We start from the raw sequence: 57,671 nt of genomic DNA, 5'->3' as shown, positions 1-57,671 counted from the left end.
TGCTACGGGAATCACCATTACAGCCAAGAAAATGCGGGCCGAATTTCCGGAATCGATGTTGAATCAATTCCCTGAGGACGCGATCAATTCGAAGACAGTTCATGAATGTGCGCTCAAAGGGGATGCGATAGCCATTGAGGTATTTAGGTATACTGGGCAGAAACTAGGTGAAGCATTAGCAAATTTTGTGATGTTTTCTTCTCCTGAAGCAATTCTACTTTTTGGAGGAGTAATTAAGGCCGGTGATTTTATCTTAAAACCCGCGAAACTCCATATGGAAAGAAACCTTTTTCCTTTGTTTAGAAACAAAGTTAAACTGGTCTTTAGTGAATTGGAAGAGGCTGACGCTGCTATTCTTGGTGCAAGCGCATTGGTCTGGGAAAAATAATATATTGGTTTGTTCTCAAGGCAGAATTACCGCTTATCGGGACTGTTGTGTTTTGAGAACAACTTGGTTAAATCGCTAAAATACAACGGCACTTTCACAGAATACATATGATCTTGTTGTCGGGGATTTATGGAGAAATAACTGACCATTTAATTTATTATAGCGACTGTTATCTTTTTTTGAGAAGCTAAAGGCATAGTCTTTGCTAATAAGTTCTTTTAAACTTAACACTATTCCAAATGAAAAAGACCATTTTTCTCCTTCTGTTGCTGTGTACAGCTTTATTCTCAAAAGCAGATCAACTTCAGGCCTTGACACAAAAGCAAGCCGAAACGGCCGTTGCATACCTTAAAAAAGAACCCATCGTTATTTTATGGTGTAGCTGTTGTGATAATCAAATACCCAAAAAGATTACTGTTCAAGAAGTATATTTCAAGGCATATCCGGATGGAAAATATTATTCTGTGGTTGTAAAAGGACGGGATGAAAGTGGGGCCGAAGTAGAGGAATATGTAGACTTGGCTTATGTGTTCGTAAAAAAAGGTAAAAAAGCGAAAAGCTTAGGAAAAGTGTTGAAATATGAGTGTGACCCTTGTACAAAACCATTTGACTGGGCGGCTTAAATTCTTGACGCGACATATTATCGCTAATCTATTCTGTTTGCTTCAAGAAATTATACCCTCAATGGTGATAACTTAGCATCAAAAAGTACTGGTCAAAAAAAAATCCCAAGCTGAAAGCTTGGGATATTGATAAGTGCGGAAGAAGGGACTCGAACCCCCACGCCTTGCGGCGCCAGATCCTAAGTCTGGTGCGGCTACCAATTACGCCACTTCCGCATTAGGATTTCTTATGATGTCGCAAATATAAAAACCAAAGTGCTATCTTGCAAATCGATAAGCGAGATTCCTCCTCCTAAATACGGATCATCCTGTTTATGAATGGAATATTTTTCAATAGGATCCTTGTTTCTTTAATCATGTGATCAGCAGACGGCTTGTTTATCCAATTTTTTGATGAAATGCTTGCTGTGCTAATCAAGTTTTGTTAAGGCCTTTGAATTTCGTAACAAAAATACATATTGAAAGAAGTCTGTTGTATGATTCGTTTCAGCAGGTATGATATTTTCGCCAAAAAGCCGTGATTTTACAGTTATTAAATCTTGAGAAGTAGCATAGGGTGAATGTGCTGCATTGAGTTTAAATAACGATATACTATTTGGTCGACTTAATTCTTTTAGATCCTGAATGCCTTTCACGAGCATAAGTGGGCCATCTGCATTTACCCAATCTACTTTTTCATCTTCAGGGGTTGGAAATTGAGGATTCTTTGGAAGATACATTTCACTAGCAATGGTATAACTAACAAAGCTAGATACTTTATAGCCGCTACTTTTCAAGCGTGTAGCAAAAGGATCATTGGTTGCATCCTTTCCTTTTTGTAAAACATGAAAAAAACCAAATAGTCCATATAGTTTTTGACCATCAATATGGTGATTTTTAATATAATTTTCCAAATTTAACAGCATAGCTGAATCCCTGGATACGTCAGATTTATCCGCTGTAAAGCTTTTGTCTATGCCAATAACAGTGATTTTTGCCGAATCGGCAAGGTGGCGGTTATAATCATAAATTTCGACCCATTTTTGATATAGCTCTAAACTAGACTGTTGCGGGATACGTTTGCGAATGGAGCGAACCACATCTTTCAGTAGGGCGTTATCTTTTAGCGGCTTGGATAAAAAGCTGTTTAGTTTGTTGGCATTTGTACTATCCATCTCAGCAATGTAATATTTAACACCGAGCTTTTTGTTCAAATAAAATAACAGCTCTTTGTCCAACTTTTGATTGTCTGCGTAGCCATGAATTTCCCCGAGTAAAAAAATATCCGAATTATAGAAACTATTGTCGAATAGAGAATCTACAATACGATCCTTAATCTCCGTTTTATGAAGCTTGAGGTACGCTATATTTTCCGCGTTGGTATTTCCTATAAATATCCGATTGGAAATGAAAAAATAGAGGAATAATAGCCCGATAATAGCCAGTATAGAAAAAAATGTAATCTTAATAAATTTAAAAAACTTTTTCATAAATGAGGTTTTGGCAAAGGTATTATTTTTCAAGGAATGAACCAATAAGTATCCATGCATATAATTAAAATATATGTATTGGTGTTTTTAAAAATTGGGTCATTCTTTAATAGAATCGGGTCATTTTTCAATGACTATTTCCATAGGACGATTGTTGGCGCATAGTGAACCGCTGCGGGCTTATTTTACAGTTTTTTGTACAATAACAGCGATTTTGTAGTTACCCCGTAGCGTTTGTGTCCCTTGTTCCTTGTTCGGGTAAGGGGCGATATCCTGTAATGAAATGGTATATCCGTTGGTGTTGGCAGTTCTTTGGTAACCTCTATCCTGTAGGTCTATTGTTGCGAGCTTTATTGTCGTGGGTTTAGTTGCTTTTTCTGCGATCTCAATTTCTGCTACTGCAACTCCAGACCAGATACAGTTGACGCCTTCAGGGCAACGGCTATCTTCTGAAATACCATTAAATTTGATCTTGATCGGATATTCTCGCAATGATTTTCTTTGCCCCTCAGCTAAGGATACACTTTCTCTCTCTGTTCTATTTCCAATATTTTCCTTTTGCGTTGCACAACCCGCTAGCGAACAGAATCCTAGTCCAATAATAAGCGTTTTATAATTCATCATCTTTACCGAAATAAAACTAGTATAAATGTTATCCAGTTATCTAGTCATTACTACCAAAATTAAGCCATATTTAAGAAAACGTGCTAATCTTTCGACTCTTAATAGCGCTAAGCTCCCACTTGAATCATTGCTGTGGCTTTTGAGCGATTATTGCTGTGATCCATTTTCATAATGATATGATTTTTCAGGTTCGTCACAGCTCGTAAAGAATAAGCTGGTCTTAGCTAGTTTTGATTTATCGAATCTTTCATCTTGCAGAAAGGACATACCTTGCCGGATGTACTTATTTAAATACCGATCGTCTTGCTCAGGATTTCCCGCAAAAAAAGCTTCATTGTCTGATGCAAACTTGCTGATATATCTTTTGGTGACAGGATCTAAAATGTACTGTTCGAGGTCAGGGTAAAATATTGTGTAATGTGCATTGCTAAATATTTCTATGGGGTCGATATAGTTTGCCTGATCATAATCTTTCTTCATGGTCAATATTTCGTTCCAATGCTCTTGATTTGAACCGTCTTGATTTTCTCTTAAAAAACCTCTTTCTCCGCCATAATTGGAGAGCCTGATGGCTAATTTATTACCTTCAGCCAAATATAGGTAAGCGCTGAAATTTTGACGTGCACGTTGGGGCTTGTTATAAGCAGCTATAAAATCATTGAATTTTCCTTCATTGCTATACTGAAAGACTTGATAAGTGCTATCATCTTCCATATACTGATTTTGTACAATAAACTTAAGCGATTGAACCGGTTTGGATTCCTGATGAACAAAAGGGGGGCTGAAACAGTTTGCCTTGTCATTGAAAACCCGATGTGTACTGTCATTATCAAATTGTACATAGGTTTTACCTTCTTCAAAACCTGCCAAATTGATACAAGTACTGTCTGTGAAATTAGGCTTGTGACGCCCATACAGTTGAAATAAAGGGGCTTCATCTGGATAGAAAAGCAGGTAGTCTTTTTCAAAAACATAGAAGCCGAAAACAGATGTAGCATAACCATATAACAGAAATCTGCCATCTTCAAAAAGACAAATCCCGCTATTACCACCATACTGTCCACTGATGGTCTTTGCCTTGTCTTTTCCGTTTGGAAAATAGTGCGTGACTTGCTGTGCTTTACTATTTGTTACCATAAGGATAAGACTAATTAAGCCTAGAATTTTTTTAATGAATGACGTGCTTTTACTTTCTTTCCGCATATCTTTTGTTGTTTATCAAATTTAAACCATTGTAACACTGGTTCAATGGTGGTATTTACAATCCGTGCAGGCATTTTACGATTCGCCGAAACCTGTAATGGGGCAAACTAACACATATTCTTTCGCTTGGTAAATTAGCGGTTTTATCCGTCGTATTTTCAACTTACATTAACATTTTTTTTCCACCTATTAGAACAAAATATACCCCACTTAGACCGCTGGTTCTAATATCTTTGATTCTCGTCTGATGAACACTTCGCCTGCTTTGAATGTTCATGGAAATTTATGATGATTTTATTATAGCCAATAAGATAAATAGATGTCAACACTAACCCGTATAAATGCATATATGCATCTCAAAAAACATATTCGAATGAATGTAATTGCAGATCTTGATATGAGTATTTTCTATTTTAAGAAAAGACCTTTCATCGTGATGGATTTGTCAAATGAAAAGATATATTTCAATGATAGTGGATTAGAATGGTTGCGTTCAGAAAAACAAATAGTGCAGCCTGTTCAATGGACTCGGAGTAAGTATCTTCCCTCCAAAAATTGGGCAGGTATAGCTGTACATAACGTAAAGAATGACTTGATTATTCAGCTAATTGACGAATTTTACTTGGCTACATGTGAAATGGTCGATAAATCCAATTTCCAAGGAAAATTCGTCCGACAAAATAAAGCTTTAGACAGATTTTAATAGATTTAAATGTGATTCGTCCTCCCAGGCGGAATCAAATCATGAAAAACTAGCATTGAAAATAGAAATACAAAAAAGAGTAAATTAGTACGATATGGTGGAAGCAAATCATGCATTGCGTATTAAAATATAAATAATAATGAGGATTAACAGAAAATAGGCTAACTTATATTAGGTATTTTAACCCGTTTTATAGGTACTTTAACTTGTTTTGTCTTTGCTGCTTTTTTTTTAAATTTTTAATTTTCATCTTTAGCGTATTATAAACGTAAAATTTGAGTCCATTACACAACCTTTCTGAAGAAACATTGATTCTTTTATTGAAAAAAAAGAATCAACAGGCTTTTAGTTATCTTTATGATCACTATGCCGATGCACTCTTTGGTGTGGTTTGTCGTATCGTGGTCTCAACGGAGCATGCGGAAGAAGTCATCCAAGATGTATTCGTCAAAATTTGGCGATATATCGATGTTTTCGATGCAGAAAAAGGCCGCCTTTATACCTGGATGATTAACATTGCCCGCAATACAGCCCTCGATCATCGAAAATCAAAAGCTATCGTAAACGAGCAGAAAAACCAACCGCTCTCAAATATCGTAAATAGGGAGGAAGAACAAGATCTAAGTCAGGGCGAACAACACACGAAAGCAGATTTTATTGGATTTAAAAATATTTTAGATAAATTGAAGCCGGAATGGCGAATCTTGATTGAGATGGCCTACTATGAAGGATATACACAACAAGAAATCGCTGAACAGCTTGATGTGCCGCTAGGAACAGTAAAAACACGTACCAGGGCAGCTTTTATACAATTACAACAATTACTAAAAGAGTACCGCTAGTTTTGGATATTAGAGCATACATATCGTCGGGGATTATTGAATCGTACGTTTTGGGACTTGCTTCTGAAGAGGAAGTGAGCATCTTGAATTGTATTCGAAAAAATAATAGCGAAGTGGAACAAGCCATCATCGAAGCAGAGATTGCACTCGAAGATTTGGCCGATAGCCAAGCGATAGAGATGCCTATGCAATTAAAACAGGATATATGGAATAAACTCATTGCAGAAAATCTAGTACCAAACGAAGATCATAAAATTGATGAAACATTAGTACCTTCTTCTACGGACCATAACGACGTAATTGTTATGGATACCGAAAAGAAAACGCTTGTTGCTCGATCATACAAGTGGACTATTGCTGCAAGCCTATTGTTAGCCGTTAGTATTGGTGCTAATATCTTCCTATATCAACGTAAACAAGATACAGCGAATAAGCTAAATCAGACGACGTCCTTACTTGATGCTGAGCAGGCAAAACTTGCTACCCTACAGGATAAATGGGCTCTCGTTCAAAATCCAGCAATAAAAACAATCCCTCTGAAGGGGGTAGAAACTAAACCCGATTACCTTGCTTTGGTATTCTGGGATCAAGTATCAAAGACGGTTTATCTGAGTATTGAGCACATGCCTGTTGCACCCAAAGGTAAGCAATATCAACTGTGGGCAATGGTCGATGGTAAACCTGTTAATGCCGGTGTTTTTCCACTTGACTTAAAAGGAGATACAGCAAGTAAGATGCTGGATATTCCAAAGGCCCAGGCTTTTGCTATTACCCTCGAAGATGAAGGCGGCAAAGATGTACCGACACTCACAGCATTATGTGTAATGGGGAGTATATAAAAAACAATGCCCTGATGGGATAAACCGATCAGGACATGCTAAAAACAGGTAAACTACGTCTTTTGTTAGGATTTTATAAAAAGACCTGCAATATTAAGTACAGCTTCTGCAGTTAGAGGTTCATCGAAAGACTGGGTTGCTGCATTGGTCGAAATTTTCCCCATGGCACCTGCCAATGTTGTAATATCCACTCCCGCTTGTGTTATATTATTTTCGCCTGCATATACCGGATCGACAACTGCGCCAATACCACTGTCATTACTTCCTGTAATCCAAGGTTTTTGATTGGCAGCTCCACCTCCGCGAGCACGACGCATTTGGCGGATATGAGAGGCATGTCGTGCCTCAACAGAATGGATCTGAAGCGCCGCAGTCAGTACAACACGATTGCCGAGTAAAATTCCCGCTTGCCCTTTATAAGCTCTTACCCCGGTGTCTTCAAATGCTTGTGCGATAGCTAAAAATGTGTCGTAGTCACTGAAAACATTGCCGAAAGTCCCCCCAGCGGTGAAATCAAAGGTTGGCTTTGAAACAGCTTTATTGCCTAATACCTGTTTAAGAAAATTCACATGTGCAATTTCATGGTCACGAATGGTGGTTATCGCACCGAGTGGTTTACCTGTGGGGATAAGACCTGCTTTGGCAACAGCCATAGTGTAGTATTCTGCTTCGAGATATTCCAAAGTCAACGCATAGTTGAGTACTCCATTGACATCTGTGGGAGCCGTAGCACCATAAGCTTTTTTAAAGAGCTCACCTATCATAAAGGGCAGGGCAGCCAAAGTTATTTTTTTGCTCATTGAAGCCAAACTTTTAATTGCTTCGCGACGAGGGCTGATGCGATCGCTGAATTCAGGATCTACAGCATTTATTTGTTCAAAAACGTTTAAGAGATTCATGATAATCAGTTTTTAGGTGAATTAATAAGTTGGTAGATCGCTCACATCAATCTTGGATTTAATAAATGGCGCTGCGGCACTAAGGACAACGCTTGGACTCTTTGCGACATCAAGACCATTTGAATCCACTACTTCCTGATTGGCAAAGCTACCATTGTCGATCATATCCCTGACCCAGGCGGCATGTCTAGCTTCAACAGACACGATCTTGCCAGCCAACAGTAAATAATTGACATCTTTTATTAACCATCCAGCACCATTGTAGGCCGAAACGCCAAGATCTTCAAATGTTTTTGCTGTTGCCAGTACCGTTTCGCGGCTGCTGAAATTGATACCGCCTAAATTAAATTCAAGACTTGAAATGGCTTTGGCCCCTAGGGCTACCTTGAAAAACTCACGATGAGCAATTTCATGATCACGGATATCCGTAAAAAAAGTTTTTTCCATGTCCGTCATGCCACTATAGGGGTTGTTGACTAGCTGGATATAAAATGCAGCTTCAAGTTGTTCAAGTGCATAGGCATAATTTAGGATGGCAATGTCGCCGCTACCAAAGTACATGCCCTTACCACCGTTATCCATGCCATCATCGTGGTCTTTTTTGCAGCTCGACATACCCAGGATGGCTAATGTAGCAGCACTGGCTCCTGCATATTTTAAAAAATCTCTTCGTCTGAGATCTCTTTTGTCCATGTCACTATTGGAGTTCAATAGTGTTTCGTTGTGGGAGGTTATCTTTTCCATAACAAAAGTCTTTTAGTTTATAATTTTTTTCTGTACTTATACCCATTTACGACTTTTTGGAAAGCTTGGATTTCATAAATTCTTTTTTTTTAAAATATATTTTTGGCATTGAAAAACCGATATAATCTTCTCCCTTTTGGGAACCGAAGGCAGAACGGCGCTTATTATCGGTGATCTTTTAATCTAATAGTTTGTTTTTTATTTAAAACTATTTTAACACAGCGGTGTTCATGATTATATTTTATCATGCTATTACCGCTGGTTTTCTACTTTTTACGATAGACTAAGAAAAGTTAAAACCAAATCGATATTAATTGGGCATTGGAATGATTCAAATCAATCGTTAAAGATTAGTGAAATATTATTTGTACGTTAGCGCATGCTATACATTTGGACCTATAAAGACTTCGAAGATAAAATTATTAACAATACAGGCTTTTGAATGAACGCTAAATTATCGCCAAAGAATGAATCAGATCGGATACGCGTGTTGCATGAATACGAAATTTTAAACACAGCAGCCGAGGAAGAGTTTGACCGCATTACGAAAATTGCATCACTAGTGTGCGGTACACCCATCTCATTGATTTCACTAGTGGATAAGGATATGCAGTGGTTTAAATCGCGGGTTGGCTTGGAGATAGACGAAACAACGCGCGATGTTTCTTTTTGCCAATATACGCTGGAAGAAGATCAGCTGATGGAAGTTGAGGACGCCAAAAAAGACGATCGCTTCAAATCGAATGAACTCGTTACCTTAGAACCAAACATTCGTTATTATGCTGGATTACCATTAATCGATCCCAACGGATATGCCTTAGGGGCCTTATGTGTTATTGATCGTGTTCCAAGGCAGCTCGATCAGCATCAAAAAGAGATCCTAACCCTTCTTCGGGATGAGGTTGTCGCGCTTATTGTCAACAGAAAAGAAAAAGAAAAGTATAAAGAAAGTGAACAAAAACTGAAAGCATTTTTCGATAACTCTCAGGGACTTATGTGTACGCATGATCTGAAGGGCAATTTTATAGCCGTCAATGAAGCTGGAGCCAAGACTTTGGGCTATACACGGGAGGAGATTCAGTTACGATCACTTTTTGATATTGTCCCATCGGAGGGGCACAAGAATTTACAGGACTATCTGGGCGCAATTGTTCAACGCGGAACAATCAAAGGAGAAATGCGAACCTTGACACGCTCGGGTGAGACGCGTATCTGGATGTTTAATAACATTTTGCAGACCAATGGGAACAAAATACCCTATGTGATTGGCAATGCCGTGGATATTACGGAACAGCATTTTCTAGAAAAGGAACTGAAGCATGCCCAAGCAACATTGATGCGGACTGGAAGGGTAGCTAGAATTGGAGGCTGGGAATATACGCCTGCTGATGGGAAGATTGTTTGGTCCGAAATTACGCGAGAAATTCATGAAGTACCCGAAGACTATGAACCAGAGCTAACAACTGCGTTACAGTTCTATAAAGCGGGATCAAGTAGGAATAAAATACGGACTGCCATTGAACATGCACTCGCTACGGGAGAAGCTTGGGATTTGGAGCTTGAGATTGTCACCTTCGCTGGTCATGAACTGTGGATACGTGCATTGGGAAATGCTGATTTTGAAAATGGCCATTGCGTTCGTTTATACGGTACCTTTCAGGATATTGATAAGCGTAAACGCATCGAAGCAGAGTCTTCGAATTCAAAAAAACTGCTTTCAGAAGTATTGGATGCAACCTCCGCTGTAGCTATTATCGCGACCGATACGACTGGTGTAGTCACATTGTTTAATACAGGAGCGGAAAACCTTTTGGGATACCGCAGTGAAGAGGTCATTGGGAAATTGGGGCTTGAACATTTTCATTTGAAAGAGGAGCTCGTGTTGAGAGCTAAGGAACTGGAAGTTGAATTAGGACGTTCGGTAGATAAACTTCGTTTCTTTGTAGATATGGCAGAGCTGCATGGTGCTGAACAGCGAGAGTGGACCTATTGTCGAAAAGATGGATCTAGATTGTATGTTTCCTTAGCCGTTACATTTATTCGGGATATTAACGAAAATGTTATCGGTTATCTTGCGATTGCAACTGATATTAGCAGGATTATTCATCAACGGGAAGAGCTAGAAAAGGCGAAATTAGTAGCTGAACAGGCAAGTGCAGCAAAATCACAATTTTTGGCAAATATGAGCCATGAGCTTCGTACACCTTTGAATGGGATTGTTGGCTTTACCGATTTGTTGCTTGGGACAGCACTTGAAGATACTCAACGGGAATATCTGAGTATCGTTGATCAATCAGCCAATTTATTGCTTGGAATTGTAAACGACATTCTAGATTTCTCTAAAATTGAGGCTGGCAAACTAGAACTGGATGTTGAACAGACGGATCTTCAGGACTTGGTTATTCAACTGACAAACTTTCTCAATATGCAGATCAAAGCCAAAAATTTAGAGTTTTATCTGAATATCGCGGCCGATGTGCCACATTATATTTGGGTTGATGCCCTCCGTATCAAGCAAGTATTGATGAATTTATTGAGCAACGCCACAAAATTTACCGAGAAGGGAACCATTGAACTCAGCATTACATTAGAATCACATGATGCCACCCAGGCTGTTCTGTGCTTTAGCGTCAAAGATACAGGCATAGGTATCAAAGAGGACAATGTGGAACGGATATTTGATGCATTCACACAGGAAGATAACTCGATGACTAAACGTTATGGGGGAACTGGCCTTGGACTAACAATATCGAATAAACTGCTTAAAATGATGGGCAGTGAATTGAAATTGGAGAGTACCTTTGGTGCCGGTAGTCGTTTCTTTTTCACTATTAATGTTCCCGCCGTTTGGGAAATTAATGCGTGGGATGGATTAAAAAAAATAAAGGATGTACTAATTGTTGCAGAGGAAGAGTCGGAGCGAAATGATTTGGATCGGATGTTATCGTTAAAGAAGATTAATACCGTGCATGCAAAAACTGGATTTGAGGTATTACAGATATTAAAAAAGGGACATCATTTTGATGCAATTTTGATCGATCATCAATTGCCTATCATCAGCGGTATTGAAACGATACAGAATATTCGTGAAAAAAATTTCGATAACAATACTGAGCCGACCATTATTCCTATTTTTAGTTCGAATCAGCAGGATATAGAACAGCTATGTCATTCCGTGGCCATAAGTAGATGGTTAGTCAAACCCTTTACGCCGGAGGAGCTGTATACAGCTTTAGTAAAGGTGAACGTTTCTTAGTTTGAAGTAAGCTCTCAAAGTTGCATGAGCCGTATTTACGACCTAAGTTATCCATTTATGCACAGTTAATAGGTTCTCTTGATAGGGCGATGATGAAGTGTCTGATTTCCTTTGAATATGATTTTTGATTTCTAGCGTATCAAGAGCATGTTTATTATCGCAAGTTTCGGATTTTACAGCATTATCTTTCTGGATAGCTTTGTGTTGGATAATAAATAAAACACCATGCAAATTTTTAAAGATAAAGTCATCCTGATTACAGGGGCTAATAGAGGGATAGGAAAGTCACTGGTAAGTGCATTGCTCAATAACGGTGCAGGGAAGATATATGCAACCTGCCGGGATTTAAAAAATATGCCAGCATTCAACGATCATCGAATCGTACCGCTGCAACTAGATATTACCGATGTTAAACAAGTAGAAATGAGTGCGCTAGCAGCCCCAGATACTGAGATTCTGATTAACAATGCAGGAACCTTAAATCCAGGGAATATGCTACAAGGAGAAGTATTGGCGATGGAAAATGATCTGAAGGTAAATTATTTTGGAACAATAAACATGATGCGTGCATTTGCTCCAATTCTGATAAAGAATAGGCCATCTATCATGATCAACATTGTTTCGATTGCCGCCTATTCGCCTTTACCTTCTATTGCTGGGTACGCTGCTTCCAAAGCAGCACTTTATTCTGCTACACAATCTGTTCGAATTGAACTGGCTAAAAAGGATGTGACAGTATATGCTGTTAATCCGGGAGCAATTGATACCGATATGAACAAGGGAAGTGATTGGGATATGCCAGATCCAGATCGTATCGCAATAAAGATAGTAGAAAGTGTCGCAGCCGGAAACCTCGATATAGTCCCGGATGAAATGGGACAAGGTATGTATGCCGCATGGCGAGAAGAGCCTGCGAAATTATCAAAAATATTTTCTGATCTCTATCATCAAGAAAATTAGATGTTCACTATTGTTCGGCGCTATCGATGTTTATGAGTAGCGCCGAACAGTATGCTGACGATAAAAGAAGACGCTGTCTCCAAAGTCGATTTTACAATTCGGATTCAAATAAAATTTGAAACTTTATTACATTAAATGGAAAAGGACCAAGATCGCTTCGAAATGCAACGATTGACTATTCTTTTGATTTTAGGTATGGGATACGATATTGTTCATCAAATCTTTTCTTGTCATCGCGATAACTACTGACTGCGCCGAGTTTATGCATCATTTTGATATAACACCAAGCGAGGTCAATCTGATAAGGCTTAAAACCACTCCGTGCACTCTTAGGATATAAATGATGGTTGTTGTGCCATTCACCCGCTACAATGCCGGGCCATAACTGATTTATCGATTTGTCTTTCTCATTGAAATCGATACCTTCACGTTGTTTGTCCTCACCTTTTGCATGCCCTTCATAGTTGAATGTGCGCACACCGACTGCCCAAAAGCCGGCGGCTCCAAAGAGTGTACAGGCAAGTGCGTGACCACCGATTAAATAAAAGGCGGCATACCAAAAAGCCCAGTTTAATATCCAGGATCCTATTGCATGTGAAGGATTGACGTACGACCCCCACTTTTGATATTGCGCATAACTATTAGCTGTTACACCCGTGTGTCGCATAAGCAATTTGACGCGGTTATAGGAATTTTCCGTAAGGTTCTTAGCAATAGGCTGGTGATTTACATCGGCTAAAAAACAGTATAGAAAGCCAGCTTGGGCATTATAGGGATCACCCGGTTTATCGGATTTTGCGTGGTGAACATGATGTGAAATAACATATATTTCTTCGGGAATTACATTGATGGTCAAATTCTGCGTGAAAAAACGCCAGAAACCGTTGCGGAATTTAAATGCGCCGTGTGTCGCAAATCGATGATGCCATATCGTTCCATGGGTCCCCATAACGATCATACTGTACAGGAACGCGGCTAACACAGTCCACCAACTGAAATGGTAAACCAAAAAGATGATAAAAAAGGGGATGAGGCAAGCTACTTTTAGCCAGCTAAAAAAGGGTAACCAATTTCTTTTATCTTTAAAAATATTGAGGCGTTTGAAGAATTCGCTGAAAATTTCTTTTTTGCTTGGCTTTACGAGGTTTCCATCGTTGTCTTTCCATCCGTAGGTAGGAACTTGCAGAACATGGTCTAAAAAGGGCATTTGTGGTTGATGTAAATTATAATATTTGCTAAAGCTACCATTTAACATCGTTAAAAAGTGTTAATACGAAAAGTTTAACATATCCTTAAGATGTATCAAGCTATTCGAGAAGGACGAAATAGCTTGCTGGAAGCTATAATATAAATAAGCAAAGGCATCACGATTAATGCTTATTTTACCATAAAGTGATACGGAATTTAAAGGGAGTTTATAGCTATTCATCCGAATGAGGTCCCTATAAGGTCCGTATGAAGTCCCTATAAGGTCCGTATGAAGTCCCTATAAGGTCCCTGTTATTTTTAAAGTTTTAAGGGCCATATTCTAACACTTTTTATACTATTGTTCTTTAATGAATTTCATCTCAAACCCATTCTCTTTTCTTACGACTTGTTTCAGGTCAGGCGTAAATTGAAGTTCTATTCCAAGCCCCATTTTGAAGAGATCATTTCCAAGATAATCGAGCGCTACATTTTCTTGACTGGGGGCCTCTAAAATAAGCATACTGTCTTTCTGTACAAAGGTGAGCTTAAATGCGGGCGATATCTCGGCAGCATAGGTGCCCAAATAGCGCTCGATATGTTCGATAGCCCGTTTTTTTACCTCATAAGGTTCTATGGCGGTAATATTTTCCATATTTTCTAAACGTGCCATCAATCCCCATCCATAAAAATCATTGGATATTCCAATGAGCAATTGGTTTTCACCTTTTTTAAGTTTTAAGCGGGTATTCCCGTTCTGTACAGATATCCTTCCGTCGGGATACCTTTTCATATTCTGCCTAAAGATATTTTTGTCTGTGTAGGTAATCTGATCATTTAGGTAAAGCCATATTTCATCTGAGAATCCGAGCTGGAGATTAGCTAATGTAGGTTCTTGTGCTGTAATAATAGTTTTTAGCCATATTATCCGACGCTTTTCGGCACTACCGAAGCGTCTTGTAAGGTTTACCAATCCATACCGCTCGGTTGCTATTTTTTCCGTGAAGGCTTCGTCTTTCGGCAGGTCACGAAAAGTAGTTGGTTCTCGCCCTTCTTCCAAAGTCGTGGGTTGGGTTATCGACCAACTTCGGATATAATTGGCCTCATGTCGGGTCAGGTCCACACCTTCGGCTTGCGGTAGGTTCTCAATTTCATTAGGTTTAATCTCGATATTACTGATGTATGCATCGCCGTCGAAGGCAATGCTTCCAGTATTTTCTCGTCCCTCGAGTTTTGGTACGGTCAATCTCAAGCTGTTATTGACAAAAACCTGCATTTGCACACCTGATATGACGAGTTTAATATGATTCCATTCTTCTGTTTTAGCAGCCGCAGGTGCCTGATATTGGGGATAGATGTCCCACATGTTGACACCGTCTAAGATGGGACAGTACTGAATGCCTTCATTAGCGAATGGATGAGCCATTTTAGGAACTCGGAGATAGACAATCTCCTGTTCTTTTTCATTTTTTCGATGAAAATAAATGGCGCTGGCGAACTCTGTTTTTGAAGGTATCACATCATACTCGATGGTTCCGTCTTTAAAAATTAAGTCTTTAATCACGACCGGACCAGATGCTGGAGCGATTTTCATTGCTTTACGACCTTTAAAGTTTAGAAAATCAACTTTTCCGTGCTGGAAGGACCATTGTTCTGCGTTTAATGGAATGCTCTTGCTTATTGATGCTTTGCTATTTTTTTCTTGAGTATAACTTTGTAATAGAATGACCCATATGAAGGCTAGTGTCAAAAATATCTTTTTCATGTTAATTAAATTTTTGATAAATTTAACGGATAGACCTTATTTCAACTCGCTCAACCTTGCGGCAAGTTTATTCAAGTTTGTTCAAGCAGATTGTTTGTTTTTAAAATGTTGATATATAATAAATTATGGTTAAGTTGAGTGATCCCGAATTGTTTCTGCATCTTAAGAATTCCATTGAAAATCAACTTGAATGGGGGGAAACAGCTCATTGGAGTACAGCTGATTTTGAAAAACTTTCGGACAAGATACAGGAGAAAACGGGAGTAATACTTAGTGTTTCTACGTTGAAGCGGATTTTTGGTAGGATTGATTACCAGAGCAAACCAGCCCTCACGACATTAAATACATTGGCGCGCTACGTTGATCATGAGGACTGGCGGGCTTTTCGGAATGCTTATGCACAGAAATATATACCGCAGGAGCAGGCATTGCATAAATCCGCTTTTGAACCAAAGGTGAAGAAGAGAAAACAGCACGGTCCTATATTTATTATCGCTATTTCATCTGTTTTCGTCCTTGTCTTGGTCGGACTTTTCGGTAATAGGTTTATTCCAAATAAGAAGCCTATTAATAATAGTGCCTTCCACTTCTCGTCGAAGACAATGCTGACAGAAGGCTTGCCAAATTCGGTCGTTTTTAATTACGATGCTTCTGCTGCAAATGAAAACGATTCGGTATTTATTGCACAAAGTTGGGACACCAGCCGTAAGATACAGGTGGATAGAAAGGGCAAACACCATTCTGCGATTTATTATTATCCAGGTTACTTTAGAGCTAAACTGATTATTGGGAATAAAATTGTTCGAGAACATGATATACAGATTAAAACCAATGGCTGGCTAGGATTAGTAGAAGCAGCCTCGGGAAAGGAGCCTTTGTATTTCAAAAAAACTGAAATCGTGTTACCCCATGAAACTGCCATTACTCAGGAATTGTTGAATAGCTATAACGTCGACCTCCTCCCTGATGCTCCACTGGTAAGACTTTACAATCAAAAGGATATGACAGGAGTTATGACCGACAACTTTAGTTTTGAAACAGACATCAAAACAGGAGCGAGCAATAATGGTAATAATTGCCAGCGTGTGGAAGTACTCTTACAGGCTAAAAACGATATCATCATTGTACCTTTAGTAAATACAGCCTGTATCGGTGACATAGCTCTTACAGCTGGTGGCTTTTATACGGATAGCAAACAAGATGACCTCAGTGGATTTGGCTGCGATCTTTCCAAGTGGACCAAGCTTAAAATAGTTTGTAAAAATCAGCAGGTTAAATTTTGGATCAATGATAAACCTACATACACTACGATGATTAAAAATGCACCAACTGAAATAGTTGGTCTGCAATATCGTTTTAAAGGGGCAGGTTTTGTTAGAAATACCCGTTTAAGTGGGTCGGAGAGGAAGGATATTAGTTTTTGATAGGTAAACCAATTATGCATATGATGATACTAAAAAAGATATTTCCTTTTTTATTTTTCTTACCGCTAGCTTGCTTGGCTCAGCAAGAAAAAGGAAAGCCTTTCGAAATACAATTTGATATCTCGGGACTTTCCAATGGCGCAAAGCTTCAATTGAATAGCTTCCAGGAAGGTGGTCGGTCCTATGACGTCATACTTAAGGATGGAAAATGTGCCATAAAAGGAACTCTAGAGGAGCCTTCTTTATATGTACTAACGGCAAAGCCCAATTTGAGGGCAGTCATCTGGATTGAACCGGCTCGCATGAAGATATTAGGCGATAGTTTACATTTTTCGGATATAGCGGTGCTGAATTCCAGATCACAGGCTGATGCCATCCCAATCAATAGGCAACTGGATCCCATGTGGAAAGGAGCAGCTGAGCTTGACCGAAAAATTGAAATTGAAACCGATTCGGTCCAACTGGTGGAGTTGAAAATAGCATCGGACCATTATTATCGGTCCATCAGACAGTTGAGAGTCCACAATATTTTTGATAAAACACCGTCTTATCCACTTATGCAGGAACTCTATTTCTTAAGGACATCATTGACAAGAGATTCCTTGCAGTTGGCTTTTGATAGGTTTCCTCAGAATATGAAAAAAAGTAGAACAGGACGGTTCTTAAAGGAATTTCTCCAAGCAAAGGAACTTAGAAGAGGGGATCTGGCTCCAGCTTTTATTGTCAAAGACCTTAATAATAATGATGTGAATTTGACTGATTTTCGGGGAAAGATTGTTGTTCTCGATTTTTGGGCTGCTTGGTGTGTGCCTTGTAGAAAAAGTAATAAGAAGCTACCGATGTTGTATGCTAAATATAAAAAACGAGGTCTAGAGATCCTATCTTTTAACCTAGACACAAATAGGGAGATTTGGAAGAAAGCAGCGGTCGAAGACGGCATATCCTGGACCAATGTGGGCGATCAGCAAGCGCTGAATAGCAAAACAGCAATTAACTATCGGGTGCAGGGATTACCAAAGGTTTATATCATTGATCGAAATGGTTTTATCATAGATACCGGAGGATCTGGGGTGGACCTAGAACGGACTATAGAAGAATCTCTCGATCCTTTGCTTTAAGATCCAGTATAAAAAATAGAGTAGGAGCAGAGGGGGAGGTTATGACCTTTCCTAAATGCAGGAAAGGTCTTTCTCCAATGACGTATGTTTTATTCTTCTGATGTGTTCTTTAGTTGCATTAAGAGCGTGTAGGCATTTTTGCTAACGATTTTCTTCCCTTCAAAATCGCGGTAATTCAATACCTTCACTAGTCCTTTTTGAGGCTCCTCAACTGCTATTTCCGCCAGGCGATAATTGCTGTTTCCTTCCGATATGAATACATAATTTTTTCCTTCAAAGTCTACGATACTTTCTTCAGGCAGAGCGTGCCCCAACGTAGCCGTTGTTTGTATTTCAGCATTCATGTATACACCAGGTATCATATTCTGATCATATTTGTCCAAATGACAATGCACATCTGTCATGCCGGAGGGATCGACATCTTTGCCGATCAAATGGATTTTTCCATTGTACTTTTTACTTGGGTTAGCATTGGAGTACGCCAATAGAAGCTGTCCAGGGTGAAGCTGTTCAAGATCCTTTTCATAGACTTTGAGGTTCAGATGGATATCCGTTGGATTGATCAATTCGAAGAGGATATCCGAAGGATTCACATATTTCCCGATGTTGACATTAACCTTGCTCACATACCCATCTATAGTGCTGTATACGGGAGCACTTTTTCGAATATTTCCAGCAGAAACTGTACTGGGCTGAATATGTATGAGCTCTAGCTGTTTTGCAATGGCATTCATTATAATCTGTTGACTGTTCATTTCGGCCTGAGCTTGCTGCATTACTTTATCGCTACTCGCCTGATTCTGGTTGAGTTCCTTTTGACGTCTGAAGTCAAGCTGGGCAAAATGTAACTTTGATTGGGCCGAGAGATAATCTTGCTGAAGCTGCACAAACTGTGGATTTTCCACAACTGCTATAACATCTCCTTTTGAAACCTTCATACCAGGAAGCAGCTTGGTACTTTTTAAGTATCCTCCTAAAGGAATACTTACCGACACGAAGTTTTGAGGCGGAACATCTATTTTTCCATTGACTTTTATGATGTTGGTTATCGGTTCGTCCGCAAGCGTTACTATTTCTAAATGCACATTTCGCAACTGGGCATCTGTTAGCGAAACCAGGTTTTCGTCTTTAGGGCCTGGTGGCGTGGAGGCTGCACTTTCCGTATTTCGATGGCAGGAAATACAGAGTACAGCCAACACATAAACCATATAGTGGGATAAAAGATTTTTCGTTTTCATTTTTATCGATTTATCATAATGTAATGAAGCAGAATGGCATTTTCATTGAGCTGCCACAACGCATCCGTATAATTACTTTTCAGTAGGATTGCTTGGTTGACCAAAGTGACAAATTCGAGATAATCTATGGCGCCGTTTGAGAATTTTTTCTGTACGGTTTCAAAGACGATTTCAGCATTCTTGAGTCCTTCGGTTTCATATTGATCGACAATATCGAGACTGGTCTGATAGCGTTGAGAAAGCTCTTGTACTCTTTTTTTAAGCTCAAATTGTGCATTTTGCAATTCGTCGCTCGCGATGGTTTCCGCTAGACGTGCAGTCTCGATCCGAGCTCTCTGTCCTTTGGAAAATACCGGTACGGCAACACCTAACTGTACAGAATGGAATCGCGGACTTGCGTCGTAGGTCCTGTTATCTGGACCGGTACCTTTAAAACTATTTAGATTATAGCCTAATAGCAACTCGGGGAGCAATTTAGATTTTTCAACCCTTGTTGCTTGTTCCGAGACTATTTTTTCTTGTTCCAATACCTTGAGCAAAGGATGATCGGCTATTGATAACTGACGAAATTCGATCTTTTCCATAGAACTTAGGGTGTAGGTCTCTTCCGTATTTAGCAGCCACTGGAATTGCAATTGAAGTCCCTTTATCTCATCACGTACCTGTCTCAATTGGATCGTGATAGCTGCTTTTTGATTCTTCGCGGTTACACTTTCAAGGGCATCACTTTCACCTGCTTTTTGACGTAGAATGGTTTTGTCGAGAAAGCTGCTATACAATGACAGTGCTTTAGTCAAAAGCTGTTCCTTTTGTTGCCAATACAGTATGTTGTAATAGGTAAGACTGACAGCCTTTTTAAGCTCAAACTCTTTGAGAGAGACTTGTAGTTGACTTCTTTTCCATTCTTCGGTATAGCGGGCCCGTTGCCTTTTGTAGACCGCAGGAAAACCAAAACGTTGACTGATACTGACCTTTGTATCCTGATAGGCGCTATTGATCTGGCCATAATCCAAACTGATATCCATCTGCGGAATATCGGCAGTGGATGACCCTATTAGCGCTTTGGCATAGGCAGCTCTTAGTTTTTCAATTTTTATGTTACGGTTGTTTTGGAGAGCGAGTTCAATAGATTGATCCAAAGTAACCACAGTCTGTGCTGTTGAATTGTTTGTTGTTAAAAAAATAAATGCAATCAAAAGAGGTGCAACATGTCGTCCTTTTAATTTATTGAGTTTAAATCCCCGTTCTATAGTTACATAAAGCAAAGGGAGAACGAATAATGTTAATAACGTTGCTATAAGCAGGCCACCAATGACAACAGTTGCCAATGGGCGTTGTACCTCAGCTCCAGCGCCATTGCTCAGTGCCATGGGGATAAACCCCAGTGAGGCAACCGATGCGGTCATCAAAACGGGGCGCAAACGATTTTCTCCGCCATCGACAACAATGCGTACAATATTGCGGATGCCACTTTTTTGAAGCCTGTTAAATTCGGAGATCAATACGATACCATTGAGGACAGCCACGCCAAATAAGGCTATAAATCCAACCCCGGCACTGATACTAAAAGGCATTCCCCTTAGTGCCAACAGGAAAACCCCACCTATAATCGATAATGGGATAGCACTATAGATCAATAAACTTTCTTTAACAGATTTAAACGCAAGGAATAGAAGTATAAAGATTAAGGCTAAAGCAATAGGGACAGCAATCAGGAGGCGTTGTTTGGCATTATTGAGATTTTCAAAAGAACCGCCATATTTGATGGAGTATCCTGTTGGAAGTTTGATTTCCTTATCAATTTTAGCTTGTAGTTCATGGACGATACTTTGTACGTCGCGGTCTTTGATATTAAATCCGACGACAATCCGGCGTTGTGCGTTTTCACGTTGGATCTGATTTGGCCCTTGCTCAATGGCCACACGTGCCAATTGGGAAAGTGGAATTTGGTTGCCCGTAGGCGTGGGGATTAAGAGGTTACGGATATCGGTAATATTCTTTCGGTCCTTGGCGGCTAGGCGGACGACCATGTCAAAGCGTTTCTCTCCTTCGAATACCAGACCTGTACTCTGTCCAGCAAAAGCAGCATTTATGGTTCTATTTACGTCAGCAATGGAGAGTCGATGCTGGGCGATCATTGGACGGTTATAGGTTATGACGACTTGTGGAAGTCCGCCAATAGGTTCGACGTAAAGATTTTGGGCTCCTTGGACCGTTTCAATGATTTTACCTATTTGCTGAGCATGTAAGGCCAGAGAATCGAGGTTGTCTCCAAATATTTTGAGGACAACATCTTGCCGCGCCCCCGTCATCAGTTCGTTGAACCGCATTTGGACGGGGTACTGAAAGCCGGCCGTAATACCGGGTACATCCGTCAAGGCCATACTCATTTTTGAAGCAAGTTCTGGAAATGTATGGGCCGAAGTCCATTCTTTTTTGTCTTTTAGGATAACCATCATGTCTGATGCTTCCATTGGCATAGGATCGGTTGGCACCTCGCCGCTGCCAATTTTGGTGACTACTTTTTCGACCTCAGGAAATCTGCTTTTCAGAATATGGGCAGCCTTTTGAGTGCTTTCAATGGTCGTCGTCAGGTTACTGCCCGGAAGAACCCGCGTGTCGACTGCAAAATCTCCTTCCTCTAGTGAAGGAATAAATTCCCCGCCGAGGTGACTTAGTGTAACTACGGCAAGTATAAAAAGCGAGATAACCAATGCAAGAATAGTCTTTGGAAGTCGGAGTACTTTGAGTAATACATGGACATAAAATTTTTCAAGTCTTTTCATCAGCCGATCCGAAAGCGAAGGTTTGCTATTTCTCGCACGAAGTAATATTGAACTCATCATCGGTATATAGGTGAGCGATAAAAGGAACGCGCCTAATAAAGCAAATGCGACTGTTTCGGCCATGGGTTTGAACATTTTACCTTCGATTCCTTCCAATGTTAAGATGGGGAGGTAAACGATCAGGATAATGATCTGTCCAAAAACAGCACTGTTCATCATACGACCGGCTGATGCTGTCACCATATCATCCATTTCAGAAGCGGGCACCTTGAGCAATTCTTTGAATCGTTGCTGCTGCATAAGCTGATGCATCACAGACTCGACAATAATGACAGCCCCATCAATGATTAATCCGAAATCGAGTGCACCGAGACTCATCAGGTTACCACTCACTCCAAAGAGGTTCATCATGCAGATTGCAAATAGCATGGCTAAGGGAATGACGGAGGCCACGAGCAATCCAGCCCGTATATTGCCTAGGAAGAGTACTAGTACAAAGACGACAATTAATGCTCCTTCCAAGAGATTTGTCTGCACCGTACTGATGGCATTATTGACCATTTTGGTACGATCAAGAAAAGGTTCAATAAGGACACCTTTAGGCAATGTTTTTCGGATTTCCTCTACTTTGGCCTTTACATCTGCAATGACTTGGCTGCTATTGGCGCCTTTTAGCATCATCACGACGGCTCCAGCAACTTCACCATTGTCGTTGTAGGTCATCGCGCCATAGCGGGTTGCATAGCCAGGTTGTACTTGAGCAATGTCCCGAATGAAAATCGGTAGGTCGTTTTGCTTACCCGCAATCGCAATATTTTGGATGTCGTCAATGTTGCCGACCAGTCCTTCGCTTCGGATATAAAGGACTGTTGGTCCTTTCTCAATGTATGCGCCGCCGGTGTTTTGGTTATTGGCATTTAGTGCGTCAAAGACATCGTTGATTGTAATCCCATAGGCATTGAGTCTGTCAGGGTTGACAGCGATCTCATATTGTTTCAGCTTTCCCCCGAAACTACTGACTTCAGCTACGCCTTTGACGCCTAGCAGCTGCCTTCTGACAATCCAATCTTGGATAGTACGCAGTTCGGTTACATTATACTTGTGCTCGTATCCCGACTGGGGTCGAACGACATATTGATAAATTTCTCCAAGACCTGTAGAAATAGGGCCCAGCTGGGGAGAACCTATGCCTGGAGGAATTTCTTGCTGTACCTGTTGCAGACGTTCAGCGACTTGTTGCCGGGCCCAATAGACATCAATGTTGTCATCGAAGACAATGGTTACAAGGGATAGCCCAAATCGCGAAAAACTCCGGATTTCCTGTAATCCAGAAATATTACTGTTGACCTGTTCGATTGGAAAGGTGATTAATCGTTCAATATCCGTTGCACCAAAAGAAGGGGCAATAGTGATGACCTGCACCTGATTGTTGGTAATATCAGGTACAGCATCAATAGGAAGTTTGGTCACCTGATATGTGCCTATCCCGATTAATGCCAACATCAGTAGTGCTACAATGAGTTTGTTCTTTACAGAGAACTCAATGATTTTCGTAAGCATAATAAATAGATTCTGTTAAATCGTAAAATAATAGCGGAAGACTTCAGCCAAGCGTAGAATCGCAGCGATAAAAAAGGATGCAATTGTGACATGACAAAACTTAAACTTTTACTGACGTGAAAGTTATGGTCGGGTGGAAGTCTTCAACCGAAATAATAAGAAGTATGATGTATTAACAGAATTTGGGCGGCTGCCAAATGGAAGTTATGAATGTATCCTCTATAAACTGATCATTCCAAACAGCGGTATTGTTATTTTTTTCGGGTAAGGATCTATTTTTAATTTTGATAGCAGCAATTTGGGGGCACACAAAAACAGCGTTGTATGAGGTTGTATGCATCATAAAAGGAAGTTTTTGATCTTTCTCATAGTCATCGTCATGTGGGTGATTCTCTAGGTGGTACCCACTGTAGTGTACGTTCAGAAAATCGACGACAGAGAGGCTTGGATTTTTTACTTTGTGCTCAAAATAATGCTCAATCAACAACGGAAATCTCAATAATTGTGAAATTTCGGTTGCCGACGCGATGTAAATCGTCAAGAAGCATATAGCCAGCAGCTTTTTCATCCTAAACAAAGCTATAAAAAATATCATTAAAATATTAATCAAACTTTTCAACGTTCTGCAGCGTTTTATTGAAAAACAAACAAAATGATTGCTGAACCTTAAAAAATTGACTAACCTGTGAACGATATGTGCTAAAGCATAGTCACAGCCATAACAGGTTGCTTAAGGCTAGGTATAAATTTTACAATTCTTTTAACGTATTTGTTGATCAAAATTTATTTCGAATGACTAAAAATACCCCCCAAAAGGTAAATGACCATCTTGCTAATGAACGAACTTTCCTTGCTTGGATCCGGACGAGCCTAGGGATTATGGGATTCGGTTTTGTAGTTGTTAAATTTTCATTATTTATTCGTCAGATTGAGCTCATTTTAAAAAAAGATGTAGTTGCAGGCTCACAGCATGAACATTCTGGCGCTGTTGGCGTTTCCATTGTAGTCATAGGTGCATTGACAGTTATTGTCGCTTTCTTTAAATATCGTAAAACGAACAAACAAATTGAAGCGGAAAACTTTACTCAAACTTCAAATAGCATCACGATTGTGGCTGTGTTAATTTTTGTCATAGGTATTATTCTGAGCTGGTATCTTATCGATGGTCTTTAAGGAGAAAGCGTTAGATCTAGTTCGCGCTGGAATGATTATTCACGCTAGCTAGATCTAAATTGACCGTGCATTCGCTATTTACGATACGGGCAAAATATATTATTGCGATGTACACTGCGCGACCGTTATTTGCTTTATTGCGCTACGTTTTTCTAGAAACTGTCGTAGGGCGATCATCAAAAAAGCAAGAAAACCAAAGCTCATCGTAAGCCATGGCGAAAATTCTACACCTTTCGAAACGATAATCCAGCCACCTACGGTAGTTCCCAAGGTTACCCCAAGATTGCCAAATGAAGTCGCTAGACTATTGGCAAATTCTAGCGCCTCGGGTGCAGAGGAAATCATATAGGTAGATGCGTTTAAGAAGCTAGGAGAATAAAGAAATCCCCACAAGGCAATCGTACAGACCGTGGCGAATAGATTGCCATCGGAAAAATACAGTAGTAAGGGGATAATAAGTGTACCCGATAAGAAAAAGGCCGTGGTAAACGTAATATTTCGGTTGAGCATTTTCCCTGCAACCCAGTTAGCAATGACTCCGATAATACCAAATACAAATAACATATAACTAACCATGGTACTGTCCATATTCTTTGCTTTGTTTAAATACTCGGCGAAGTAACTATAGGTAGAAAACCAAGCTGATACCATAAAGAAATTCATGGCGGTGCTGACCAAAAAGATGGGCTTGGTTAATATTTTCATTTGACTTCCATAGGTTTTTTTTTCTTTCACGGGCAACGGAGGAATGGTAAGATAGATCGCCAATAGCGCGATTATACTGACAACTGCCTGTATTGTGAAAGAATATGTCCAAGAAGAGAGACTGGCAATGTAGGTGGCGAAGGGGACGGTTGTTACCATGGCTATCGCAACACCACTGAAAACAATACTCATAAGCTCATTTTCATTTTGTTTCCCCCCTTTTAAAATGGCGACAGACAATGCTGTTGCAATATAGACAGGTTGGAGAAAGGCCGGAAGAATTCTTACAATAAGCAGTAACCAAAAAGGAGGGGATAATGAAGAGACAATCGCTGTGACTAAGAAAATAGCGATGGCAGTTAACATGACTTTCTTGCGGTCGAATCCCGAAGCGAGTAATGTCATAAATGGCCCAGTTATCGCAATGATCAAAGCAAAAGCACTCAATAAATAACCTGCTTTATCGATACTGATATGATAATGATCGGCTAGTTGCGGTAAGATGCCAATAATGCCAAACTCTGTTGTGATTACTGCGAGAAAACCCAAAGCGCCTATATATGCGTATTTTTTCATAAATAAAAACTGTTGTGTATGATTAATTATACGAGCAAATGTAAAGGCAAATACTTGCTTCTGGGTGTCAAGCAGCTATTTGTGTGTTACTAACAAATTTGTAAGTAATGGAAAAAGAAATTGTTCTATTGGTCGGCTTGTGGCGAACCCAAGGAAGGAAGAGAATGTTGTTTGATGTATAGCGCTTAAAGTCTGACTAATTGCTTCCATGATGGATTTTATACCTTATTTCCTGTAAGGCTACTAAACTTATTGCCAAGTTTGTCTTTGTAAAAATCGCCTTCCTTCTTAAAGCTTCTTGCATCTACTTCTTCAAGCAACCGGTTTTTATAAAACACATTTTTTGTGTCTTTTCCAAAATCATTGCCCAAGGGTATAAATGTTTTTACATCGGCACCTGGGATTATTTCCTGATTATAGAACACGTGACTTTTGTCTTTTGAATAGGAGTTGCTTCCGTAAGAGTCAATTTCTTCATCAATAGGATATAATTTAAAAGAGGGGGCATCAACATGCGCATATTTAAAATCTTTTCCTCTGAATAGGATAGTTTTATTGTCGATATTGATATGGTCCTGATCAAGCACACGAATTTTGTGGATGGTGTTAAATGGCCTCTTTACAATAGCTAACCCCTGTTGAAATGGCGGATAATAAATCGTGTCATAAATTTTTATGTAATATTTGTTAATCGCTTCAACGTTTCCAGTATTGGCTAAAATTGCCTTAAAGGTACCGATATTAGGTGAAATATATACGGAGTCTTTATCCTTTAGAAAGTAATCGTTGATGAACGAAAAGGTGTTCCTGTCGACTTTTATGGGATCATTCGAATAGAAGTAATGATCCTTGTCGCGTGCCCAGTTTATATGACCCGCAACCGCTTCATATGTCTTCGGATCTGCGCCTTCGATAATATGGAAGCCCAGGACCTGATCGATATAATAAACGTGAAAACGATCTTTTGGAATCTGCTGGTCAACATAAAAGGAACTTTTGTCCACAAGTTTTTGGGGCATCCCGCGAAAATAGACCGCATTTTTGTCTTTGGCGATATCTTCTGACAGGACTTCAAACGATTTGGCGTCAGCCTGCATTTGTGAAATACCCAAGCTAAACCAATTTCCATTCTGACAATAAGCGATCTGCCCTTTCGAATCAATAAAATAGGAGCCCGATTTTTGTTTATTGACGGGTTGGCCAATATTTCGACAAGAGATAAGAAAACAAGAAAAAATACAAGCTACAAAAAAAGCACGTTTTTTAATTTTTGTAATGCAGACAAGTGCTAACATATTCTTTTTTTAATTAGTTATTACCAATTATTTATGAGGGTAATTGCATAAAGCTTGCCCCAATAACCTTTAATGAGTTGTCAATGCGTTTCCAGGTTCTAAAATACCGGAATTTTCCTTCGAGTGGTGCCCCCATAACCTGACCTTTGGCCGTCATCGTAACGACTGAAAGTGCGGTATCTCCCACGAGCTTGATCGCATCGATTTCTGTTGTGGCTTGTTCAATAATCATTGCCTTTGACCTATGCGCATTTAGATCCATTTCTTTTGTTAGCATTTGGCCATCTGGCGCAATTGCTACCAGGCTATCGTACAGAAGGAGGTCAAGAGCATCTACATCACTTGCTAGCTGAGCCGCAAAAAGCTGATTCTCAGCTTCGACAATATCTTCTTTTGTTATTTTGTCCATAGTTAAATCTGATGATTACCATCTTTGTTTTAAGTGTTTATTATTTTAAAAATACTAAATCATTGTTGAGCTTTCGCCATTTGACAATTTCTTTTTTGCGCGCTATGTTCCACGAGAACAGTAACTGTTTAAGTTCCTTATGACAATTTGAGATAATTAATTACACCTTCTTTTAGCTCCTTATTTATTTGGTGTAGGTAGCTTTTTAGCCAGATATTTTCATAGTCTGCACGCTGTTAGTACTATACGGAGAAAAGCGGCAAAAAAAAAGGTTACCGGTCCATGCTTCTCGTGTCGGTTGCAGTAATATAATTTTCAGGGGATATAGTTGTAGCTGTTTAGCTACAAGGGTGATTGGTTATGGCATTATTTCTGTCTTCGAAATTTTTGGATAATGGGAGAGTTTTATTGAAGGTAGGGTCGAAAATATTTTAATTTATGATGTTCTTTTACAGCGCGTGTGTTACGTTACAATGGATTGTTTTATATTTTGAGTTACGAATTTGTAGCATGTTGTAGTCGATTTGTTGTCATTCTAGTGTGTTTTTGTGGTCAAATTGAAGCCTTTTAACCCTTGATTAAGTTTTGAATTTTTGGCTTATTTGTTTGAGAAAGATTTCAGCCATAAATCAACTGCCAATGAAAGGTTCCTGCCGAAAAGTAACAAGATACAGATGCTCAATTAGTTGTTGTACACCACTTATCGGTCGTTTACATTGATCAAAAGCTGTTATATGAATCTTATTTGAAATCAAGAAACTAATAATTAAAGGTCTTATCATGGTAAAGGGTTTATTTTTTAATCAAAAAATTTCTAGAGATATTACAAGGTCAGGATATATTCCAGTATATGCCATAAAGATGAAAAAAAAGCTCTTTTATTCGTTGGAAAAGACATATTTAAGTAAAGGATATGTTACGCCGTTATTGCATGTGACCTACCAATGGAGAACGAAAGGATTGTTAGGAAGTGGCGCCAAGGATATTCAATTAAGTCAAAATGGACAGGGAACTGAAATTGTTGAAGTGTTGAACACAATTGAAAGAGATCTTAAACATCGACAATATCATAGTATATTTTGGGGAAGCATGAGTGTCATCCTATTTCTTATGATTCTTACGTTAAGTTTCTTCTTCAGAATAAAATATAAAGCTCAGACAGATGAATGTATAAAACTAAGAATACGGAATGATGATTTAGAAAACCGACTAAATGCTGAGCTTGACTATCAAAAAGACGATCGGATGAAATTGCTTTCTCAAATACAAGTACTACAATCACAAAATGAACAGATGCAAAAGGCTGCTCTTTTTGATGCATTGCAGATCGAACGCAAAAATAAACTCCTTGATCATTTGAAGGTCGTACTCGTAGAAACTGAGGGCAATGAACATGCTGGTGTATTTGAACGGATGATAAAAGATGAACTGCGATTTGATGAAGTAACGGGACAACCTATTCGCGAATTTCAAACCATCAACCCTGATTTTTTTCTAAAGCTAAGAACGCTGTCTGAAAACAAGATCACTGCACTTGAATTAAAGCATTGCGCATACATGTACCTGCAGCACAGTACACTTGATATTGCGACTGCATTTCATATTGAACCCAAAAGTGTTCGTGTGACGAAGTATCGAATAAAACAAAAGCTGAAATTAGAAAAACAGGTGGATCTCGAAGCCTATTTGCAAAGTCTAGTTTAGACCGAGATGATAAGCTGTGATTTATTTTTTAGGGCACATTTTTTATTGCTTTCCGCTGAAGCCGATAGGTTGTTTATTTGGATTAATTTGTTTGATTTTATGTTTTGTATTTTTCTTTAAGTTTTTATCTATTTGTTTTATAGTTTGTTATATTCTGAGGTGGACTACGTTTGTATCGCATTATACCGTATTCTTCTGTTTTTACTTGGTTGATTATTAGGTTGTTGTGTCTTGTGTGGTCAAATTGTAGTCACGTTTGTTGTCAAAATGTAATCTTTGTTTTTAAATAATTTTCTTCTTTCGTATATAAGTTTGCGTAAATGTTGTTGGTAATGTTGTTTAGGTCATTTTTAGGCTTAACTCAATTAAGTATCGACTTAATTAAACCAAATTTTAAAAAAAAATGAAAAAAGAAAAGAAAATCTACGAAGCACCTACTATGGAGGTGCAAACAATTGAGCTGGAACAAGGGATTGCTGCCGGTTCGGGCGGTACGGGAACTCCAAATCCTGGTGTTGGCGATTGGGGAAATGGTTCTGGAGGCGAAGGAAATGGTGATTTATAAACTAACATCTATTTATTTAAATTAACAATTTTATGAAAATATCACGTTTAAAGCATTTAAGTTGGAGCGTTACATCTATTGCCTTATTGTTGGGAAGTACAGTTACATTCTTTGGATGTTCTAAGGAAGACGGTCGTATTGATCAGACTGAGGAAGGGACAAAACTGGATGGTACGAAGCTGGTTCTCAAAGTATCGGGCATAGATGAGACACAGCAGACAGCATCTATCAAAGGAAAAGCCAGTACAAATTCGACCAATTTGAATGGTCCAAAACTGTTGGAGTTTCCAGAATTTGACGCATTGATTGAAGTAGATAATAATATTCCATTTAAGGCGGCCCAGTTTACAACCAAGGCCGTAGCAGCATCTGCACAAGGGGCACGTGCCGCCGCGATGGACAATGGCATTACTTATCGTTTATTCTTGTTTTCACAAGACGGCAGCCAATTGATATCATCTACCCAATTTACAACAGGTAGCCAAGGAGCAATTGATGTAACGCAAGGCCAAACCTATAAATGGGTAGCTTTATCTTACAATAATGGTGAAGATATCCCTAACATAAATACGGGCAATACAACCATTGCGCTTCCAGCGGGAAAAGATGTGTTGTATGCAATGGGTGAGGTTGCTGTACCCACGGGGAGTGCAAATGTGAATGTTCCGATCAACATTCTATTTAAACATAAATTTGCCCGTTTGGGGGTAGAACTAAATTCGATGGGGATGTTCGCTAATATGACGGGGGCTAAGGTAGAGATCGCAGGAATAAAAACTGCCACAATCGATGTTGTTAACGGTACACTTTCAAACTTAATTTCTGCCGATCAAGAAATAGCCTTTTCAAGTTTTGCGGATATTGACCCGGCTTACCAAGATGCAAAAATCGGTTATGTGTATACTGCGGACCCGGCAGCGGTGTCTGGTGGGATAAAAGTAAATGTTTCAAACTTGGCTTTGAAAATAGATGATAATTCAACGCGCCAATTCTCATCGACTCCAGCGAATTTTGCGTTCAATATTACACCAGTATTAGGAAACAGCCATCGTTTATTGGTCAATTTGTTAGAATCACCTTTAACTGTCGACGGGGTAAGATGGGCGAGACAGAATATTTATTATCAGGCAGGACATAATCCCTATCGTTTTCACCATACCTATGCGCATTCAAATGCCAGAAATACCTACTTTTCATTCAAAGGGCTATTGCCAGATCGATTCGGGGTCAATAGTGATCCTTGTAACGAAGTTTACCCAAAAGGTGTGTGGCGCCAAGCCAGTGAAAGCGATTTTCGGAAGCTGACCGGCTTTTTGGGAATCGGTGGTCAGAGTCCTACATACGGGACAAGTAACGGTAGAGGTTATTTTGAATATAACGCAAGTGGAACAGCTGCACCATATCCAAATAACAAACTTCACTTTAACTTCAATGGAGGTAGTACCTCTTTCGCTGTGGTGAATGGTCTTGTACAGATCAATCTGGGCAATTTCGGAACACGCGCAGAAATCTGGACCGGTTCCTCGGGTATTAAAATTGGAGGACTACTTGGGTTGGGTGCCTGGTATTACCACGGTGAAAAAGGAATCTTCGGGAATAATAGTGCAGATCTGACAGCAAATCTACTCAACATATCTGTTATTGGTATAGATTTGATTGAGACACAGATGAAAAATGTGCGTTGTGTAAGGAATTAACATCGCGTTCTTATGATGATTAATGAGCTATTTAATTAGAATTTTGGATTTTCGTTTAAATAGCGATAAAAGCGACCTGTTTAACAGGTTGCTTTTTACAATCATAGTGACCTGTTATGTTCCCCTATCTTTAATTAAAAAAGCCCGATTCTGTACGCGATATGAGCGTAATGAATAGCCAGTTATAAAAACCAGTTTAATGAATGAAAATAATAAAGCTAGACCTCGATTTACAAAAGAAGTGAAGACGGAAGTCATCAATGCAATTGTTAATGGCGAGTTGTGGCTTGAAGAAGCCATGGAAAAATATAATGTACAGGATAGGAGGACAGTCATCATCTGGCTAAGAAAATATTTGCGCGATAGTAATAAACTTACTTAATACTTTGTTATGTCAAATATTGAATAGGTAGCGGATAGCATATTTAACAATTTGATAATACCTGATTCTTAACTTCGCGAAACAGCTTAGTCAGATTAAGGACGTGAATTATATTATTATTGTAGGGGCCACCCAGGCATTATTGGCATTGGGTGTTTTATTAAAGAATAGAAAAAATAATGGACAGCATGATAATATTCTTTCTTATTTATTAGCCTCCATATTTTTGCATTTGGCAATCAGTTTTGCTCTGAATGTTTTTTGGCCCCATTCAAAAATCCACCAACAGTTTAACACATTTATTGCTTTAGCTTATCCAGGGTTACTATGGTGTTATGTGCGCTATCTCGGACATCGCGGGAAACCCATTGATGTTCTCCTTGCTATGCTTCCGTCTATAGGTGCTTCAATCGGTTATTTTTGGATTGCTGCTTATGTAATTAAGAATGCTGGGGAGCTACCGCCATTTATAAGAAAATACAATTCGACGTCAGGTTATGCATATACGATATTATATATTGCTTACCCTTTAAAGATTTTGGCTCAGATAAAGTCGATATCGGTGTTCTGGAAATTGGAAAAAGGGATGGTTAGGTTGGCTGCATTTTTACTCTTACTAATAGGTCTTGCATTTCTTATCATCACGATCTGGACTCAGCTGTTTGATGTAACCCCTTATTTTTCTTTTATCCATTTGTGGCTTCGCGTCGTTATCTATTTGATATTGTCGATTATCTGTATCTCGATTATTTATGTAAAAATAAGCTCTTTCCTCTATGTCCATGTTTATCAGCTGGAGGAAGCCAAGGAACAGCTATCTGTCAATAATGAGAAAGAACCGATCGGTGTCGAAAGTAAAAAACAGCGCTCTTTTCCTGTGGAGGAAAATGAAAAGAATAGCAGCTTGGACTATGCAGGTATTTTGGCTAAGGTAGAGTATTTGATGTCCAATCATAAAGTTTTTTTGGATCCCGATCTGACATTGGAAAGTCTAGCGGCAAAAGCGGATGTATCGCGCCATCACCTTTCAGAAACCTTAAATCAATACAAAGAAAAGTCTTTTTATCAGTATATCAATGAATATAGGATTAAGGAGGTGGTGATGCTGATGGATAAGTGCAGAAAGAAAGGCGAAAGTATTCATATTCTCTCGTTAGCATTTCAGGCCGGCTTCCATTCCAAATCTTCATTTAATCAATATTTTAAAAGAGTCCAGGGTTGCACCCCATCGGCCTATCTCAAGGACGCAGCGCATTTCAATCTACTCAAGGCCTAATGGCTTACTGCAGCATTTCCGAGTTACGTTTACTTTTCTCTATGGAAAAGGCGTATTTCTACGTCGTTAACCAGGTGCCAATTTATCGATAACCTAAGCTTAATACAAAATTAATTTTTGTAAATAGCATATACACAGTTTGTTGTGTTGTTTGTCGTAAGCGATAGGTACTTCTTTATCGAGGAAGACGATCTGTAGTTTATGAAACATCAATTTCGTATCAAATAACAAAAATTGATTACATGATATGAAAAGGACGTTACTCTTTTTGATTGTGTTGATGCCTTTTTTTATACAGGCACAACAAATTACGGGAACTGTTACTTCAACTATTGATGAAGTATTGCCCGGAGCAACAGTACAAGTTGGAAAGCTGGCGGCACAAACCAATTTAGATGGTAGATTTACATTGATTTTAAAAGAAAAGGGACATATTAGGCTTTCTATTTTCTACACGGGCTATCAGGTGTTCACACTTGATACAGTAGTTTCCCAAGAAGGGATCCATTTAGGGAATATTAAATTGGTGCCTTCCAATAATAGTCTCGGTGAAGTTGTTGTTGTTGGTTCTTCTGCGGGCTCTCAAGTCAAAGCATTGAACATCAAGAAAGGGGCAAATGCCATTATGGAAGTGTTAGCGGCAGATGCCATTGGTAAATTGCCCGATCGAAATGCCGCCGAAGCTGTACAACGTATTCAAGGGGTCTCCATTGAGCGGGATCAAGGAGAAGGACGCTATGTTTCCGTACGGGGTACACCAATCCAGTGGAGCGCTTCGTTGTTAAATGGAAATAGACTTCCTTCAGCTAGTCTTGATTATGCTGATAGGAGAATTCAGATGGATATTTTCCCATCGGAAATGATTCAATATGTACAATTGTCAAAAGCTATTACTCCCGATATGGAAGGAGATGCTATTGGTGGATCCATCAATTTTATTACCAAAGCGGCCCCTCTTAAACGTACACTCAACATCAATGCCGCTAGTGGATATAATGGGCAATCTCAACGAGGTTCATACAATGGTTCTGTCCTTTTTGGAGATCGTATTGCCAAAGGTAAATTAGGGTACATTCTTTCTGCAGTAATCTGGGACCGAACAGCTGCCCAAGATCGATACAATCTAAACTATGATTTTGGAAACAGCGATAAGCGCCAAGCTTTTTCCATTACAGATCTTCAACTGCGCGATTATATTGCCCATAGGCGTACTGTTGGGTTTAATGGAGGGCTGGAATATGCCTTCAACGAGAAACACAAAATTATGGTCAAGGGCTTATATAGTGAATATCTAGATGCTCAGCGTGTGCGGGAAAACTATTTCTATTTTAATACTAAGACAGCAACGATTACAACAAGGACGGCAGATTATCATACCAATCTGTATTCCGGAGAGCTGAGCGGGCAGTCTGTTTTTTCAGAAAAATTAGGCTTGGACTGGGCACTTAGTGTCGATCAATCTTCATTTAAATTTAAGGATCCCGACTACTACCCGATGGCTACTTTCTCCCAGAAGGTGTCCTACGAAGGCATGGCTACAGATGGAAAGAAATACTTGGCGATGGATTCACCCGACGGAGTAGGGGACAATATTGATCGAATCCTGCCACATCTTTCACCTTCCTCTCCAATTAGTGCAGAGGCTATGAAGTTGACACAAGTCGTCAATATTAGAAGTAAAAACGAGGAGAGCAACAAACGTGCTGGTGTCAATTTAAAATATACACCGAGCAATTCATTGACCGTTAAATTTGGTGGCAAATTTATTCACAAAGACAAGAAGGTAGAGAATCCGTATAGTATTTATGTGGCCGGTGTCTCAGGACCTGCTCCGAGCTTAGCTCGTTTAGGGACTGAATCCTATCCGTATCGTGGCGGTTTTTTGACGGAAATAGGATCACCTTATAACAATGTACTCATTGACCAGATTTCCATGGAATCCGTAAAGCAGCTTGCTTCACCAGCAGGAATTGCAGATAACAAGTTGTACCCCTTCCGAGTCGATTCCGCTACAAATGCCTCCGGAGCGGCCAACTATTACAGCGGAAGGGAAAATGTCTACGCTATTTATGGCTCCGCGGAGTACAAACTGACTGAGCAGTTTACCCTTATTGCTGGTTTACGAAACGAATATAACAAAGTCACTTTTTCGGGTAACAAAGTATCAACGCTTGCCGATAAATCTACGCATGTTGAAGCTATCAATCAGGACAATAGCTACAATGCCTTTCTGCCTATGGTACATGTAAAGATCAATGCAACAAAAAACGATATTATTAGACTTGCATTCACACGAAGTTTTGCGCGCCCTGATTTTGGAAATCTCAATCCAGGTACGGTCCAGGATGATATCAATCGTGTGATCACACGCGGAAATCCTAATTTGAAACCCACTTTTGCCAGCAACTTTGATCTAATGGTCGAACATTATTTCGGTGGAATAGGCATGGTTTCAGCAGGCGCGTTTTATAAAAAGCTTTCTAACCTGATTTATTCCAATCAGTCTACGCAAAATATCAATGGTATCATGTTCAATGTCAATGAACCGGATAACCTCAAAAATGCGTGGCTCGCAGGCTTCGAAGCCGGCATATCAAAGAGGTTTACCGAATTGCCCGGAATATGGAAAGGATTTGGAATCGATGCGAATTATACGTTTACAGATTCAAAAGCTACAGTTCCGCGCTTCGACAATGGAAAATTAATGGAAGATAAGAGTACGATTCCTAAACAGGCCAAACATCTTTTCAACGTTTCTCTAATCTATGAAAATAGCAAATTTATGGCTCGTATTGCCGGAAATTATAAAGGGAAATATCTTGATGCTATTCGTCAAATCGCCGGACCAGAACATTACCGATGGTATTCGAGTAATTTTTCAGTTGACTTTTCTTCTTCTTACGCTATTAACGCCAAGTTTAGGCTATTTGCCGAGTTAAACAATATTACTGGTGCCCCGGTACGCTATTACCATGGTGTATACGATCGTGCTGAGCAGGCTGAATGGTATTCTGTCCGTGGTCAAATTGGTATCAGTGCAAAACTTTTTTAAAATGACAACAATGATGAAATTGAAACAAATCACTTTAACCGCAATATCCCTGCTTATAATGGGTATTGGAACGAGCTTTGGCCAACAAACCGAACTGGCAGAGCTGGACCAACTAAAGATCAACCAGATTCAAGTCCTTGGGACACACAATAGCTACGCTAAACCCGTGGATCCTCGTCTTTCGGCTTATGCAGATCCTATTTTTTCAAAGATGATGGAAAAGATGTCAACGCTATTCCCTCCAGATAAACTTAATTCCTTTAAGGAGTTTCACCCTAATGCGATGTCCATGAGTGAAGGATTAAAGTACGACCATCCACCTTTCGATGTGCAACTTGATAGTGGAATCCGTAGTTTAGAAATGGATGTATATTATGACCCTACTGGACATCGCTTTGATAAACCTGCGGGCTATGAGCTCCTCAATAAAATGGGGGTTTCGGATCTTGCTCCGTATCAAAAAGAGGATTTGGAAAAGCCTGGTTTCAAGATGCTTCATATTGCTGATTTTGATTTTCGATCACATTATACGACATTCCGTGCTGGTCTTACAGCGCTACGGGAATGGTCTGAAAAGCATCCCGGACATCTCCCTATTTTTATTATGGTCGAGGCCAAAGACAAAGGGATTCCGATTTTTCCTAATAGTGCTGAAGTACTTCCATTTGATGATAAGGCTTTTGATCAGTTGGATGCTGAAGTTGTTGCGGTATTGGGAAGAGAAAAGCTTGTTACACCTGACGATGTACGTGGAAACTACAGCACTTTACGTGAGGCAATACGTTCTGGTCATTGGCCCACTGTTAAATCCGCTCGTGGTAAATTTATCTTCCTGCTGTTGCCGGCAACAGCAGGAATGAACCTTGAATCAGCGTATGTTAAAGATAGGCCTAATCTTGAGAAGCGTATCATGTTTGTCCAGTCGGAACCCAATGATAGTTTTGCTTCATTTATACTATTGGACAATGCTTTGGTTCGTCAGGAAGAAATTCGACGTTTGGTGAGGGAGGGGTATATCGTACGTAGTAGGTCTGATATTGAAACCTTTGAAGCAAAAATCAATGATTACAGTAGGGCTAATGCTGCTTTCAGTAGTGGAGCTCAGATCATTTCAACAGATTTTTTTCGACCTGGAAATGGTTATAATACTTCTTACTATGTAAAGCTACCTAGTGGTAAGGTGGCCCGTCGGAATCCGGTGAATAGCATGAAGAAAAAATCTAAGGATATGATATCTACAAAACGGTAGGTCTGTCGGTCGCTATTGCAAATACACTTGAATAAATGAACAGGTAAGGTCGTTCAGAAATTTTCTGAATGATCTTACTTGTTCACTCAAGCTTTTTCAGCAATTGAAATAATATACACCGTCGTTTTCTCTTCAAAAACGCTATTGTTGTACTTTTTTCCTTACGTTAGCCTCTTTTTACTTCTTTGGTTTAGGCAGCTCCTTAATCCATATATTCTTAAAATCTACGGGTTGACCTTCACTCTGTAAAGCGATAAATCCACTGCTGAGCAACTTACCATCGATCTTCATTTTGGGGTCATACCCATTGGCCGTTCCACCTCCAATCTGAGGTTTTGAATATTCTAGTACGGTATCTCCGTTAATGATGTGTTTGATTAACGAATCTCCCAATACAATCAATTCCCCTTTAACCCATTGATCACCATCATAGGTCTTCGAAGTAGAATTTAAACAATGTGAGGAAGCTATTTTGCCCTGATAGACCACATTGGTTCCAGGGGAACACATATTTCCTGTAGGACGGGGTTGACCATCGCTCAATCCTCCTAAAAGTTGCATTTCGACAGAAATAGGCCAGTCCTGTTCTTTCAACATTGTTCTGGGGTCCTGCGAATGAAACATCACGCCGCTGTTACGAAGCGTATAGGAGGGGGCACCTTTATGGAGCGCGCCTACAAATCGATATTCAAACTTTAAATGATAATAAGAAAAGGGTGTTTTATAATATAAATGGCCAAATTGATCATTAAAATCATCATACTGATCATATCTGACCTTAATTATTCCATCTTCGACTCTAAACGTATTTCCGTAGTTCACACCGACATCATGATGATGAATTTTAACAAACCAATCATTGATGTCTTTTCCGTCAAATAATGATTTCCAGCCAGTATTATCTCCCTGGCTTTTCATTCCTGCGCATCCTGCAAAAATAAGGCCGGTAGCTAATATGGAGTAAAGGATTCTTCGCATAACATTGATGTTTGGTTTAAAATTGGATAGCAAGATACGATATATTACACTAAATTTTACGATCTAGGAAATATCAGGGACAGTAGTAGCTCATTCCAGTTAAGCGTTGGGTAGATAATAATAGGACAATTTAAACGAAGAATCAGTGTATATTTAAGCAAGTTTCGCGTCTCTTGTTAATTTACTTTTGTCAAGATATAGCTCATTACTGAACAGGTCTGTCAATACTTTTTCAATCTCGATTTTATTGCATGTTGTAGGGTTTCGTCTCGATTTTAAATAATTTTCCGCTGTCATTTTTTTTGCCAATTGTCCTACCGTTTGCAAGTCAAGCACCTTACCGGTTTTTTGTGCAAGCCAAAGCGCAAAATGGGCGGATACCAGGCCTGTGAGTCCAATTGGCCAATTAAAGTAAATAACAGCCAAGGAAGAAACATAAAAAATCGCGAGTATTAGAGTTACCCAGTAGGGTGGGCGTAGGATGTCAAGTTTAAAGCCTAAATGTCTTTCGAGTTTTTCTACCTTTAACCGTCGACCATGTTTGGGTAAAATGTTCGCAAGTGGAGACTTTATCGTGATCATTTGATGATCGATTTGAGCTGTCGAAGCAATTGCTTCACGTAACTTATAAAAAGCCTGCTGATTTGTACAGTCGCTCGAATGATCAAGTTGTATCTTATTCGTGATGTGATCGCAGAGCTCGCCAAACGTCGAGATATGCATAAGTTCTTTACTCCTAAACTTAATGTCAAATGATTTTTCGACTATAACGAGCACATCGCCAATATCGTCCGGATCTATATTTTGGAGTTCACAATCTGTCATCACATTCGTTGTATGAATTCATTTTATTATACTAATATACTTAAAATGTTCATTTGTATACTCATGGTATTCCGCTTTGAAAAAATTAGAGCCCTATTTATGAATAAAAAACGTTCAGCTGGAATGTCTACTCATTAAACCTTATTTGATTTGGAATAATCTGTTATTCCAAGTTTGTTTCCGGATGGATCGTTAAATTCAACTGCTAAACCTGTCATGATCTCAAATGGCTCGCTTAAAAATACGATCCCTTTTTCCTTAAGCCGTTCATATGTTGTCTTGACATCGGCAACGGTAAACCAAATCGTCGGTTTGGTATGTTGTACTGTACTAAGAATGATTGCAGGTTCATAATCACCTATCTTGAAAGCCGTCATTCCCTTATCCGAAAAATCGAATTTAGTTTCTAGGCCAAGTAGATTTCCATAAAATTCCTTTGCCTTCTCGAGATTTTCTACGGGTAGAAAGAAATTGTCGTAATCCAATATTAAACTCATTTTGTTCAGGATTTGATTTGCGATAGGTCAATACCAAATGCCGTCAATTGAGATGCTCCAAATTCAGTGATATAGAAATTTTTATCACTAGGATCTGCTTTTGCTAACCAACCTTTTACAATCAGAGCCTCTAGTAAAAGTTGGCCGAGTTTTCCGCCGATATGTTCGTAACATAATTTTGCAGGCTTCATTTTATTGTTATTTTTCATTTTCGTCTCTTATATCAAGTTAATCGTTGATTTATAATTTCTTACCTGTAAAAGTATAAAACTTCAAGTGGAAGCTAAATGACCAAAATCATTGATTCAAGTGGCTATTTGACACAATTCAGCGAGCGAATCTTTGCGAGTAGGAAAACAAAATGTATGCAAATTTGGTATCTAGAGTAGGGATTTTTTTTTTATGAGAAAAGAACAGGATAAAGAGCAGCAGGTAAGAAGTTTGTTTGGACGATTTAAAGGTGAATTAAGGGATCCTGCTTATGTAAACGTTGATTTTTTGGTTTTACTCGTGGACATCATCCGGCCAAAGCATGTTCATGTACTTTATCAGGTTGATATTCAATTTTTACTGGATTATCTGAATGCCGCACCGCAGGAGTTGGAAGGCTTTCAGCTTTATCTCAAAAGAATCTTGGCTGAAAAAGATTTTGATCAATTGATTTCTGATACTGGTATAATTAGTTATGCAGATTTTTTTTATGAACTAAAAAAAAGAATCACCGAGCGGTATTTGCCTTTTCAACCACCTAAGTCTACTTTACAATATCTGTTAAATCAGGTTTTTTACAAACCTGGGGATGCGGACTGGGTTGCCGCGATTCCGCAACATCAGTTCGATGAGCTGTTTCGTGTATGTCAATTTGAAACGATTTACGATGACAAAACGGGTTTTGGAATGACCGAAATATTGTATGGGTTGGAACTGTTGGTTCAACGTATTACCGGGCGTGCAATGGAAACAGACGTAAACAAGATGGTACCCGAGTTTCAAAATTTTGATAGCCCATTTATTGCTATTATGCGGGAGTTTACCGAATTGAATGATCGTATTTTACAATCAGAATATAAGTTTATTTCCTCGGATGATCTTTCTTATAAACAAATCTTGGTACTTCATAAGCAATGCGAATCGTATATTGAAACGGCTTTCGATAATTCACATCGTTTTGGAATTTCCATCAAAGTGAATCAATCGCTCTTACGTATGCGGCAACAACTGGAAAGGATCCGAGAAATTTTGTCGTTTTTAGTCATCGATCATCCAGATGAAAAGAGGCAAAAGACGATTGCGCTGGGCACGACACTTATTGGTTATAATTCCCGGAAAAGCAATATTCGCAAATTGGTTGGACAGAGTACACAGCTCTTGGCCTACGAAATTACGCATCATACTGCGCAGACCGGTGAGCATTATATTACCTCAAGTAAACAGGAATATTGGAAAATGTTCCGTTCAGCCTGTGGAGGAGGCCTCATTGTTGGCGTTATGTGCATCGTTAAATTATTGTTAGGTAAGATACACAGCAGTGAATTTGGTCATGCATTTCTTTACAGCATGAATTATGCGATTGGCTTTACGCTTATTTATCTTCTTGGTGCAACTTTGGCAACCAAACAGCCTGCGATGACAGCTTCTGCATTGGTGAACGCTATTGAGCAAGGGATTTCCGAACAGGGGGACAGCAAACATCGTTATTGGAAATTTGCTGAATTGTTTGCCCGATTATTTCGGTCTCAGTTTATTGCCTTTATTGGTAATGTTGTGATGGCTTTTCCGATGAGCTTTTTTCTTGTCTGGGTAATTCAACAATTGTTTCAGGTCAATATTGCGAGCGCCAAGTGGTTACATCTGGTCAATGATCTTAATCCAATAAAAACACCGCTGATCTTGCATGCGTCTATCGCCGGTATTTTTCTATTTCTTTCCGGGATTATTGCCGGCAGTATTTCAAACCGAGACAAACACAACTCCGTGTACTACCGCATTCAAGAACATCCCCTATTGAAAAAAATATTCGGCCAGGCAAAAACAAACAAAATAGCTTCGTTTTATGAAAAAAAATGGGCTGGTATCGTATCCAATATTTGGTTTGGGATCTTTATGGGAACGACAGCTTCCGTTGGACTTTTTTTAGGTTTAAATTTAGATATAAGGCACATTACATTCGCCAGTGGGAATCTGGCATTGGGACTATTTGGTCATGGGATGGAGCTATCTACTGATATATGGATTTGGGGCATTTTAGGGATTGGTATCATAGGATTCTTTAATTTTATGGTCAGCTTTTCCCTTTCCTTACTGTTAGCGTTTCGCTCGAGGAACCTTCCATCAAAAGAATTGATTAAAATGGGAAAGGCGGTTTGGATCTATTTCAAAATAAATCCAAAACTATTTTTCTTTCCACCACAAAAAAATTAAAAATGGGAAGCTTCTTCCAGTGTTAGCTGAGCAATCTTGCTATTTTAAGGTCGGCGCAACACCTATACAGCTAGCAGAAGATGTGGCCCTATCTAGACATTGATATCACCCGAAAGATCAGGTTTATCTTCATCATCTTTTTCTTTCTGCTCGGCTTGCGCTTCCTCCCTGTCATGGGTACGATCATCTTTAATACCCGATTGATTGGTATTGGGGTCTCTATCTTCTTTGGAAGTGCCCTCTTGTTGAGCTTCGGATAAGTCTGGGCTTGGCTCCCGTGGATCTGGGTTTGGAATGGCTGCGATGATAAGAACAAGCATGCCAACATGCGTTTCTTTGGTGTTTTTAGATCTGTTCATTTTAACGAGTTTTTTAAAAAAGAACACTTTTTGATCCATTATCGTTGGTTCAAATCATATTTTATTTATTGCCAGGGATAATTTCAACTATACCTTCGAGCGAGGTAAGCTTCAATTGTTGGCCGAAGTAACTCTTGTGCTCATCATCGATGTGTATTTCGTTGCCTTCCCATTCCATCGCCAATCGACTAGCCCGGATAGGTTTTATTTTAAATTCGACGTTGGTTCCATTCAATAGTCCATCGATATAGCTAATAAGTTCCTGGCGTTGATCGGCAGTGACAATGATGATATCAAATTGTCCATCTCCAGGGTCAGCGTCAGCAGCAAGAACTAGCCGCGGTCCCATACTTGATATATTCATGATCTCAACAAGTATGCAATCTTTTTCATAATTATTTCCAGCCACTGTGAGTCTTAGTGTGGTAGCTCGGAATGTTTCTACCAGTTTGCGAAGCTGCCTTAGTGCGGTTTTGATTTCATCTTCTGCGCTCAGCTCTTCTGTATTTTTTTTATCCATTTTCTTCATCAGTAAAGGAAATACACCAAAGCCAATGGATTCAATAAAATACAACGGCTTTCTTTCTAGCCCCATAACCATTCCTACATCGAATTTTTTAAGTTGGCAATTTTTCCAGAGATCGATAGCTTTTTCAATGTTCAAAGGAATACCAAGAGAAATAGCAATATTGTTTGCAGTGCCTTGTGGGAGTATGGCGATTGGCCTTTTAAATCGTAGTTTTTTTTCCAATAGCGCCATAATTACCATTCTTATAGTCCCATCACCGCCAGCAAGGGCAATGATGTCTGTCTGCGGGTCGATTTTTTTGACAGCATCTTTTTTGGTTACTACAATGCAATTGTGGCCAAGATCTTCAATCAATTGGCATAGTTCATCTTTGTCTCCGTTTGAGTCATCCCCAGCAGCAGGATTATGTACTAACCTTATGTTTTTGCCATGTTCTTTCATAAAAGCTGAACAAAGCCTGCTTGAGATTGGTTTTCATAGAAAAGGACAGTTATGAATATACTTATTACCAATGATGATGGCATTTATTCACCGGGGATTGCGGCACTGGCAAATGCAGCAAAGGAGTTTGGAACGGTAAAGATTGTTGCGCCCGATGTGGAGCAATCTTCTATGGGACATGCTATTACGCATTCCCGGCCCTTAAGCTACCGACGTGCACCGATAACTTTTGAGGATATTGAAGCGTTTAGGGTAAATGGCACTCCAGCAGACTGTGTGGCGTTGGGTCTACATATGTTTCCCGATACGCAGGTTGTACTTTCGGGTATTAACATGGGACCAAATTTAGGCAATTCCATGTGGCATTCCGGAACTTTGGCTGCGGCAAAGCAGGCGACACTGCTCGGTATTACCGGTATAGCATTGAGCACACCCGTAGGAAAGACCGAGCCGGATTTTGAAGGATTGTATCCGTGGACAACCGATGTGCTGAAGATTTTACTGAAAAATAAAGGCCCTGCTCTCTATAATGTGAATTTTCCAGCCAACCCGGAGGGGCTTTCCTGGACAAGACAATCAGTACGTTTATATGATGGCCGTGTGGTGCCCGGAGAGGATCCTATGGGAAGGAAAAACTATTGGATCACAGTGGTGCCATTAGAACCTGCTGAAAAAGGTACTGATCGCTGGGCAGTAGAACACAATTTGGTTTCTATTACGCCGTTACGTCTTGATCTTACTGCACATGATGAACTTGCAGCAAGGGAGACAGGCGAACATAAATAATAGGTAGTAATAAAAGAAAATACGATGGTAACAGCCGAAAATTTAATACGAAATCTTGGTTTATACTTTACTATTGAACAACTGTAGTTGAATCTATTGGGATCATCAGGTTAAAAGTTATTTTATTGTCCTTTAAATTTACGGCTATTTTTCCCTTATGAATTTTTACTATTTCACTCACAATAAACAATCCTAATCCGAGCCCATTACTATTGACTCCTTTTACAAAAGGCTTAAATAGATCTTTAAGATCCGAATATTGAGGATAGGAGACCTCATTTGTAACACTAAAAATGAAATTTTCTTTTTGAATGAATGCATTTATTTCGATATTTTGAAAAGGATTACCATGTTTTATCGCATTTCCAATTAAATTAGTGAATGCACGCCCCATTTTCTGATGATCACAAGGTACATCAACTGGAAGGTTGATGTTGGCAATTAGTGCTCTGTTATGTAATACTTCAAATTCAGATAAAATTTGCTTGATCAATGCATCCATGCGATAATGATCATTAATTCTAATTAGCTTGTCTTGAAGACGGATACTACTGAAATCTAAAATATCATCTATCACTCCTTTGACGCGTGATGAAGCCTCTTGTATTTTCTTTATTAAGTTTTTTTGGCTTTCATCTTTAATGTTTTCGCCAAGATATTGTGATATCACTTTTACGATGCTGACGGGATTATTTAAGTCGTGAGCCAAGGACGATAAAACAAGTTCTCTGTTTTTGGAATAATTAAGTTCCTGCTCCAATTTTTTCCTCGTATTTCTACGTTCAATAATGGTTTTGAAATCTATTGCAATCAAATCACTGCAAACAGGTAGCAGCGTCTCTAATTTAATTGGGTCGAAGTGTACTGGTTCAGCGTTCATGAAACTCAAGTGCCCAACAATAGAATTATTTTTGTTAATAATTGGGTAAGAGATATAGCTTTTTAAACCGAATTCGTGAAGAACTTGTGTCCATTCGTCGACAGAACACTGCTCGGTATCATCAATGTAAATAGGGGAGAAACCTTTCCTTATTTCCTGATATATTTTAACGTAGTGTTCACTATTTTTATTGACGATCTTCTGAGAATGATAATCGTAAACACACCAATTTCCCCATTTCCGGCCATCTTTCTTGCGTATCATGCCATATCTCATTTTCGTGTGGCCACATAAAGCCTCCAAAATTCTTTGACAGGAGTCGAAGTCGCTCTTCTGTTTATGCATATCGTACCATTGATTTTGATTTAATTGGCTTGGGATCGTCATCTTTATTGCCGGTCGATTGGTTTATTAATAGCTTTGATTTACTGTTGAGGTTGATGCACCTTAGAGTTGTTAAAACCCTTAATTGCACGAAATATAAACACTATCATCGCAAAAAATAAAAGTATATGAATAAAATCTTCAGTTATGAATCCGCCTAAAAAAGTGACCGCCCACATGATCACCATACCGATACCTGCCAAATATAATAGATCTTCCATATTAAATACGATTGTTTATTGAAGAACAATATTATCAGCGAATCGTTTCGTAATTTTATAACGCGATAGGAAAAACTACTAAAAAGAAGCTGTGTTAAGTGAACTCAAACGCTTTAAGAAGAATCATCAGGTTTGAAGATATTGAATATTGTTGTTATAAGCAATACTGATGCGCGTAAAATAGGTATAGTAAAGAATATATATAATGGTTATATTAGTTATTATTAAAATTTCTTGTATGAAACGTATAAACCAATTACTCAAGGGGCTTCTTGCCGTCTTCACTTTATTCTTTTTTATCCAGTGTAGCAAAAATTCTGCTGAAAGCAATGAGAAAATAATGATTGTGGGACCGCAGTTGGTTGATTGCGAAGGTGTCAGCCCAATGAAGTGCATGCAGGTCAAGGCGAAAGAATCAGATAACTGGGAACATTTTTATGGGAATATCCAGGGATTTAACTATGAATCAGGATATGAATATGTGATCAAAGTAAAGGTAGAAGAGGTCAGAAATCCTCCTGCTGATGGTTCATCTCAGCAATATACACTGATAACTCAAGTGTCAAAAACAAAAAAGTAATTTGATTATATACTAAGAAAGTCCCTTTTTGAGAAATTGGGACTTTTTTATTTTCTTATCCAGACTGCCAAACGGAAAAGACCTTGATTCCTTTAGGAAAAGGGTAAAAGTGATGAAAACGGATGATACGCTTTTTTTAAACGGAAGGTAATCTACGGGATAAGCTTATGTAAAAGCGATCCCGCAGATGGTTAAACAAAATAAAAATACTTATTTGCTTTCTAGTGCGACTTCCTGTGCTTTATAATAGCTTTCTATTAAAGCTTGATAATTAGGCATCACCAAGGAAAGTGCATGTGCATATTTCGCAGCGTCCGTATGTTTCCAACTTTTTAATATTTCGCTAATTACAGCTGTGGTCGTAATGGGAATAACGCCTGCCAACTGTAATCGAGAAATTGTTACTTTTGTTGATAATGGACTCATATCGCCTGAAGCATCAATGACCGCAAAAACTTCATAACCTTCCGAAATTGCTGAAATGGCAGGAAACGCCACACAAACACTTGTTAATACACCTGCAATAACCAATTTTTTCTTACCAATAGCTTTAACAGCTTCAACAAATGCAGGAGCATCCCATGCATTTACTTCACCAGTACGTCCGACATATTGTGCATGTGGGGCATTTTCGTGGATTTCTGGCATCAATGGACCATTCGGACCCTTTGGTTCTGAAGCAGTTGTAATAACAGGAATGTTTTCAATAGCGGCGACCTGTGAAAGAGCGACTACATTACTTCTCAATGTAGGTACTTCAATATCTTTTACTGTCTGGAATAGACCACTTTGGTGATCGATCAATAAAAACGCTACATCGTCCGCGTTGATTCTTGTTGTAAGTGTCATGACTTTAAGATTTAAAATGTTAATACTAATTTTTTATAATGTCAATGGTTCCGGTATTCATGAAATCTAACCTAGAGGAACCTGTTTTCTTTTGTTTGATAAAGTTAGGGACTGTTGAAGCAGCAAAAAATGGAGTACAACAAGGGTAAAACATAATGTATATTAAGATTTATTGCTGCTATTATCATTCTGCATCCTAAAGGAATAATCGATGGAGGTATTCGATCGCTTATTATTCTAAATTTTTAGCTTTAAGTAATTCCCAACTTTACTATATTTGCCGCTAATAATAATTAGTCTAAATAGTAATTATGTCTTTTTGCAGAGCAGTATTTCCAGGATAGCAAGGTTTGGAAATAGAAAGACATCAATATGCAGACAGGGCAAATGATTTTTTAAACACCTTAAATACGTGAAAAAAGCAACAAGATCTTGGTTTATTACCCAGAAGACAATATTGGCGAGTAGTCTATTGGTTTTAAGTTTTTCTATAATTCCAGCAATAAGTTTTTCCATGGAAAAACCGATGACTTTTAAGAAAAATGGTCATGGTCAAGAACCGGGGACAATTAAGGGCAAAGTGAAAAATTCAGTGGGGAAAGGTTTGTCCAATGTGCATATCAATATTGACGGGATAAATAGTACCAAGACCGATAATGAGGGGAATTTTATTTTTTCAAAGATTCCTAAAGGAATTCACTCCATGACCATAAAGCATATTGGTTTTCAAGAAATCAGATCGCAGATCGCACTGGAAGGGGAAATTCTGGAGCTTCCGGACTTTGTCATGGAACAAACAAGTAATCATTTGAATGAAGTTGTCGTGACGGCGAGCAGATTGGCTGAAAGCATAGACGAAGTACCATCGTCAATTAACTATATCGGAGGTAAGACCTTAGAAGATCAGCGTCTGATAAATGACAACTTACCCAATATCCTAATGCAGAAAGTGCCAAGTATCTCTCCGAGTGAGGAAAGCCAAAACAACTTCATCGCTAAAATACGTGGTCGGAATTTTTTGGTACTTATTGATGGGATTCCTCAATCTACTCCTCTAAGAAATGGCGGAAGAGATATGAAGACGATTGACGCTAGCGCAATTGACCATATTGAAGTCATCAACGGTGCCTCTGCAATGTATGGAAATGGTGCCGCCGGTGGTATAATTAATTACATTACAAAGAAGCCAAAGACAGACAAGAGTTTTCATTCGTCAACCTCTTTAAATAATTCCCTAAGCTTGGTCAAACCAAGTGAAACATATGGGTATAATTTGGCACAAGTATTTTCGGGATCGCAAAACAAGTTTGATTATGTCGTGCAAGGAAAGATTGCGCGAACCGGCGTGGTCCGCAGCTCTGATGGTACCATTGTAAGTCCATTCTATGGTCTGGGCGAGACAAAAAGTTATAATACCTTGGCGAAGATCGGTTATCAGATTAACGATAATCATCGCATTGAATTGATGGGTAACTATTATAGAAGTGTTCAGGATAGTAAATACGTCGGCACTAAGGGGGAGTTTGGAAGTAAACCCGCTATTGGGATCCCTTCAGATACAGTGATTAATGGCGGAACACCTTACAATAAAGCTTTTCATGTAAAGTATGATGGCAACTTTGGTCGGACTTCAGCAAATATGAGTCTGTATTATGAAGATATGAACACGGTATTTGAAACCTACAACCAAACCTATTCTGATCATAAGGGAGCTAGACTAAATTTCAGTACGCCCTTTGATCTATCCAACAACAATAAAGTAACCTTAATTTATGGAGTAGATCTTTTAAAAGATCACACGGTTCAAAAAACGTTGAGCGATGGATTAGTGACACCCGATATGAACATGAAAAGTGGGGCTTTATATCTTCAAAGTAAATTTAATCTCGCCGATTACTGGATAGTGAAAGGTGGTGTGCGGTACGAAAACTTGGATTTTAAGGTAGGGGATCTGACAAAAGCAGGGAAAGTTACTCCGGGAGACAAGAGCAATTCAAATGCATTTGTATTCAATTTGGCAGGAAGGTATAATAAATTGAAATACCTACAGCCCTTTGCTTCATTTTCGCAAGGATATTCTATCGGCGATGTGGGGCTTGTATTGCGAAATGGAGTACCTTTGAGTCAAATCGATCCGAAGCCAGTAGTTGTCAATAACGTTGAGTTGGGTCTAAACGGGACCTATTCTATGTTGAGCTACCAATTGACAGGGTATTATAGCTCCTCCAAAAAAGGCAGTACGTTCGCAGAAACGTCAACACCTGGTAATTATGAATTGATTCAAGTGCCGCAACGTATTTACGGTTTGGAGTTTGTTGTCGATATTACTCCTGTTGACTGGTTCAAGTTTGGTACTATACTCGGGTACATGGATGGTAGGCAAGATTTGAAAAATGAGGGAAAGTATAAGGATAAATTGGACAACTCCATTATTTCGCCTTTTAAAATAAATATTAATGCCGATTTCAAATTGACAGATCGGTGGAACGTCTATCTCCAATATTTACATTTGGGTAAACGCGATGTTTTTCAACCTTCTGAATATAATTATGGCAAATACCCGATTTCGGGCTATGGGCTGATGGATTTCCAAACGCGCTATAAATTAAAGAATCTAGCTTTCATTTTTTCAGTTAATAATATCCTAAATAATGATTACTTCCCGCTGCACGCGGAGGTGAGAGGAGCCACCAATGAAGGCCGTTATTATGTAAAAGGAAGCGGGACAATAGCAAATTTAGGTATTCAATTGGATCTGTAATTATTTATCGTAATTTCTATATTGCAACTGGAATAAAATTCATAAAATAGAATTGATTCGAAGGTATTATAAGCTGCTCCCATTAGACGTATAAGAGTTGGATTCATCTGTGCTAGCTGATATATATGAGTTTTCAGTCTGCACGATGATAGGTGGCCTTTGAGATACGCTTGCGCTCGCTAAGATTTGTATTCAACGTTTTCAAATGCTTAATATGTATCCGGAATGAAATTCGCTATTAGACCTATTCAACATTTTTTCAAAGTCGCGATGCTAGCAGATCGGTAGGCGTGTAACCAAAATGCTTTTTAAACGCATAGGAGAAATGTGAGAGATTTTCGAATCCTACCGCGTAACAAACTTCGATTGGTTTCATTCTTTTTTCAACAAATTGATAGTGTGCTAGCTCCAATCGTTTTTTTGTTAACCATCGCTGCGGTGTGAGGTTGAAAATCTTGCTAAAATCCCTTTTGAAGGTGGTTAAACTTCGTCCTGTCAGATAACCGAATTTTTCCAGCGATAAATTGAACATAAAGTTCTTTTCCATATAGCCTGCCAGGTCAATTTTGCCGGGTTCTTCAAAGTTAGCCAAAATAGGATCTATTTCTTTATCTATCGCCCGGAGGATACTGATTGCTTCCGTGATTTTCAGGGAGGCAATGTTCTCGGGCAGTTTCTGTAGTTCAAAATAAGGAATCAATGAGGAAAGACAGCTTTCCAGTAAAGGATGATTGTTAAAGCTGTATATCTTTTCCGATTTTCGAGCAGAAGGCTTTATGGTCAGATTTGCATAGAAATTTTTTAGCTTCTCACTCGTTAAGTGCATCACGACCGTTTTGTGAGGCTGTCCATCTTTTGGGTAGTTGATAATTGTTGCTAACTGATTTCTTGGAATTAGAAAAATATCACCTTTTTTAAACACGTAAGTAGCATCGGCTTGTACAATTTTTGTTTCACCGGAAATAAACCAGATTAACATATGGCACTCGAAACTGATATCCGATTTGAAGAACTTATCCTCATAACAGGATAGCTTAATATCATCTGTTATATATTTTGCTTTATACTCCATGATTCGAATTTTCTGTTCGGCTTTAAAGGCATTGTGATGACATAAATATAAAAAATTAATAGCTAAATCTTTTATCGTAAGCCGTTTGGATATTAGTCTATATTGAACTTTACTCCGGTCATTTCTTCACTAAGGTGCCAAAGGCGTTTTGCTGAATCTTTATCCAATGAATATTGTTGGACACCGTTCTGATGCAGTTTTGTATGGGCTGGGATTAAATGATCTGTTGGTAGCAACTCTGCGATATCGTTATCTTCCAGATATACACCGCCTATTTCATCTAATAACGGACTGGTCGCTGCAAAAACCGTAGTCGCAGCACCTTGCGGAATGGTCTTCAATGCAGCCATTATCGCTGGGTGTATATTTCCATTTTCATCCAAAAATCCTAACTTCCTCCATTGTTCCGGGTCTGCATCCCGCCCCAATTCTGTACCTCCGATCGAGCCGGGATGTAAAGAATACGCCCTTATATTAAAATCTTTGGCTCGGTTATCTAGCTCTAAAGTGAAAAGATTGCTTGCCGTTTTTGATTGACCATAAGCCTGAAGAGTTTCATATTCGCGATTTTCAAAATTTGGATCTTCAAAATTGAAGGAAGAATTATGGTGTCCAAGAGAAGATACATTGACAACTCGTGCAGCACCCGCCTGTTTTAATGCGGGCCACAGTCTAGCTGTAAGATGAAATTGCCCTAAATAATTTGTCGCTAGTTGCGATTCAATTCCACGTTGGTCACGCTGCAAAGGGACCCACATAATACCGGCATTGTTGATTAGTAAATGAAGTGGTCTGCCTGATAAAATGAATTTTCTAGCAAATCTGTCAATAGAAGCTGGTTCAATCATATCCACTTCTTCGATTTCGATATTTACTATATCTGCTAAATTTACTTTTGCTTTTTCAACGTTTCTTGCAAGAACGATAACAGTTGCACCGGCAGAAGCGAGCGTTTTGGTAGTTTCAAGTCCGATTCCCGTATTACCTCCCGTTACAATTGCGATTTTATTGCTTAGATCAATTCCTTTAATGACGTCCTCTGAAGTAGATTTTGCTGTGAAGCCAGAACCGATTGGTTTCTGTAATGCTCCTTGATAATTGTTTGCTTTCATTTTTAAAAATTTGATTTTGTTAAGACAAAGGTAGGAGGGATTTTGACGCAGGGTTTTGTTTAGACGTCCTAACTTACTTTGTTTAAAAGATCAATGAAAAATATTAGGCGAACAACTCATTCAATTGACTTGTACAGGTTTTGAACGATTTTGAGGGATCTAATCTTTTTCTTTTTACTATTGCTGATACCGCTGATAATATGATTCAATGAGGTTTTTGAGCTCATTGAAGTCAAGCGACAACTGATCAGCTGAAATGGCTATTCCATTTTCGAGCAGATGTTGTTGTACTTGTGGAGCGAACTGCTGTATATAATTTTCGGGATTGTGTAGCTTCAAAAAAACAAAATGGACACCATGGGCCATCCCTGTTGAGACGGATTGAATCGCAGTCCATTTTACTGTCCCAACCTTTATTCCTACTGGTGTACCGTTATATCGAATACCATCTGCGTTTAATAGGAGGCCGGTTCGATCTTTATTAAATAGGGCCTTTATACCACCAATCAGACAATAACACCCTAAGCCTCCTAAGGTCAACATCAGTGCCCCAGGGAAAATTCTTATTTTTTCGGCGACAAAGAAGATATAGTAGGCAAATGCCAAAGCCGCTATCGTCATCAGCAAACCAAACAGCGCTAATTTCAGGCGCTTTTTATTATCAAATTCTATGATAGTCTCATTCATAATTCACTTTTTCTTCTATGTATTTATAGGACTAAATTAGAATAACTTTCCTCAAATTTTCAAGGGAATTCCAATTCGTGGTGAATCGTTTTAAATTCGCGGTATTTTAATGTCTATCTGTATTTAAGCTATTTTCTAAACTCAATTATATCCAGCGCTATGCCTCCACGAATCATCTGTGATGATCAAAGTATTGATGGGTTAATCTATCCTCGAATCCTTTTCGAGCTTTTTGGTCTGTTTTGCTGAAAAGGTTTTTCCGAAATTGTAGCTGAAACTCAATTTTGCATAGCGTGACTTCAATTTATTCACTGTTTCAATGCTAATCACATTGCCTAAACTGGAAATAGGCGCTTTTTGTAAGTTGAAAATATCCTCAATCGTGAGGGATATATTTAACTTGTCCTGAAGCACTTTTTGCTGTAAACCCGTCGTGATATACCCCGTTGCGCCATATTGCATTTGAAAACTATTTCTTTTCGATGCATAAAAGCCGAGTATTTGAACAGTAGTCTTTGGCAGAATATAGATGAAAGTATTGATCGACCCACTAAAGTTGACAATCCCAGGTAACAAAATATCTTCTGTATTGTTCGATCTGAAAGTTGGGCGTTGTGCTGATAAATATGTACTGACATTCACGCTGCTTCCAAACTTGTTTTGCGACATGACATAACCTCCAATTTGATTTAGATTGTAATCATTATAATAGTTAAACTCTGGACTCCCAACTTCCTCATTATATCTGGAGATATATGTAAACATATTCTTCGAGGAGTTTCCATATAAAGAAAATATCAGTGAATGGTTGCTATTCCACTTATGTGAATATTGCAGATCTAGCCTATTCGCAAAATATGGCTTCAAATGCGTGTTACCATTGGTGAAATAGATAGGATTATTGTTCACCGCAAAAGGATTGAGCATACTATACCCGGGACGTTCGATTCTTCTGTTCCCTGATAAAGCAATGCTGTTTTTAAGGTCTTCGAAATCATAACGTATATTAAAGTTGGGAAATAAATTAAGATAGTTGTTTTTAATTTGTTCGTCAGTTGAAACGGCTCGTAATTTATAGTCGAATGATTCTAATCGCAAGCCTAAATCGAAGGAGAAGTGTTTCAATTTACCATTCAGAGAAGAATAGGCTGCAAGTATATTTTCGTTATATTGAACCTTATTTTCATTATTTAATTCTCCTGCATCGATAATTCCATCTGTGGCTAGATTCTTAAAGAAGCTTTCTGTATTTGCACGGGCATATTTTGCACCGAATTTTAGATCAATACCCTTTCCAATGTTTGTTTTGTAATCTGTATTGAATGTCCAGATTTCATATGGTCTGGAAGTAATAAAATTTCTGCTATCATTTTCTGAGGAATTTATTTCCGTGTTAGAAAAATCATATGCCTTTCTCCAGAATGAAGTGTTATTCTCATTCGAGTATTTCGCGTAATTCATACCGATCGAAAGCTTGCTTTTCGTTTTAAAATCTTTATCATAAATGAAGTCGGCGATATGAAAATTATTGTCCAAAAACATGAAGTCCTGCTGTTTAAGCTGCCTTTGAAATTGATCTTCCCGATTATAGATCGTAGCGTCTCTTTCATTAGGAAATTTGCCATAAAAGCTGGCGTACCAATAATTAAAAGAGAGTGTGCTCGTCGAATCAATATTATAAAGTGTATTGGTTTTCATGGAATGTGTTCTTTGGGATCTTTCGCTGGCCTGTTCTTGTCTATAGAGATAACTAGAATCGGGTAAGTAATAGTTTTTTATTAGATCGTTTCGTTTATGTAGGTTTTCACTATATGAAAAATTATAGCCCACTGAAATTTCAAACTTACTTTTTTTAAGATTTAAATTGAGCGATTGGTCCGTCCCCCAAAGGGTGGAAACACTTGTACTTGCCGACCCGAAGAAGCCCAAATTGGAATTTTTCTTAAGTCTGATATCGAGCACACCTCCATCTCCGGCGGAATCATATGCCGCACTCGGACTTGTAAGCACGTTAACGGACGAGACCTCATTGCTCGGTAGAGATTTCAGGTAGTTCAATAAATCTTGACCACCCAAATTGACTTTCCGACCATTGATCAATACAGTAGCTCCTTTTCCAAGCAGTTGTAATTTGCCTTCCATTTCATCAACTGTTAATCCCGGAACCTGCTTGAGCAGTTCCGCTATATTTGTACTATTGCCTAGTATATTGTTTTCCGCATTAAATCTATACCCACCGGTAATAAGTTCTAGGGGAGGTTTTCTGGAAGAAACTGCAACCTCCTCAAGCTTATTGTCAATCTTATGAAGCTTTATAGTACCCATATCTATATTGCTCCCGTTGGGTATTACAATTCTTTTTATCTGAAACTGAAAGCCCATATGATTGATTTTTAGGTAAAATGAACGCTGACTATTGGTCAATTGGAAGTCCCCACTTTCATTTGTCACCACTGTTCTGACAGGATTGCTGCCACTTTGATGATCCAGTAAGGATATGGAAACTAAATGAACAGGTTCGTTAGTAATAGAATCAACTACTTTGCCCGTAACAGTAAAGGTTGAATCGATGAATGAAATGATCGTCGTGTTAGACGAAGCATGAGATATAGCGAAAAACGACAGGTATGGGAGAATTAGGGCAATTTTTTTTAACTTTTTCATGTATTTAAGGTTCTTGTGCAAAGCTTGATGACAATTGTTTGCAGTTAGTGATTATAGGTTAGTCGAGCTTACGGAAAAAATGTTGCACGTGTAATAATAAAACGAACACAAATTTGACACTTAAGGCTTGTCATAGTTAAAGAAAGCCTCTGCCTCGATGGGTTACAGTTTGCCACTATTAAGGTTATGATGTTGGTTTATTTTTATTCTAAAAAATATTATTTTTAAAATAATTAAAACAAATATGGTATATTTATGTTCTAAATAAAGTGTATGAAATATCAGCTTTTAAAAGAAATCATTGGATTAGTTGAAGAGTTTGAACAGGAAAACGTAGACGGAATCTATAGCACTGACGCAAATGGATTTAAACGTTGGATAGTAACAAAGGAAACCGACGTTCTCGAAGAACCCAATTGGGACGGTAAGGAAAATGGGCGTAGTCCGGAAAGTGTCATCAGCACGTTAATAGTGCATATGAATAGGTTCGCAAAAAGATATTCAAAGGCTGCTATTTGGGAATCTGATTTCTCCACACAAGAGGAGTTTATCTATCTTATTACACTACGGTCCTTTGGTGAGATGACAAAAATGGAATTGATCAGAAGGAATATTCATGAAAAACCAGCCGGCATGGCCATTATAAACCGTTTGATCGAACAAGGTTGGATACGTCAACACGATTCAAAACTGGACCGCCGCAGTAAGTTGCTGTACATCACGGAAAATGGCTTGTCGGCATTGGACCGGCAAATGGGAAAAATACGTCATGCGACGCAGATTGTTTCAGGCGATTTGACCTACCACGAAAAAATAACATTGATAAGTTTATTGGATAAACTGAGCAAATTTCATCAATTTATCTATGATAGAAATATTGCACCGGAAAAATTGCTGGAGCAAGTGAAGTTATAATCCACATCGGGATGCGATAGAAATGACAAAAAGCAATAGGATGTGTACATTACTAGTTGCGGTGCCAATAAGTATTGGGAATTGCCCAAGTAGTTTAGCTAAAAAAACAAATGAAAAAGAAGGTAGCCGTTATTGGCGCAGGTTTTTCGGGTCTTTCAGCGGCAGCGTATCTTGCTAAAGCAGGGTACGATGTGCATGTTTTTGAGAAACATACGCAGCCCGGTGGAAGGGCGAGACAATTCAGTACGACAGAAGGATTTAAATTTGATATGGGACCGAGCTGGTACTGGATGCCCGATATCATTGAGTCCTTTTTTTCGGATTTTGGATGCAGCACAGCTGATTTTTTTGAGCTTGTATCGCTCAATCCTCAATTTGAAATGATATTTGACTCCGGACAAGTTCGTGTTCCGGAATCCTATCAGCAGTTAAAACTATTATTTGAACAGATCGAACCTGGGGCTGGTACGCAGTTGGATCGATTTATGGAAGCTGCAAAATTTAAGTATGAAGTGGGGATGCGGGATTTCGTCAATAAACCCTGTCACAATTGGGGCGAATTTCTCTCTCCAAAAATTGCACTTAGTGCTTTTAAGCTAGATTTGCTTTCCAATTTCCGATCCTACGTTGCCAAATATTTTAAGGACCAACGATTGCGGACATTAATGGAATTTCCGGTCATATTTCTGGGCGCTTCACCCAAGGATATTCCGGCATTATATAGCCTGATGAACTACGGCGGTTACGCACTTGGCACTCATTATCCGAAAGGAGGTTTTTTTCAATTAGTACTGGCGATGCAGCAAGTAGCGGAGAGGCAAGGTGTCACTTTTCATTTCGATCATAATGTTGATACATTAAAAATTGAAAAGAATAAGATCACTTCATTAGGTATTAATGGCGTAGATTACGCATTTGATCTTGTGGTTGCATCCGCTGATTATCACCATATCGAAACACTACTTACCAAGGAGTTGAGAAACTATGATGAAGATTATTGG

49 protein-coding genes and 1 tRNA gene (2 of these 50 running past the window's edge) are annotated in these 57,671 nt (G+C 38.9%); 23 read left to right on the top strand and 27 right to left on the bottom strand.

Features of this window, described 5'->3' with window-relative positions; all coding sequences use genetic code 11:
• A protein-coding gene (locus B3P16_RS07345) for an ROK family protein (protein WP_046675099.1) crosses the window boundary here: on the top strand, positions 1 to 388 show its end. 581 nt of this gene lie to the left of the window's left edge; 388 of the gene's 969 nt are visible here — the last part of the coding sequence; the start codon falls outside the window, past its left edge; it ends in the stop codon at positions 386 to 388.
• A 239-nt stretch (positions 389 to 627) separates the two neighbouring features.
• The gene (locus tag B3P16_RS07340; RefSeq protein WP_046675100.1) at positions 628 to 1,011 is read left to right on the top strand and encodes a hypothetical protein; all 384 of its coding nucleotides are present in this window, start codon (positions 628 to 630) and stop codon (positions 1,009 to 1,011) included.
• A gap of 134 nt (positions 1,012 to 1,145) precedes the next feature.
• Here B3P16_RS07340 and B3P16_RS07335 read toward each other — a convergent pair.
• The 4 genes from B3P16_RS07335 to B3P16_RS07320 all read right to left on the bottom strand — a co-directional run bounded on the left by B3P16_RS07335 (position 1,146) and on the right by B3P16_RS07320 (position 4,307).
• A tRNA-Leu gene (locus tag B3P16_RS07335) sits at positions 1,146 to 1,227 on the bottom strand.
• A gap of 194 nt (positions 1,228 to 1,421) precedes the next feature.
• Positions 1,422 to 2,480, bottom strand: coding sequence for a hypothetical protein (locus B3P16_RS07330; protein WP_115050138.1), 1,059 nt, complete (start codon positions 2,478 to 2,480; stop codon positions 1,422 to 1,424).
• 180 nt (positions 2,481 to 2,660) lie between these two features.
• A complete protein-coding gene (locus tag B3P16_RS07325) occupies positions 2,661 to 3,104 on the bottom strand; it encodes a hypothetical protein (protein ID WP_286726834.1) in 444 nt (147 codons plus the stop codon).
• A gap of 147 nt (positions 3,105 to 3,251) precedes the next feature.
• On the bottom strand, positions 3,252 to 4,307 hold the full coding sequence (locus B3P16_RS07320) for a hypothetical protein (protein WP_286842138.1): 1,056 nt from the start codon (positions 4,305 to 4,307) through the stop codon (positions 3,252 to 3,254).
• A gap of 373 nt (positions 4,308 to 4,680) precedes the next feature.
• Here B3P16_RS07320 and B3P16_RS07315 point away from each other — a divergent pair, with 373 nt between their 5' ends.
• From B3P16_RS07315 to B3P16_RS07305, 3 genes are all read left to right on the top strand, one after another.
• Positions 4,681 to 5,010: a hypothetical protein gene (locus B3P16_RS07315; RefSeq protein ID WP_286842137.1), complete on the top strand. Its 330-nt coding sequence runs from the start codon at positions 4,681 to 4,683 to the stop codon at positions 5,008 to 5,010.
• 275 nt (positions 5,011 to 5,285) lie between these two features.
• Entirely contained in the window at positions 5,286 to 5,852 is a 567-nt protein-coding gene (locus tag B3P16_RS07310) for an RNA polymerase sigma factor (RefSeq protein ID WP_112375870.1), read from the top strand.
• 2 nt (positions 5,853 to 5,854) lie between these two features.
• Entirely contained in the window at positions 5,855 to 6,691 is an 837-nt protein-coding gene (locus tag B3P16_RS07305; RefSeq protein ID WP_112375871.1) for an anti-sigma factor, read from the top strand.
• Between the two features lie 65 nt (positions 6,692 to 6,756).
• On the opposite strand, the gene B3P16_RS07300 is transcribed toward B3P16_RS07305, so the two are convergent.
• Together B3P16_RS07300 and B3P16_RS07295 are read right to left on the bottom strand one after the other, a co-directional pair.
• Complete coding sequence (locus B3P16_RS07300; RefSeq protein ID WP_312440498.1) at positions 6,757 to 7,491, bottom strand: ferritin-like domain-containing protein; 735 nt, start codon at positions 7,489 to 7,491, stop codon at positions 6,757 to 6,759.
• 120 nt (positions 7,492 to 7,611) lie between these two features.
• Positions 7,612 to 8,334 (bottom strand): ferritin-like domain-containing protein, encoded by a 723-nt coding sequence (locus B3P16_RS07295; protein ID WP_046675105.1) that lies wholly within the window; start codon positions 8,332 to 8,334, stop codon positions 7,612 to 7,614.
• Positions 8,335 to 8,776: 442 nt separating this feature from the next.
• On the opposite strand from B3P16_RS07295, the gene B3P16_RS07290 reads away from it, so the two are divergent.
• Complete coding sequence (locus tag B3P16_RS07290) at positions 8,777 to 11,590, top strand: PAS domain S-box protein (RefSeq protein ID WP_286842135.1); 2,814 nt, start codon at positions 8,777 to 8,779, stop codon at positions 11,588 to 11,590.
• A gap of 225 nt (positions 11,591 to 11,815) precedes the next feature.
• A complete protein-coding gene (locus B3P16_RS07285) occupies positions 11,816 to 12,550 on the top strand; it encodes an SDR family NAD(P)-dependent oxidoreductase (protein WP_046675106.1) in 735 nt (244 codons plus the stop codon).
• A 175-nt stretch (positions 12,551 to 12,725) separates the two neighbouring features.
• Here the strand turns inward: B3P16_RS07285 and B3P16_RS07280 are convergent, their stop codons facing one another.
• Together B3P16_RS07280 and B3P16_RS07275 are read right to left on the bottom strand one after the other, a co-directional pair.
• Positions 12,726 to 13,805, bottom strand: a complete 1,080-nt coding sequence (locus tag B3P16_RS07280; protein WP_286842133.1) for a fatty acid desaturase — start codon at positions 13,803 to 13,805, stop codon at positions 12,726 to 12,728.
• 288 nt (positions 13,806 to 14,093) lie between these two features.
• A complete protein-coding gene (locus B3P16_RS07275; RefSeq protein WP_286842131.1) occupies positions 14,094 to 15,500 on the bottom strand; it encodes a hypothetical protein in 1,407 nt (468 codons plus the stop codon).
• Between the two features lie 125 nt (positions 15,501 to 15,625).
• On the opposite strand from B3P16_RS07275, the gene B3P16_RS07270 reads away from it, so the two are divergent.
• Both B3P16_RS07270 and B3P16_RS07265 read left to right on the top strand, forming a co-directional pair.
• On the top strand, positions 15,626 to 16,924 hold the full coding sequence (locus B3P16_RS07270) for a hypothetical protein (RefSeq protein WP_070566861.1): 1,299 nt from the start codon (positions 15,626 to 15,628) through the stop codon (positions 16,922 to 16,924).
• A 20-nt stretch (positions 16,925 to 16,944) separates the two neighbouring features.
• Positions 16,945 to 18,042: a TlpA disulfide reductase family protein gene (locus B3P16_RS07265; protein WP_172462472.1), complete on the top strand. Its 1,098-nt coding sequence runs from the start codon at positions 16,945 to 16,947 to the stop codon at positions 18,040 to 18,042.
• An 89-nt stretch (positions 18,043 to 18,131) separates the two neighbouring features.
• Here the strand turns inward: B3P16_RS07265 and B3P16_RS07260 are convergent, their stop codons facing one another.
• The 3 genes from B3P16_RS07260 to B3P16_RS07250 form a co-directional block, all read right to left on the bottom strand.
• A complete protein-coding gene (locus B3P16_RS07260) occupies positions 18,132 to 19,280 on the bottom strand; it encodes an efflux RND transporter periplasmic adaptor subunit (RefSeq protein WP_286842128.1) in 1,149 nt (382 codons plus the stop codon).
• A 2-nt stretch (positions 19,281 to 19,282) separates the two neighbouring features.
• The gene (locus B3P16_RS07255; protein ID WP_286842126.1) at positions 19,283 to 23,626 is read right to left on the bottom strand and encodes a CusA/CzcA family heavy metal efflux RND transporter; all 4,344 of its coding nucleotides are present in this window, start codon (positions 23,624 to 23,626) and stop codon (positions 19,283 to 19,285) included.
• 172 nt (positions 23,627 to 23,798) lie between these two features.
• On the bottom strand, positions 23,799 to 24,194 hold the full coding sequence (locus B3P16_RS07250) for a hypothetical protein (protein WP_046675112.1): 396 nt from the start codon (positions 24,192 to 24,194) through the stop codon (positions 23,799 to 23,801).
• A gap of 224 nt (positions 24,195 to 24,418) precedes the next feature.
• On the opposite strand from B3P16_RS07250, the gene B3P16_RS07245 reads away from it, so the two are divergent.
• A complete protein-coding gene (locus B3P16_RS07245; RefSeq protein WP_046675113.1) occupies positions 24,419 to 24,799 on the top strand; it encodes a YidH family protein in 381 nt (126 codons plus the stop codon).
• Positions 24,800 to 24,898: 99 nt separating this feature from the next.
• On the opposite strand, the gene B3P16_RS07240 is transcribed toward B3P16_RS07245, so the two are convergent.
• The 3 genes from B3P16_RS07240 to B3P16_RS07230 all read right to left on the bottom strand — a co-directional run bounded on the left by B3P16_RS07240 (position 24,899) and on the right by B3P16_RS07230 (position 27,784).
• The gene (locus tag B3P16_RS07240; protein WP_286842124.1) at positions 24,899 to 26,080 is read right to left on the bottom strand and encodes an MFS transporter; all 1,182 of its coding nucleotides are present in this window, start codon (positions 26,078 to 26,080) and stop codon (positions 24,899 to 24,901) included.
• A gap of 218 nt (positions 26,081 to 26,298) precedes the next feature.
• Complete coding sequence (locus B3P16_RS07235; RefSeq protein WP_286842122.1) at positions 26,299 to 27,375, bottom strand: DKNYY domain-containing protein; 1,077 nt, start codon at positions 27,373 to 27,375, stop codon at positions 26,299 to 26,301.
• Positions 27,376 to 27,406: 31 nt separating this feature from the next.
• Complete coding sequence (locus tag B3P16_RS07230; RefSeq protein WP_046675115.1) at positions 27,407 to 27,784, bottom strand: nuclear transport factor 2 family protein; 378 nt, start codon at positions 27,782 to 27,784, stop codon at positions 27,407 to 27,409.
• An 861-nt stretch (positions 27,785 to 28,645) separates the two neighbouring features.
• Here B3P16_RS07230 and B3P16_RS07225 point away from each other — a divergent pair.
• The 7 genes from B3P16_RS07225 to B3P16_RS07195 all read left to right on the top strand — a co-directional run bounded on the left by B3P16_RS07225 (position 28,646) and on the right by B3P16_RS07195 (position 37,709).
• Positions 28,646 to 29,488 (top strand): helix-turn-helix transcriptional regulator, encoded by an 843-nt coding sequence (locus B3P16_RS07225; RefSeq protein ID WP_286842120.1) that lies wholly within the window; start codon positions 28,646 to 28,648, stop codon positions 29,486 to 29,488.
• Positions 29,489 to 29,927: 439 nt separating this feature from the next.
• Complete coding sequence (locus B3P16_RS07220; protein ID WP_262506884.1) at positions 29,928 to 30,053, top strand: hypothetical protein; 126 nt, start codon at positions 29,928 to 29,930, stop codon at positions 30,051 to 30,053.
• 32 nt (positions 30,054 to 30,085) lie between these two features.
• Positions 30,086 to 31,750: a hypothetical protein gene (locus B3P16_RS07215; protein ID WP_286842118.1), complete on the top strand. Its 1,665-nt coding sequence runs from the start codon at positions 30,086 to 30,088 to the stop codon at positions 31,748 to 31,750.
• A 199-nt stretch (positions 31,751 to 31,949) separates the two neighbouring features.
• On the top strand, positions 31,950 to 32,132 hold the full coding sequence (locus B3P16_RS07210; RefSeq protein WP_286842116.1) for a hypothetical protein: 183 nt from the start codon (positions 31,950 to 31,952) through the stop codon (positions 32,130 to 32,132).
• Positions 32,133 to 32,235: 103 nt separating this feature from the next.
• The gene (locus B3P16_RS07205; protein ID WP_286770492.1) at positions 32,236 to 33,408 is read left to right on the top strand and encodes a helix-turn-helix domain-containing protein; all 1,173 of its coding nucleotides are present in this window, start codon (positions 32,236 to 32,238) and stop codon (positions 33,406 to 33,408) included.
• A gap of 247 nt (positions 33,409 to 33,655) precedes the next feature.
• Positions 33,656 to 36,460, top strand: a complete 2,805-nt coding sequence (locus tag B3P16_RS07200) for a TonB-dependent receptor (RefSeq protein ID WP_286842113.1) — start codon at positions 33,656 to 33,658, stop codon at positions 36,458 to 36,460.
• Between the two features lie 10 nt (positions 36,461 to 36,470).
• On the top strand, positions 36,471 to 37,709 hold the full coding sequence (locus tag B3P16_RS07195; protein ID WP_286753400.1) for a Ca2+-dependent phosphoinositide-specific phospholipase C: 1,239 nt from the start codon (positions 36,471 to 36,473) through the stop codon (positions 37,707 to 37,709).
• A gap of 177 nt (positions 37,710 to 37,886) precedes the next feature.
• Here B3P16_RS07195 and B3P16_RS07190 read toward each other — a convergent pair whose 3' ends face one another.
• The 4 genes from B3P16_RS07190 to B3P16_RS07175 form a co-directional block, all read right to left on the bottom strand.
• Positions 37,887 to 38,687 carry a 3-keto-disaccharide hydrolase gene (locus tag B3P16_RS07190; RefSeq protein ID WP_286753401.1) on the bottom strand — a complete coding sequence of 267 codons (801 nt, stop codon included), beginning with the start codon at positions 38,685 to 38,687 and terminating at the stop codon, positions 37,887 to 37,889.
• Between the two features lie 153 nt (positions 38,688 to 38,840).
• Positions 38,841 to 39,512, bottom strand: coding sequence for a hypothetical protein (locus tag B3P16_RS07185; protein ID WP_286770495.1), 672 nt, complete (start codon positions 39,510 to 39,512; stop codon positions 38,841 to 38,843).
• Positions 39,513 to 39,646: 134 nt separating this feature from the next.
• On the bottom strand, positions 39,647 to 40,009 hold the full coding sequence (locus B3P16_RS07180; protein WP_286842110.1) for a VOC family protein: 363 nt from the start codon (positions 40,007 to 40,009) through the stop codon (positions 39,647 to 39,649).
• A gap of 5 nt (positions 40,010 to 40,014) precedes the next feature.
• Complete coding sequence (locus B3P16_RS07175) at positions 40,015 to 40,218, bottom strand: hypothetical protein (protein WP_046675125.1); 204 nt, start codon at positions 40,216 to 40,218, stop codon at positions 40,015 to 40,017.
• A gap of 193 nt (positions 40,219 to 40,411) precedes the next feature.
• Here B3P16_RS07175 and B3P16_RS07170 point away from each other — a divergent pair, with 193 nt between their 5' ends.
• Positions 40,412 to 42,430, top strand: coding sequence for a hypothetical protein (locus B3P16_RS07170; protein WP_286842107.1), 2,019 nt, complete (start codon positions 40,412 to 40,414; stop codon positions 42,428 to 42,430).
• 92 nt (positions 42,431 to 42,522) lie between these two features.
• Here B3P16_RS07170 and B3P16_RS07165 read toward each other — a convergent pair whose 3' ends face one another.
• Together B3P16_RS07165 and B3P16_RS07160 are read right to left on the bottom strand one after the other, a co-directional pair.
• Positions 42,523 to 42,789 carry a hypothetical protein gene (locus B3P16_RS07165; RefSeq protein WP_139145015.1) on the bottom strand — a complete coding sequence of 89 codons (267 nt, stop codon included), beginning with the start codon at positions 42,787 to 42,789 and terminating at the stop codon, positions 42,523 to 42,525.
• Positions 42,790 to 42,850: 61 nt separating this feature from the next.
• Positions 42,851 to 43,759, bottom strand: coding sequence for a diacylglycerol/lipid kinase family protein (locus tag B3P16_RS07160; protein ID WP_286842104.1), 909 nt, complete (start codon positions 43,757 to 43,759; stop codon positions 42,851 to 42,853).
• Positions 43,760 to 43,810: 51 nt separating this feature from the next.
• On the opposite strand from B3P16_RS07160, the gene surE reads away from it, so the two are divergent.
• Positions 43,811 to 44,545, top strand: a complete 735-nt coding sequence (gene surE, locus B3P16_RS07155) for a 5'/3'-nucleotidase SurE (protein ID WP_070566840.1) — start codon at positions 43,811 to 43,813, stop codon at positions 44,543 to 44,545.
• Positions 44,546 to 44,615: 70 nt separating this feature from the next.
• Here the strand turns inward: surE and B3P16_RS07150 are convergent, their stop codons facing one another.
• Positions 44,616 to 45,812, bottom strand: a complete 1,197-nt coding sequence (locus B3P16_RS07150; RefSeq protein WP_112375884.1) for a GAF domain-containing sensor histidine kinase — start codon at positions 45,810 to 45,812, stop codon at positions 44,616 to 44,618.
• A 38-nt stretch (positions 45,813 to 45,850) separates the two neighbouring features.
• A complete protein-coding gene (locus B3P16_RS24320) occupies positions 45,851 to 46,030 on the bottom strand; it encodes a lmo0937 family membrane protein (RefSeq protein WP_112375885.1) in 180 nt (59 codons plus the stop codon).
• 238 nt (positions 46,031 to 46,268) lie between these two features.
• Between B3P16_RS24320 and B3P16_RS07145 the strand changes: the two genes are divergently transcribed.
• Complete coding sequence (locus B3P16_RS07145) at positions 46,269 to 46,610, top strand: DUF4377 domain-containing protein (RefSeq protein WP_286842102.1); 342 nt, start codon at positions 46,269 to 46,271, stop codon at positions 46,608 to 46,610.
• A 210-nt stretch (positions 46,611 to 46,820) separates the two neighbouring features.
• On the opposite strand, the gene B3P16_RS07140 is transcribed toward B3P16_RS07145, so the two are convergent.
• Complete coding sequence (locus B3P16_RS07140) at positions 46,821 to 47,459, bottom strand: isochorismatase family protein (protein ID WP_286842100.1); 639 nt, start codon at positions 47,457 to 47,459, stop codon at positions 46,821 to 46,823.
• A 526-nt stretch (positions 47,460 to 47,985) separates the two neighbouring features.
• Between B3P16_RS07140 and B3P16_RS07135 the strand changes: the two genes are divergently transcribed.
• Complete coding sequence (locus B3P16_RS07135; RefSeq protein WP_286842098.1) at positions 47,986 to 50,220, top strand: TonB-dependent receptor; 2,235 nt, start codon at positions 47,986 to 47,988, stop codon at positions 50,218 to 50,220.
• Between the two features lie 259 nt (positions 50,221 to 50,479).
• Here the strand turns inward: B3P16_RS07135 and B3P16_RS07130 are convergent, their stop codons facing one another.
• The 4 genes from B3P16_RS07130 to B3P16_RS07115 form a co-directional block, all read right to left on the bottom strand.
• Positions 50,480 to 51,292 carry a helix-turn-helix domain-containing protein gene (locus B3P16_RS07130; RefSeq protein ID WP_286842097.1) on the bottom strand — a complete coding sequence of 271 codons (813 nt, stop codon included), beginning with the start codon at positions 51,290 to 51,292 and terminating at the stop codon, positions 50,480 to 50,482.
• A gap of 92 nt (positions 51,293 to 51,384) precedes the next feature.
• Positions 51,385 to 52,404 (bottom strand): SDR family NAD(P)-dependent oxidoreductase, encoded by a 1,020-nt coding sequence (locus tag B3P16_RS07125; RefSeq protein ID WP_286842095.1) that lies wholly within the window; start codon positions 52,402 to 52,404, stop codon positions 51,385 to 51,387.
• 177 nt (positions 52,405 to 52,581) lie between these two features.
• A complete protein-coding gene (locus tag B3P16_RS07120) occupies positions 52,582 to 53,091 on the bottom strand; it encodes an STM3941 family protein (protein WP_286842093.1) in 510 nt (169 codons plus the stop codon).
• 201 nt (positions 53,092 to 53,292) lie between these two features.
• Complete coding sequence (locus B3P16_RS07115; RefSeq protein ID WP_286842091.1) at positions 53,293 to 55,755, bottom strand: outer membrane beta-barrel protein; 2,463 nt, start codon at positions 55,753 to 55,755, stop codon at positions 53,293 to 53,295.
• A 273-nt stretch (positions 55,756 to 56,028) separates the two neighbouring features.
• On the opposite strand from B3P16_RS07115, the gene B3P16_RS07110 reads away from it, so the two are divergent.
• Positions 56,029 to 56,670 (top strand): MarR family winged helix-turn-helix transcriptional regulator, encoded by a 642-nt coding sequence (locus B3P16_RS07110; RefSeq protein ID WP_286842088.1) that lies wholly within the window; start codon positions 56,029 to 56,031, stop codon positions 56,668 to 56,670.
• A 110-nt stretch (positions 56,671 to 56,780) separates the two neighbouring features.
• Positions 56,781 to 57,671 carry the 5' portion of a phytoene desaturase family protein gene (locus B3P16_RS07105; RefSeq protein WP_286842086.1) on the top strand. The gene runs 588 nt beyond the window's last position, so only the first 891 of its 1,479 coding nucleotides appear in the window; the start codon lies at positions 56,781 to 56,783; its stop codon lies off the right edge, out of view.

Origin of the sequence: Sphingobacterium sp. UBA7631, assembly GCF_002483935.1 — a bacterium.
GTDB lineage: Bacteria > Bacteroidota > Bacteroidia > Sphingobacteriales > Sphingobacteriaceae > Sphingobacterium > Sphingobacterium multivorum.
The sequence above is the reverse complement of the archived record's forward strand: the minus strand, read 5'-3'. Positions and strand labels throughout refer to the sequence as shown.

Excerpts from the sequence above, each read along its gene's own strand:
- B3P16_RS07195 (WP_286753400.1), top strand. The coding sequence starts at position 36,471 with ATGATGAAATTGAAACAAATCACTTTAACCGCAATATCCCTGCTTATA.
- B3P16_RS07140 (WP_286842100.1), bottom strand. The coding sequence starts at position 47,459 with ATGACACTTACAACAAGAATCAACGCGGACGATGTAGCGTTTTTATTG.
- B3P16_RS07200 (WP_286842113.1), top strand. The coding sequence starts at position 33,656 with ATGAAAAGGACGTTACTCTTTTTGATTGTGTTGATGCCTTTTTTTATA.
- B3P16_RS07285 (WP_046675106.1), top strand. The coding sequence starts at position 11,816 with ATGCAAATTTTTAAAGATAAAGTCATCCTGATTACAGGGGCTAATAGA.
- B3P16_RS07290 (WP_286842135.1), top strand. The coding sequence starts at position 8,777 with ATGAACGCTAAATTATCGCCAAAGAATGAATCAGATCGGATACGCGTG.
- B3P16_RS07175 (WP_046675125.1), bottom strand. The coding sequence starts at position 40,218 with ATGAAAAATAACAATAAAATGAAGCCTGCAAAATTATGTTACGAACAT.
- B3P16_RS07225 (WP_286842120.1), top strand. The coding sequence starts at position 28,646 with ATGAAAAAAAAGCTCTTTTATTCGTTGGAAAAGACATATTTAAGTAAA.
- B3P16_RS07250 (WP_046675112.1), bottom strand. The coding sequence starts at position 24,194 with ATGAAAAAGCTGCTGGCTATATGCTTCTTGACGATTTACATCGCGTCG.
- B3P16_RS07280 (WP_286842133.1), bottom strand. The coding sequence starts at position 13,805 with ATGTTAAATGGTAGCTTTAGCAAATATTATAATTTACATCAACCACAA.
- B3P16_RS07180 (WP_286842110.1), bottom strand. The coding sequence starts at position 40,009 with ATGAGTTTAATATTGGATTACGACAATTTCTTTCTACCCGTAGAAAAT.
- B3P16_RS07160 (WP_286842104.1), bottom strand. The coding sequence starts at position 43,759 with ATGAAAGAACATGGCAAAAACATAAGGTTAGTACATAATCCTGCTGCT.
- B3P16_RS07295 (WP_046675105.1), bottom strand. The coding sequence starts at position 8,334 with ATGGAAAAGATAACCTCCCACAACGAAACACTATTGAACTCCAATAGT.
- B3P16_RS07235 (WP_286842122.1), bottom strand. The coding sequence starts at position 27,375 with ATGTTAGCACTTGTCTGCATTACAAAAATTAAAAAACGTGCTTTTTTT.
- B3P16_RS07330 (WP_115050138.1), bottom strand. The coding sequence starts at position 2,480 with ATGAAAAAGTTTTTTAAATTTATTAAGATTACATTTTTTTCTATACTG.
- B3P16_RS07145 (WP_286842102.1), top strand. The coding sequence starts at position 46,269 with ATGAAACGTATAAACCAATTACTCAAGGGGCTTCTTGCCGTCTTCACT.
- B3P16_RS07110 (WP_286842088.1), top strand. The coding sequence starts at position 56,029 with ATGAAATATCAGCTTTTAAAAGAAATCATTGGATTAGTTGAAGAGTTT.
- surE (WP_070566840.1), top strand. The coding sequence starts at position 43,811 with ATGAATATACTTATTACCAATGATGATGGCATTTATTCACCGGGGATT.
- B3P16_RS07325 (WP_286726834.1), bottom strand. The coding sequence starts at position 3,104 with ATGATGAATTATAAAACGCTTATTATTGGACTAGGATTCTGTTCGCTA.
- B3P16_RS07260 (WP_286842128.1), bottom strand. The coding sequence starts at position 19,280 with ATGAAAACGAAAAATCTTTTATCCCACTATATGGTTTATGTGTTGGCT.
- B3P16_RS07135 (WP_286842098.1), top strand. The coding sequence starts at position 47,986 with ATGACTTTTAAGAAAAATGGTCATGGTCAAGAACCGGGGACAATTAAG.
- B3P16_RS07125 (WP_286842095.1), bottom strand. The coding sequence starts at position 52,404 with ATGAAAGCAAACAATTATCAAGGAGCATTACAGAAACCAATCGGTTCT.
- B3P16_RS07240 (WP_286842124.1), bottom strand. The coding sequence starts at position 26,080 with ATGAAAAAATACGCATATATAGGCGCTTTGGGTTTTCTCGCAGTAATC.
- B3P16_RS07255 (WP_286842126.1), bottom strand. The coding sequence starts at position 23,626 with ATGCTTACGAAAATCATTGAGTTCTCTGTAAAGAACAAACTCATTGTA.
- B3P16_RS07230 (WP_046675115.1), bottom strand. The coding sequence starts at position 27,784 with ATGGACAAAATAACAAAAGAAGATATTGTCGAAGCTGAGAATCAGCTT.
- B3P16_RS07320 (WP_286842138.1), bottom strand. The coding sequence starts at position 4,307 with ATGCGGAAAGAAAGTAAAAGCACGTCATTCATTAAAAAAATTCTAGGC.
- B3P16_RS24320 (WP_112375885.1), bottom strand. The coding sequence starts at position 46,030 with ATGGAAGATCTATTATATTTGGCAGGTATCGGTATGGTGATCATGTGG.
- B3P16_RS07265 (WP_172462472.1), top strand. The coding sequence starts at position 16,945 with ATGATGATACTAAAAAAGATATTTCCTTTTTTATTTTTCTTACCGCTA.
- B3P16_RS07275 (WP_286842131.1), bottom strand. The coding sequence starts at position 15,500 with ATGAAAAAGATATTTTTGACACTAGCCTTCATATGGGTCATTCTATTA.
- B3P16_RS07190 (WP_286753401.1), bottom strand. The coding sequence starts at position 38,687 with ATGCGAAGAATCCTTTACTCCATATTAGCTACCGGCCTTATTTTTGCA.
- B3P16_RS07130 (WP_286842097.1), bottom strand. The coding sequence starts at position 51,292 with ATGGAGTATAAAGCAAAATATATAACAGATGATATTAAGCTATCCTGT.
- B3P16_RS07340 (WP_046675100.1), top strand. The coding sequence starts at position 628 with ATGAAAAAGACCATTTTTCTCCTTCTGTTGCTGTGTACAGCTTTATTC.
- B3P16_RS07220 (WP_262506884.1), top strand. The coding sequence starts at position 29,928 with ATGGAGGTGCAAACAATTGAGCTGGAACAAGGGATTGCTGCCGGTTCG.
- B3P16_RS07165 (WP_139145015.1), bottom strand. The coding sequence starts at position 42,789 with ATGAACAGATCTAAAAACACCAAAGAAACGCATGTTGGCATGCTTGTT.
- B3P16_RS07170 (WP_286842107.1), top strand. The coding sequence starts at position 40,412 with ATGAGAAAAGAACAGGATAAAGAGCAGCAGGTAAGAAGTTTGTTTGGA.
- B3P16_RS07215 (WP_286842118.1), top strand. The coding sequence starts at position 30,086 with ATGAAAATATCACGTTTAAAGCATTTAAGTTGGAGCGTTACATCTATT.
- B3P16_RS07185 (WP_286770495.1), bottom strand. The coding sequence starts at position 39,512 with ATGACAGATTGTGAACTCCAAAATATAGATCCGGACGATATTGGCGAT.
- B3P16_RS07120 (WP_286842093.1), bottom strand. The coding sequence starts at position 53,091 with ATGAATGAGACTATCATAGAATTTGATAATAAAAAGCGCCTGAAATTA.
- B3P16_RS07315 (WP_286842137.1), top strand. The coding sequence starts at position 4,681 with ATGAATGTAATTGCAGATCTTGATATGAGTATTTTCTATTTTAAGAAA.
- B3P16_RS07270 (WP_070566861.1), top strand. The coding sequence starts at position 15,626 with ATGGTTAAGTTGAGTGATCCCGAATTGTTTCTGCATCTTAAGAATTCC.
- B3P16_RS07115 (WP_286842091.1), bottom strand. The coding sequence starts at position 55,755 with ATGAAAAAGTTAAAAAAAATTGCCCTAATTCTCCCATACCTGTCGTTT.
- B3P16_RS07150 (WP_112375884.1), bottom strand. The coding sequence starts at position 45,812 with ATGACGATCCCAAGCCAATTAAATCAAAATCAATGGTACGATATGCAT.
- B3P16_RS07210 (WP_286842116.1), top strand. The coding sequence starts at position 31,950 with ATGAATGAAAATAATAAAGCTAGACCTCGATTTACAAAAGAAGTGAAG.
- B3P16_RS07245 (WP_046675113.1), top strand. The coding sequence starts at position 24,419 with ATGACTAAAAATACCCCCCAAAAGGTAAATGACCATCTTGCTAATGAA.
- B3P16_RS07300 (WP_312440498.1), bottom strand. The coding sequence starts at position 7,491 with ATGAGCAAAAAAATAACTTTGGCTGCCCTGCCCTTTATGATAGGTGAG.